Below are 56,655 nucleotides of genomic sequence, written 5' to 3'. Positions count from 1 at the left end.
CCCTGCATCGCGATCTGCTCCACCAGCCAGGGCGACGACGAATGCAAGGGCTGCGGCCGTACCTTCGACGAGGTGCAGTTCTGGCCTGGCATGACACCCGTCGAGAAGCGCGCCACGTGGCGCCGCATCACGATGGAAGACTCGGCCTGGCGCTTCAACCGCTATGCCGAACGGGCACGCGAGGCGGAACCGCCGCCGTCCGCAGCCGAGCCTGAGCTCGATCCCGACGACGAGAAAAACTGGGCCCCCTGACCATGCGCCGCCTCGCGCAAGCCCCCAACCTCGCGATCGCGACCGTGTGGGTGCACGCGCTGCGCGAAGAGGGCGTGGCCGCCACCGTGCAGCGCGAATTCCTCGGCGCGGTGATGGGCCAGCTGCCGCCCGACCAGTGCCTGCCCGAGATCTGGATCGACGACGAGGCCCAGTTCGATCTGGCCAGGAGGCTGTTGCACGAGCTGCAGCACCGCCCGCAGCGCAGCTGGCTGTGCGTGTGCGGCGAGCAGGTCGAAGGCGGCTTCGAGCAGTGCTGGCAGTGTGGCGAGATGATGCCGGCCGCCTAGCCGCGCGGTATTACTTCCAGCGAAGCAGTTCGACGTCGATGCTGTTGACGCCGTCGCCCAGCGTCAGCGTGTTTTCCTGAATGGTCGCCTGCAGCTGCATGCTGCGCTGCGCCAGCGCGGCCAGCGCCTGCGAGGCATTCGTCGGCACGCGATAGACCTTCAGGTTCTGCGGCCGCGTGAGCTTGTTCTCGATGCCGCGCCACCAGATTTCCGCCGCGTGGTTGAAGCAATAGACGATCACCTCGTCAGCCTTGCCGCAGGCCTTGATGATGGGCTTGTCTTCCGGCTGGCCGACCTCGATCCAGATCTTGACCTCGCCCGTGAAGTCGCGTAGCCACACATCGGGCTCGTCGACGTTCGACAAGCCGGCGCCGAAGGCCAGCGTGCCGTCGCCCTGGCAGATGTCCTGCAGCTGGTGCGCATTGAGCGCGAGCGCGACCAGCCGGATCATCATCCGCTCGTCGGTTTCGCTCGGGTGGCGCGCCAGGGTCAGCGCATGGTCGGCGTAGTAGCCGTGGTCGATGTCGGCCACCGCGAGGGTGGCCTTGAAGATGGTGGACTTGAGGGCCATCAGATGCGCTTGGCCAGCTCGGCAGCCTTGCCGACGTAGCTGGCCGGCGTCATCGCCAGCAGGCGGGCCTTTTCGTCTTCCGGAATCTCCAGCGAGCGGATCAGCCCGTGCAGCGCCTCGGCCGTCACGGTCTTGCCGCGCGTCACTTCTTTCAGCTGCTCGTAGGCACCCTGCACGCCGAAGCGGCGCATCACGGTCTGGATCGGCTCGGCCAGCACTTCCCACGAGGCGTCGAGGTCTTCGGCCAGCGCTTCCTCGTTGAGCTCCAGCTTGCCCAGGCCGGTGGCCAGGCTGGCGTAGGCCAGAGTGGCATAGCCGAAGGCCACGCCGATGTTGCGCAGCACCGTGCTGTCGGTCAGGTCGCGCTGCCAGCGGCTGATGGGCAGCTTCTCGCTCAGGTGGCGCAGCACCGCGTTGGCCAGGCCCAGGTTGCCTTCGGCGTTCTCGAAGTCGATCGGGTTGACCTTGTGCGGCATCGTCGAGGAGCCGATCTCGCCTTTCTTCAGGCGCTGCTTGAAGTAGCCCAGGCTCACGTAGCCCCAGATATCGCGCGAGAAGTCGATCAGGATCGTGTTGGCGCGGGCCACCGCGTCGAACAGTTCGGCCATGTAGTCGTGCGGCTCGATCTGGATGCTGTACGGCTGGAAGCTCAGGCCCAGGCCCAGCGGCGCGGGCGTCTCGATGACCTTGCGGCTGAAGGCTTCCCAGTCGAAGTCGGGCCAGGCGGCAAGGTGGGCGTTGTAGTTGCCGACCGCGCCGTTCATCTTGCCCAGCAGCTGCACCGAGGCGATCTGCGCGCGGGCCTTCGACAGGCGCACCGTCACGTTGGCGATTTCCTTGCCGACCGTGGTCGGGCTGGCGGTCTGGCCGTGCGTGCGCGACAGCATCGACACGTTGGCGAACTGGTGCGCCATCTCGCGCAGCTTGGTGATCAGGCCGTCGATGGCCGGCAGCACCACCTTGTCGCGCGCGGCCTGGATCTGCAGGGCGTGGCTGGTGTTGTTGATGTCCTCGCTGGTACAGGCGAAGTGCACGAACTCGGCGGCCGCAAGCAGCTCGGGCCGGGCCTCGAACTTGGACTTGATCCAGTATTCGACCGCCTTCACGTCGTGGTTGGTGGTTTTCTCGATTTCCTTGATGGCCAGCGCGTCGGCCTCGGAAAAGTGCGACACCAGGCCCAGCAGGTACTTGCGGGCGCCGCCTGTCAGGGGCTTGAATTCGGCGAAGCCGCAGTCGGACAGCGCAATGAACCACGCCACCTCGACTTGCACGCGCCGGTGCATATAGCCCTGTTCACTCATCAGCGGACGCAACGCCGCGAGTTTGGCCGCGTAACGGCCATCAAGGGGGGAAAGGGCGGAAACGGTGGAAAAGCTCATGCCCGAATTTTAGGCGGCCGGCGGTCCGTGGGGCGGTACCGACACATTGGGGTCGATTTGGGGCTCTGGTTTTCCCGTTCACCTAAAATGACTATTAACAAACGTCATTAAAGCTAGGGAGAGAGCCTTCATGAAACTGATCGGATCCGCCGCCAGCCCTTATGTGCGCAAGGTGCGCGTGGTGCTGGCCGAAAAGCGGCTCGATTACCAGTTCGTGATCGAAGACGTCTGGGCTGCCGACACCACGATCTCCAACTCCAACCCGCTCGGCAAGGTCCCCTGCCTGATCATGGAAGGCGGCGAGGCGATGTTCGACTCCCGCGTGATCGTCGAATACCTGGACACCCTGTCGCCGGTCGGCAAGCTGATTCCGCAGCAGGGCCGCGAGCGCGCCGAGGTCAAGACCTGGGAGGCGCTGGCCGATGGCGTCATGGACGCCGGCGTGCTCTGGCGCCTGGAAGCCACCTGGGCCGGCCGCAACGACGGCGAGCGCAGCGCGGCCTGGATCGAGCGCCAGCGCACCAAGGTCGAGGACGGCGTTGCCGCCATGTCCAAGGGCCTGGGCGACAAGCCCTTCTGCAGCGGCATCCACCTGAGCCTTTCAGACATCGCAGTGGGTTGCACGCTGGGCTGGCTTGACCTGCGCTTCCCCGAAATCGACTGGCGCGGCGACCACGGCAACCTCGCGAAGCTGTTCGACAAGCTGATGCTGCGGCCCAGCTTCATCGACACCAAGCCCTGAGAAACGAGCCCTGAAGAAAGGCGCCACGCGGCGCCTTTTTCTTTTCAGCGCTTGCGCAGCGTGTACTGCACCACGTCGATGTTCGCCTGCGAGAACGCGGCCTCGCAGTAGGCCAGGTAGAACTCCCAGATACGCATGAAGCGCTCGTCGAAACCCAGCTGCAGGATGCGGCCGCGCTGCCCGAGGAAGCTCTCGCGCCAGCGGCGCAGCGTCTCGGCGTAGTCGGCGCCGAAGGCGAATTCGTCCACCACCTCCAGCCCCGCGGCCTCGGCCTCGCGGCGGAACTCGCGCGGGCACGGCAGGCAGCCGCCCGGGAAGATGTACTGCTGGATGAAGTCGGTCGAGTCGATGTAGCGGTCGAACAGCAGATCGTCGATCACGATGCTCTGCACGCAGGCGCGGCCGCCCGGCTTGAGCAGCCGGCTCACGCTCTGGAAGTAGGTCGGCCAGTACGCGCGGCCCACGGCTTCCACCATTTCGATGGAGCACACCGCGTCGAAGGGGGCGTCGGCGATGTCGCGGTAGTCCTGCAGGCGCAGGTCGGTGACCAGTCCGGCGGTGCGCTCGCGGGCGTAGGCGAGCTGCTCGGTCGACAGCGTCACGCCCGTCACCGAGGCGCCGAAGTCCGTCGCCGCCATCTCGGCCAGCGCGCCCCAGCCGCAGCCGATTTCGAGCACGCGGTCGCCGGGTTGCACGGCCGCCAGTTCGAGCGCGCGGCGCACCTTGGCGCGCTGCGCCTCGGGCATTGGCCGCGACAGGTCGCCATCGAACCAGGCCGACGAGTAGTTCATCGTCTCGTCGAGCCAGAGTTTGTAGAACGCATTGCCCAGGTCGTAGTGCGCGTGGATGTTGCGCGAGCTGCCGGCCTTGCTGTTGCGGTTCATGAGGTGCCGCACGCGGTACAGCAGGCGGCCGGGCCAGCTGCCGTACACCACGTCTTCGATGGCGCGGCGATTGGCGATGAACACCTTGATCAGCTCGGTCAGGTTGGGCGTGGTCCAGTCGCCGGAGATGTAGCTCTCGGCAAAGCCGATGTCGCCCGACTTGAGCGCGGCCTTGCAGGCATTCCAGTTGCGCAGCGTGAGCGAGGCCGTGGGGCCGCTGCCCGGCGTGGCGCCGAAGTGCCGCACCGAGTCGTCGGGCAGGCGCACGGTGAGCGAGCCATGGGCCAGCCGCTGCAGCAGGCCGAGTACGGTGCGCGCGGCGGCGGGCGCGCCCTGGGGCAGCGAGAAGCGGGACGCGGTTGTTGTGGACGTCATGGATTCACCTGCTGCTGGTTGTCGCGTGAAACGAAGTGCGTGGGCGGCGCCGGCTTGGCGACCAAAGGAACACGCTTGACCCACAGCTTCACGGCCTGCCAGTGGATGCGCGCGATCAGCCCGAAGGTCATGGCCGGATAGCGCCACAGCGCGCGGCGCACGCTGGCCGCGGTCATGGGACCGAGGTCGCCGCTCACGCTGGTCTGCAGCAGCGGGCCGTCGGTGTCGTCGTGGTCGATGCGCACCACCGTATGTGCGCGGTCGGCATCGACGAAGAAGCGGAAGCGGTAGCTGCCATGGACGCTGCAGAACGGCGAGACGTGGAAGGCCTTGGTCGCCTGGAGCTCCGCGCCGTATGCCGGGCGGTCCAGCAGGTAGCAATGGCGCTCGCCGAAGGTGTTGTTGACCTCGACCACGATCGCCCGCAGCACGCCTTCGAGCGTGTGGCAGTACCAGAAGCTCACCGGCTTGAAGGTGTAGCCGAACACGCGCGGGTAGCAGTGCAGCCAGGCTTCTCCGCCGGCGTCGTGGATCTGGTGGGCGGCCAGCAGGTCGTCGAGCCAGGCCAGCGCGCCGCCTTGCTCGGGCGGGCGGCCGTCGCCGTGATCGACGTCGTGAAAAGAGATGGCGGCCGCGCGGTTGAGTGCCACGGCTTTGCTGCCGTGCTCGCGCAGGGCGCGCATCGGCAGCATCAGGAAGTAGGTCGGATAGACGAAGGCGTTGCGCGCAGGGCGCAGGCGTGTGTGGCGGACTTCGCCGAAGCCCATCAGCGGCATGGTCTGCGTGGGTGTCATGCTGCAAGCCTCGCCGTCGTCGGGTTCTCGCCGGCGGAAAGCCGTGCGCGCAGTCCTTCGGCCACCGCCAGCCCGGCCTTGAGGCCGTCTTCGTGGAAACCGTAGCCCATCCACGCGCCCGCGAACCAGGTGTTGCGCTGGCCTTGCAGGGCGGGCACCTCGGCCTGCGCGCGGATCGCGGCAAGGTCGAGCACCGGGTGGTCGTAGTCGTATTCGGCCATGACCTGACTACGCTGGATTTCGCGCACCGGATTCAACGAAATGACGACCGGTTGTTCCCAAGGCAGCGGCTGCAGCTTGTTCAGCAGGTAATGCAGGCAGACGCGGCCCGATTCGCGCTCGCCGGCTCGTTCGTAGTCGGCGCGCTCGTAGTTCCAGGCGGCCCAGGCCGCGCGGCACTGCGGCAGCACCGAGGCATCGGTGTGCAGCACGGCATGGTTCGACTGGTAGCGGATCGCGTCCAGCACCGCAGCCTCGGCGGGGCTCGCATCGCCCAGCATGGCGAGCGACTGGTCGGAGTGCGTGGCCAGCACGACGTGGTCGAAGCGCTCGACGCCTGCGTCGGTGGCCACCAGCACCCCGGCGTCGCTGCGGGTGATGCCGCGCACGGACGTGTTCAGGCGCTTGTCGGGCAGGCCCGCGACGATCTTCTCGACGTAGTGGCGCGAGCCGCCGCGCACGGTGCGCCACTGCGGCCGGTTCGCGATCTGGATCAGGCCGTGGTTGTGGCAGAAGCGGATCATGGTCGCGACCGGGAACCTCAGCATCCGCGTGGTCGAGCAGCTCCAGATGCAGCCCATCATCGGCAGGAAATACCACTCGCGAAACGCCGCGCCGAAGCGGTGGGCGTCGAGAAATTCGCCCAGCGGCTGGGCCATTTCGCCCTCGGTGCCGGCCTCGGCGATGTGCGTGGTCAGGCGGTTGAAGCGCAACAGATCGCCGAGCATTCCCAGGAAGCGGCGGTCGAACAGGTTGCGCCGCTGCGCGAACACGGTGCCGAGGCTGTTGCCGCTCCACTCCAGCCGGCCGCCGCTGTTGTCGCGCGCGGCCTGGACCGAGAACGACATGTCGGAAGCAGCCGTCTCGACGCCGAGTTCGGCGAAAAGACGGATCAGGTTCGGGTAGGTGCGGTCGTTGTAGACCAGGAAACCGGTGTCGACGCCATGGGCGACCCGGATGGTGTCGGCGGAGGAGCGTGGAAGCTCGATCGTTGCCGTATGGGCGTGGCCACCGAAGTAGTCACTGGCTTCAAAGAGGGTGACGGCGGCCGCGTCGCGCAGCGAATGCGCTGCGGCCAATCCTGAGATGCCGGCGCCGATGACGGCGATGCGAGGGGGCCGCGTCATCGCGAAACCCCAGCCCGGCTGGAAGACAAAAATGCTGCGAGGCGCCCCGACGCGAAGGAGGGAGGGAGGGAGGAGGAGAAGAATCGCCTCGGGATTTCGACCAGACGGCAGGCGCCCGGAAGACCTCGCAACATGAAAACTGCTGGGCAATCACTGCCCACGCAAGTTAGGAGCGCGACATCCGCGGCACGGTTCCCGCGCGTTTGGTAAACGTTTGTGACGCCGAGTTCACGATGATTTAGACGCATCGGTAAATAATATTACCGATTCGTTTTCTTGTGAACTGCTCAGTCTCAATTTGACCCGAGTTGCTTCTCGATGACGTTCACAAAGCCGTTTTCATCGGGCGCCGTCATGCTCGACCACGCCTGCACGACCTTGCCGTCGCGCCCGATCAGATACTTGTAGAAGTTCCACTTCGGCGTGGTGCCGGAGGCCTGCGCGAGCTGCTTGAACAGCGGATTCGCCTCGGTGCCGCGCACCGACGACTTGGCGAACATCGGGAATTTCACGCCGAAGGTGCTTTCGCAGAAGTCGGCAATTTCCTTGTTGGAGCCCGACTCCTGGGAGAAATCGTTGGACGGGAAACCCAGCACCACGAGCCCGCGCGAGCGGTATTTCATGTCCAGCGACTCCAGCCCCTTGTATTGCGGAGTGAATCCGCAGAAGCTGGCCGTATTGACCACCAGAACCACCTTGCCGGAGTACTGGCACAAAGACTGGGGTTTTTCATCCTGCAGCCGCGGGAAGGTGTGTTGCAGGATTGCCGGGCATCCTGCGGCCTCTGCCGGAGCGGGCGCGGCGGACGCCGTCTGGGCGTGGGCGGGAAGAGTCGAAAAGAGGCTCGCCACGAGGGAAATCGCGGGGGCGCAGCGCCAGAGCGTCGACAATCGGAAGAGGGTTCGCATGGCGGGCTCCTGGGTCAAAAAGGGGGGTGTGCATCCGTGCCGCAACGGCGCACGTATTCGCATCATCGCGCGTCTGTCATGGTCGCGCCAAACTGGCCGACTAAAATCGGCGGCCATAGAAAGACATTGATGCTCTATCCGGAACTCTTCAGACAACTCGAATCCGTCCGCTGGGACATGGACAAGGACATTCCCTGGCAGTCGTTCGACGCTTCCTTGCTGTCGGAAGAGCAGGCGCAAACCATCAAGATGAATGCCATCACCGAGTGGGCGGCGTTGCCGGCCACCGAGATGTTCCTGCGCGACAACCGCCACGATAGCGATTTTTCCGCTTTCATGTCGATCTGGTTCTTCGAAGAGCAGAAGCACTCGCTGGTGCTCATGGAGTACCTGAAGCGCTTCAGCCCCAAGCACGCCCCCACCGAGGAAGAACTGCACGAAGTGCGCTTCGACTTCGACCCGGCCCCGCCGCTCGAAACCCTCATGCTGCATTTCTGCGGCGAAATCCGCCTCAACCACTGGTACCGCCGTGCCGCCCAGTGGCACACCGAGCCGGTCATCAAGCACATCTACACCACGCTGAGCCAGGACGAAGCCCGCCACGGCGGCGCCTACCTGCGCTACATGAAGCGCGCGATGGAAAAGTTCGGCGACGAGGCCCGTGCCGCGTTCACCAAGGTCGGCGTCCTGATGGCCAGCGCGCGGCGCACGGCGCAGGCCCTGCACCCGACCAACCTGCACGTCAGCAAGGCGCACTTCCCGCGCGACACTATCCAGAGCCGCATGCCCGATCCGGACTGGCTCGAACACTGGCTCGACAAGCAGATCAAGTTCGATGCCGTCTGGGAAACCAAGGTTGGCGAGCGCATCCTGCACAACCTGAGCCTGCTGATGAACCGCAGCTTCAAGACGGTCCAGGAACTGAACCGCTACCGCAAGGAACTGGCGGCCACCCTGGGCCCCAAGCCCGAATACCAGGGCGCATAAAGAAAAACGCCCCGCACGCCGGGGCGTTCTTTCTTGAAGGACCCGTGTCACAAACCGGGGACGCCAGCCGTCTAGCTCCCATGGACGACGCCACCCTCACCTTCGACCGCCACCGCCCTCGCCTGCAGGGCATCGCCTACCGCATGCTCGGCTCCATGGCCGAGGCAGAAGAGGTCGTGCAGGACGCCTGGCTACGTTGGCATGAAGCCGCCAGAGACACCTTCGACAGCGCCGAAGCCTGGCTCGTGACCGTGGTCACGCGCCTGTCGATCGACCGGTTGCGCGCCGCCAAGGTCCAGCGCGAGCATTACATCGGCGCCTGGATGCCCGAGCCCATGCTGACCGAGGCGCCCGACACGCCCGAGCAACTGCTGGAGCGCGCCGACAACATCTCCGTTGCCTTCCTCGCCGTGCTGGAGCGCCTCGCCCCCGAAGCCCGCGCCGCCTTCCTGCTGCGCGAGGTGTTCGACGCCGACTACGAAGAAGTCGCCCGCACCCTCGGCAAGAGCGAGGCCGCCTGCCGCCAGCTCGTGCACCGCGCCAAGGTCCAGGTGCAGGAAGGACGCCCGCGCTTCACCGTGCCGCGCGAAACCCACGAGCGCCTGTTGCGCGCCTTTGCCGACGCCGCCGCGCGCGGCAGCCTGCAGGACCTGAAGGCGTTGATGGCCGAGGACGTCGAACTCATCGGCGACGGCGGAGGCAAGGTGCAGACCTTCAGCAAGATCCTGCGCGGCAGCCAGCGCCTGGCGCAGCTGTACTACTCGCTGTGGCGCCGCATGGGGCCGGCGGTGCGCATGGAAATGGTCGACATCAACGGCGAGCCGGGCATGCTGCGTTTTCTCGACGGCGAACTCGAATCGGCCCAGACCTTCGAAATCGAGAACGACCGCATCGTGCGCATCCGCGCGCAGCGCAACCCCGACAAGCTGGCGCGCATCGCGCAGCTTTTTTCTTCGAAATAGTTCGCGCGGCGTGTCACAGGGCGCATGGCTCGCCCGTCTTCAGTGGGTAGCAAGCAGATTTCATCGCAACCCACCTGGAGAAACCCATGAATACCACCGCACGCCTGAACTGGTTCAAGCTCGTCCCGAAGTCCTTCGAGGCCATCCTCGCCGTCAACACCACCATCGAGTCGAGCACGCTCGGCAAGACACTGGTCGACTTCGTCTTCGCCCGCGTCTCGCAGATCAACGGTTGCGCCTACTGCCTCGACATGCACGTGCGCGACCTGCGCAAGCAGGGCGAGGAGTGGCAGCGCATCAACAGCCTGCCCACCTGGCGCGAGGTGAGCTTCTTCAACGAGCGCGAACGCGCTGCTCTGGCCTGGGCCGAATCGCTCACGCGCCTGGCCGACGACCATGACGAACGCGAAGCAGAATTCGCCGCGCTGAAGGCCAATTTCAGCGACGTGGAAATTGCAGAACTCACCGTGGCAATCGCGCAGATCAACACCTGGAACCGCCTCAACGTCGGCATGCGCGTGCCGGTCGCGGTCAAGCCGCTGGCCTGAACGGGCTTACCTGCGCTCCACCACCATCGGCGAGATGCGCAGGCTCTCGCGCAACCGCGCGACCGCTTCGCCGGCCGCATTGCGCGAGGCGAAAGGCCCGGCCTGCAGCCGGTGCGTGCCGGCTTCGCTGAACACATGCAGCTGCGGCGCCAGCGAAGGCAACCCGCGCGCGGCCTGGTTCAGCAGGCTCTGTGCACCGTCGCGTTCGCGAAAGGCGCCGAGTTGCACCCAGAAGCCCGGCAGCGCCAAGGGCTGTGCAGCGCCGGCAGGTGGCTGTGACGCAGGCGCCGCCTGCAACGGGGCCAGGTCGCTCACCACGATGGCCTGCCGAGTCGGTGGAATGGACGGCGGCGACTGTGCCGACTCCGGCTCGGCACCTGGCGGCAGCGCCGCAGCCATCGGCGTCTGCGGCGTGACGGGCATCGTCGATGCCGGTGGCGGCATGTCGTCATTCACCGTCGCGACTGGCGCCACCCATTCGGCCGGCACCCGCACCTGCTGCGCACTCGCCACGCGCACCGGTGCCGCGCGCACGGGAACAGGCGCTTCAGCCGCCGCATACGCCGTCCCCGAATCCCGCCGCCATGCGCCCGTGCGGATATCTTCGTTCGTGATCCGCTCGATCTCCACCGGCGCGACGCCGCGCAGCAGGTCGAGCTTGAGCGCGGCCGTGTAGCTCAGGTCGATGACGCGGCCGTCCACGAATGGGCCGCGGTCGTTCACGCGCACGATCACCTCGCGCCCGTTGGCCGGGTTGCGCACGCGCACATAGCTCGGCAGCGGCAGCGTCTTGTGCGCGGCCGTCATGGCGTACATGTCGTAGGGCTCGCCACTCGAGGTCGACGCCGCGTGGAACTTGCGACCGTACCAAGAGGCCAGTCCCGACTCGCGGAACGGCCGATCGTCGGTGAGCGGCGCATAGCCGCGACCCAGCACCGTGTACGGCTTGCTGGTGCCGCCGCTGGTGCGGATGGGCTCGATGCGGGGCTCGGCATCGGGCACGCTGGCAAGGTCTGGCGGAATGTTGGTGCCTGGCCCGTCGCGGCCGCTGGCTACGCCGCTGCCGCTGCGCGGACCGCTCGCGCAACCGGCCAGAAGGGCCGCGACAGCCACCGCGCACGCTGCCAGCGCGGTGGCGGCGGAGGAGCGAGCGCCGTCAGCCAAATACCGCCTTCCACAGCGCCAGCATGGCCTCGCGCTCAGGGGCCAGTGCGGGCGGGGTGACCTGCGTCGGTTCTTCGTTCAGGCGTGCGCGATGCTGCACGCGGCGCAGCTCGCGATAAGCCCGCGCCGCGCTGCGGCCCACGCCTTCGGGCAGCAGCCCCGCCAGTTCGGCGCGCAGCAGCAACGCGATGTTGCCCACGTTCGGAATCAGCTCGGGATGCTCGCCCGACGACGACAGCACCAGAAACTGCACCGCGAACTCGGCATCGACCATGCCGCCGGGGCTGTGCTTCACGTCGAAGCGATCGGCCTTCACCGGCCGCGCGCCGCGCAGCTTCTCGCGCATGGCGATGATCTCGGCCTTCAGCGCCTCGCGGTCGCGCGGCGACACGAGCACGGCCTCGCGCACCTGGTCGAAACGCGCGCCCAGTTCGGCGCCGTGGTCTTCGCTGCCGAGCACGAAGCGCGCGCGCGTCATGGCCTGATGCTCCCAGGTCCACGCGGTGTTGCTGCCGCGGCCGAGCTGGTATTTCTCGTAGGCCTCGAAGCTGGTGGTGAGCAGGCCCGAGTTGCCGTTGGGCCGCAGGGCGGTGTCGATCTCGAACAGGTCGCCCTCGCGCGTCTTCACCGTGAGCCAGTTGATGAGCTTGCGCACGTAGGCTGCATAGACCTCGCCGGCGCGCTCGTCGTCATCGTCGTAGACGAACACGATGTCAAGGTCGCTGCCGTAGCCCAACTCTTTTCCTCCCAACTTGCCGTAGCCGATGATCGCGAACTGCGGCACCTCGCGGTGTCGGTTGCGCACGTGCGGCCAGCACCAGCGGGCGGTCACGCGCAGCGTGGTGTCGGCCAGTGCGCTCAGGTCGTCGGCCACCTGCTCGACGGTGATGCGGCCGTCCACGTCGCGAGCCAACGTGCGGAACACCTCGGCGTGGTGCGCGTGGCGCAGCAGGTTCAGCAGGCGCTCTTCGTCGGCCTCGCCGGTGCGGGTGAGCGATGCGTGGCGCGCTTCGAGCTCACGCTCGAACTCGGCGGCGACGAAGCGGCCCGACAGCATTTCGTCGCTCGCCAGTTCGTCGATCACGCCCGGGTGCTGCATCAGGTAGCGTGCCGGCCACTTGGCCGCGCCCAGCAGGCGCAGCAGGCGCTCCTGCACGGCCGGCCGTTCGACCAGCAGCGCGAGATAACTCTCGCGGCGCATCAGCGGCTCGATCCAGTCGGCCCAGCGCATCGCGGCATCGACGTGGCGCGGCGTCTGCCCGGCGCCATCGCCGTCGGGCTCCTTGAGCCACTGGCCGGTGCGCTGCACCAGCTGGCGCAGCCGCCCGCGTGTTTCTTCGCGCAGGGCCAGCACGCGGGGCTGTTCGCACCAGTCGCGGATGCGCTCGGCAAACACCGGGGGCAGGTCGTCGAGCAGGTCGGCCAGATCGGCGGGCGCGGCGGTCTTCTTGCCGCTGCACTTGCCGTTGCAGGGCTTCTCGCCGCCGAGCAGCTTGTCGAACTCCTGCGCGACGAACTCGCGGTGCGTGTCGAGCTGCGCCAGGAAAGGGCAGCACTCGGGATAGCCCAGGGTCTGGGCGATCCAGCGCAGATCGTCGTCGGACACCGGCAGCACATGGGTCTGCTGGTCGTCGAGGTATTGAATACGGTGCTCGACGCGGCGCAAAAAATCATAGGCCGCGGCCAGAGCATCGGCCGTTTCCTGCGGCATGAGGTTGGCGCGCGCCAGGCGCTGCAGCGCATCGAGCGTGGGCCGCGTGCGCAGCTCGGGAAACTGGCCGCCACGCACCACCTGCAGCAGCTGCACGGTGAACTCGATCTCGCGGATGCCACCGCGCGACAGCTTCACGTCGTTCGCGCGCTCGGGCCGCCCGGCGCTGCGGCGCGCCGACTGCTCGCGGATCTGCCGGTGCAGCACGCGCAGCGAATCGAACACGCTGTAGTCGAGATAGCGACGGAACACGAAGGGCAGCACCGCGCCGCGCAACCCCTGGGCCTGGCCCGCGAGCACGATGTCGCGCGGAGCCACCACCCGGCTCTTCATCCAGGCGAAGCGCTCCCATTCGCGGCCCTGCACCTGGAAATACTCTTCGAGCGCATCGAGCGAGACCACGCTCGGGCCCGAGTTGCCGTTGGGCCGCAGAGCCAGGTCGACGCGGAACACGAAGCCGTGCTCGGTGGTGTCGCCCACCAGCGCATAGATGCGCTTCACGGCGCGCGCAAAGTACTCCTGGTTGGCCAGCCGGCCGCGCCCGTCGGCGTCGCCCCTGGTCTCGCCGTCCACGTCGTAGAGGTAGATCAGGTCGATGTCGCTCGACACGTTGAGCTCGCGCGCGCCGAGCTTGCCCATGCCGACGATCCACAGCTGAGCGCGCTGGCCTTCGGGGCCGAGAGGGGCGCCGTGCACTGCGTCGAGTTCGTGGCATGCGTCCTGGCACGCAATATCGAGTGCCAGTTCGGCCAGCTCGGTGACGGCGGTGGTCACCACGGCCAGCGGCGCCTGCTCGTCGCAATCAAGCGTTACAAGCCGCTCCATCACAAGCTGCCGCACAATTCGCAGTGCATCGCCAACGCTGTCCCCACGTTGGCGCAATGCCTCGTAAGCCACCGTCATCGACTCGCGCCGCGGCGCACCAGGGGGAAGCAATGAAAGCTCGGCCGCATACCTGCGACGCAGGCGCTGCACGAAGCGTGAGTAAGAAGAGAGCGCGCTGCGCGTCGAAGTGGCTGGCAACTGGTTCACACTGATGCTGGTTTCCGTGGAACCCCTCTGAATGCTGGCGGTCATAATTCCCGACACAGCGCGATCCTCAATGAACGACACGGCGTCTACCCCTTCACGTCTGCTCAAAATCACCGCTGTGACGGCGCGCTGGCTGCTGGGTCTGTTGATCGCTGCATGGCTTCTGCTGGCGCTGTCAGTCGTTGTCCTACACGCGTGGATTGTGCCGCGAATCGGCGATTTTCGCGGCGCACTGGAGGCACAGGCTAGCAAGGCCATCGGCGTGCCGGTACGCATCGGATCGATCACCGCCCGCTCCGAAGGGCTTTTCCCGGCCTTCGAACTGCGCGACGTGGTGCTGCAGGATGCAGACAAGCGAGAGGCGCTGCGCCTCGTGCGCGTGGTGGCCAGCGTGTCGCCGCGCTCGCTCTGGCGGCTCAACTTCGAGCAGCTCTACGTAGAGGGCCCGGAGCTCGACGTGCGCCGCGACACTCAGGGAAAACTCCATGTGGCTGGATTGCACATGGCGACCGATACGACCGGAGAGACCCGCGGTGCCGACTGGTTTTTCGCCCAGCGCGAGCTGGTCATCGAAGGCGGCACCGTGCGCTGGACCGACGAGCAGCGCCAGGCTGAACCCCTGCTGCTGACCGACGTGCGCTTCGTTGCGCGCAACAGCGCCCGGCGCCATGGCCTGCGGCTCGACGCCACGCCGCCGGCCGGCTGGGGCCAGCGCTTCACCCTGCGCGGCCAGTTCCGCCAGCCGCTGCTGTCGATGCGCAGCGGTCACTGGCAGACCTGGGACGGCCAGCTCTATGCCGACCTGCCCTACATCGACGTCACCCGGCTCGGCCAGTACGTCTCGCTCGACGCCCGCATTCGCCAGGGCAACGGCGCGCTGCGCCTGTGGGCCGACGTCGACGACGGCCAGGTCGTCGGCGGTGCGGTCGACCTGGGGCTCGACAAGGTCGACGTCTCGCTCGACAAGGGCCTGCCGCCGCTGGTGCTGAACGCCGTCACCGGTCGTCTTGCGGGGCGGCTCTCCGAGGAAACGCTCGAGTTCTCGACCACCGCGCTGCAGTTCGACACCAGTGACGGCCTGCGCTGGCCCGGTGGCAACCTGTGGCTGCAGCACACGCCGAACAGGGGCCGCACGCCCGAGCACGGCGCGCTGCGCGCCGACCGCCTCGACCTGGCCGCGCTCGCCCTCATCGCCGACCGGCTGCCCCTGGGCGACGCCACGCACCGCGTGCTCGACGCCTACGCGCCGCGCGGCCTCGTCGAGCACGTTGACCTGAACTGGCAGGGCTCGCTGGGCGCGCCCAGCCGCTACCAGGCCAAGGGCCGCGTCAGCGGCCTGCGCATCGCCTCGCAGCCCGGCGCGGCGGATGAGGCTGCGGGCCCGCCCGCAGCGGCGGCCTCGGCACCGTCGGCGACCACCGCTGCGGCCACCCCGCCCAGGGTCCATGCGGGCACCCCCGGCCTGAGCGGCGCCACGATCGACTTCGACGCCACCCACACCGGCGGCACCGCCACGCTCGCCATTGCAAAGGGCACGCTCGAATTCCCGGGCGTGTTCGAGGAGCCGGTCATTCCCATCGACCGGCTCTCGACGCAACTGCAATGGAAGCTCGACAACGGCAACGCGCAGCTGCAGATGTCGAAGCTGAGCTTCGCCAACGCCGACGCCGAGGGTGACGCCCAGGCCAGCTGGCGCACCAGCGACCCGGCCACCTCGAGCAGCAAGGCCCGCTTTCCCGGCGTGCTCGACCTGCAGGGCAAGCTGACCCGCGCCGACGGCACACGCGTGTTCCGCTACCTGCCGCTCGACATTCCCCAGCACACGCGCGACTACGTGCGCGAAGCCGTCACCAAGGGCGTTGCCAGCAGCGTCGACTTCCGCGTGCGCGGCGACCTGCACGACATGCCGTTCAAAGATCCGAAGCAGGGCGACTTCCGCATCGCGGCCAAGGTGGCGGACGTCAACTACGCCTACGCGCCGCCGTCCGTCGCAGCGCCGTCGCGCAACGGCGTGCCCGCCCCGGTGTGGCCCCCGCTCACCGGCCTTTCGGGTGAGCTGGTGTTCGAGCGCGACGGCATGCTGGTGCGCAACGCGCGCGGTCGCCTGGTCGGCGCCGCCGGCGTGGAGGTGACCAAGGGCGAAGCGCAGATCCCCGAGCTGTCGCACCATGCGCAAGTGCTGCGCGTCGATGTACAGGCCAAGGGCCCGCTCGGCGAGGTTCTGCGAGCGGGCGCGCCGCTGGCCGGAGAAACCGGCGAGATCATGCGCACCGCGCGCGCCACCGGCTCGGCCGACTACAAGCTGCACCTCGAGCTGCCCCTTGCGGCCATGGAGAACGCAAAAGTGCAGGCCTCGGTCGTGCTGGCCGACAACGAACTGCAGGTCGTGCCCGAGGCGCCTTCGTTCACGCAGGCCAAGGGCACGGTCAGCTTCACCGAAACCGGCTTCTCGCTGGCCGGCGTGCAGGCCAGGCTGCTGGGCGGTGACATCCGTGTCGAGGGCAAGGGCCGCTTCAGCGGCCCCAACCGAGAAGTCGCCCTGAAGGCGCAGGGCACGGCCACCGCCGAGGGCCTGCGCGGCGCGCGCGAGATCGACTGGCTCGCCCGCCTCGCGAAGAACTCGACCGGTAGCACGCCCTACGCGGCCACCTTCTCGGTGCGCGACGGCACACCCGAGTTCTCGCTCACCAGCAGCCTGCAGGGCCTGGCGCTGCAACTGCCGCTGCCGCTCGTGAAGACCGCCGAAGAGCAGATGCCGCTGCGCATCGAGAAGAAGGTGCTCGCGCGCGAAACCCGCCAGGGCACGAGCGTTGCCACGCAGGACCAGCTCTCGCTCGACCTCGGCCGCGTCGGCGCCGTCCAGTACGTGCGCGATCTCGTCGGCAACGAGGCGCGCGTGCAGCGCGGCAGCATCGGCGTCGGCCTCGCGCAGGGCGAGACGGCCAGCCTGCCCGACAAGGGCGTGTTTGCGAACGTCAACGTCGCCAAGCTCGACATGGCCGCATGGCAGGCGCTGATCGGCGACGCCGCCAGCACCGGCACCGAGGCCGCGGAGCGGGCCGACGATCCGTCGCAGGCCTACCTGCCCACGCGCATCGCGGTGCGCGCGCAGCAGCTCGGCATTGCGGGCCGCACGCTGCACAACGTGGTGCTCGGCGGCACGCGCGAGGGCGCCGTCTGGCGCGCCAACATCGACGCCACCGAACTCAGCGGCTACGCCGAATACCGCCACACGCAGGCCGGGCGCCTCTACGCGCGGCTTGCGCGGCTGAAGATCGCGCCGGCCGAGGCCACGCAGGTCGAGGCCCTGCTCGACGAGCAGCCCGGCACCCTGCCGGCCCTGGACATCGTGATCGACGACTTCGAGCTGCTCGGCAAGCGCCTCGGCCGCGCCGAGATCGACGCCGTCAACCGCGGCGGCGCGGGCCGCGAATGGGCGCTCAACAAGCTGGTCTTCACCATGCCCGAGGCCAGCTTCGCGGCCAAGGGCAGCTGGGCCGCGGTGCCCGGCGCCGCGGCCGGCCAGCGCCGCACCGCCATGACCTTCAAGCTCGACATCGCCGATGCCGGCGAACTGCTCACGCGCTTCGGCATGCCGGGCGTGCTTGCGCGCGGCCGCGGGCGGCTCGAAGGCGACGTCAACTGGCGCGGCTCGCCGTTCTCGCTCGACTACCCGAGCCTGGGCGGGCAACTGCAGGTCGACGTGGAGCAAGGCCAGTTCCTCAAGGCCGACCCGGGCCTGGCCAAGCTGCTCGGCGTGCTGAGCCTGCAGGCGCTGCCGAGGCGGCTCACGCTCGACTTTCGCGACGTCTTCAGCCAGGGCTTCGCCTTCGACTTCATCCGCGGCGACGCGAAGATCAACAAGGGCATCGCCAGCACCAACAACCTGCAGATGAAGGGCGTCAACGCCGCCGCGCTGATGGACGGCTCGGCCGACATCGTGCGCGAGACGCAGAACCTGCGCGTGGTGGTGGTGCCCGAGATCAATGCCGGCACGGCCGCGCTCGTGGCCACCGCCATCAACCCCGCCATCGGCCTGGGCACATTCCTGGCCCAATGGGTGCTGAGCAAGCCGCTCGCGGCGGCGGCCACGCAGGAGTTCCACGTCGAGGGCACCTGGGCCGACCCCAAAATAGCGAAGGTGCCGCGCACCCTGCAGCTGTTGCCACAGAGCATTCCGAACATCCCCGGCCTGCCGGGCTCGTCGACGGCAGACGAAGGCAAGAAAACGGAGATCACGCAATGAAAGTCGCAGCCATCCAGATGGTGTCGGCCATCGCCCGCGAAGCCAATCTGGCGCGCGCCCACGACCTGCTCGCGCAGGCTGCTGCGGCCGGTGCCGAACTGGCGGTGCTGCCCGAGTACTTCTGCATGATGGGCGCGCGAGACACCGACAAGCTCGGCCTGCGCGAGACCGCCGGCGCGGGCGCGGTGCAGGGCTTCCTGGCCGACGCGGCGCGCGAGTTCGGCCTGTGGATCGTCGGCGGCACGCTGCCCATCGAGAGCACCGACGCCGAGCACGTGTTCAACAGCTCGCTGGCCTTCTCGCCCGAAGGCCGGTGCGTGGCGCGCTACGACAAGATCCATCTCTTTTTCTTCGACAACGGCACCGAGCGCTACGACGAGCGCCGCGTCATCGCGCCGGGCAAGGAGCCCGTGGTGTTCGACCTGCCCTCGCGCGACGGCCACAGCTGGCGCGTGGGCATGAGCGTGTGCTACGACCTGCGCTTTCCCGAGCTGTACCGCGCGCTCGCCAAACAGGGCGCCGACCTGCTGCTGGTGCCCAGCGCCTTCACGCGCACCACCGGCGCGGCGCACTGGGAGGTGCTGCTGCGCGCCCGCGCCATCGAGAACCTGGCCTGGGTGGTCGCGCCCGCGCAGGGCGGCACGCACGAGAACGGCCGTCACACCTGGGGCCAGTCGCTCGTAATCGACCCCTGGGGCACGGTGGTGGCGCAGCAGGCCAGCGAAGAGGGCGTGGTGCTGTTCGACATCGATGCTGCGCAGGTCGAGCGCACGCGAACGCAACTGCCCGTGCTCTCGCACTGCGTTCTCTAGCAATGTCCGATGCGCTGCTGACCGTCGCACCGCAGCGGTGGGCGCTGCTGGCGTACGCGCGGCTACGCTCGCTGTGGCAGCGCTGGTTCTTGTGGCTGCTGCTGGCGGTGCTGGTGTCGGTGCTGCTGGTCACGGTGGTGTGGCTCGCGGGGCGGCACGAGGTCGAGCAGGTGCAGGCGGCGCTCGACCGCGACACCGCCGATGCCGTCTCCGACCTGCGCAGCGGCTTCCAGCGCAATGCGCAGAGCCTGCGCGCCACGCAGGCTCCGGGCGTCGACCGCGCGCAATGGTCCGAGGTGGCGGCCGCGCTGCTGCGCGAGCATCGCGAATGGCTGCGGCTCGAATGGCGCGACGCCGCGCTGCGCCCGCAGCAGGCCGTCAACACGCCTTATCGCATGCGCATCCTCGACGAGGAGAGCCGCGGGGCCGAGCAGTCCGACGTGACGCTGGCCTGCGCCGCCGCGCGCAAGCTCGGCGCGCCGGCCTATTCGCCGAGCCACTACGTGCCGATTGCCGGCGGCGGTGGCATCGAGGTGATGGAGCTGTGCGTGCCCATCGATGCCGGGGGCTATCTCGTGGCCAGCTACTCGCTGCGCGACGCGCTGATCGAACTGGTCGGCCCCACGCTCACGCGCGGCCAGGAAGTGGCCTTCACCGAGGCCGACGGCACGCGGCTGGTAGCGCTCGGCACCTCGCGGCGCACCGGCACGCGCGTGTTCACCTCGCAGCAGCTCATCGACCTGCCGGGCACTGCGTTGATGCTGCGTGTCGACGGCTGGCGCGCCGCGCCCGACCTGTTCCCGAACATGCTCACGGCGCTGGTCACGGCGATTTCCATCGCGCTGGTGTCGGTGCTGGTGCTGCTCGCGCGCGACACGCGCCGCCGCCTGCGCGCCGAGCGCGACCTGGCCGATGCGCTCGCCTTCCGCAAGGCGATGGAAGACTCGGTCATCACCGGCCTGCGTGCGCGCGACCTGCAGGGCCGCATCACCTACGTGAACCCGGCCTTCTGCGAGATGGTCGGTTTCAGCCCCGAGGAGCTCATGGCCGACAACGCCGATGCGCCCTACTGGCCTACCGAGCTGGCGCACGAGTACCAGCAGCGGCAGGCGCGGCGCCTTGCGGGCGGCATGCCGCCGCGCGAAGGCTTTGAGTCGGTCTTCATGCGCAAGGACGGCACGCGCTTTCCGGTGCTGATCTTCGAGGCGCCGCTGATCAACGCGCACAAGGTCCAGACGGGCTGGATGAGCGCGTTCATCGACGTGAGCGAGCAGCGCCGCATCGAGGAGCTTTCGCGTGCCAGCCAGGAGCGGCTGCAGGCGAGCGCGCGGCTTGCAACGGTGGGCGAGATGGCCTCGCTGCTGAGCCACGAGCTCACGCAGCCGCTGGCCGCCATCGCCAGCTACGCGAGTGGTTCGCTCAACCTGCTCGGGCCGCATGCCAAGGGCGACCAGGGCGAGGTCGCGATGGCGGTGAGGCGCATTGCCGAGCAGGCCGACCGCGCGGGCCAGGTCATTCGCAGCGTGCACGACTTCGTGCGCCGGCGCGACCGCACGCGCGAGGCCGTGGCGCCGCAGGCGCTGATCGATGCGGTGCTGCCGCTGGTGCGGCTGCAGGCGCGCAAGCTCGGCGTGATCATCGAGGTGGTGCTGGAAGACCGCCTGCCCGCGGCCATGTGCGACCGCACGCTGGTCGAGCAGGTGCTGCTGAACCTCGCGCGCAATGCGATGCAGGCCATGGACGGCCCCGACAATGTCGGCAGCCGCGTGCTGCGGCTGCGCGTGGCGCGCGCCAACGCGGTGGGCGCCGCGGTGCAGGAAGACGGGCGGCGCTGGCTCGAGTTCTCGGTGGCCGACCTGGGCAGCGGCATCAGCGAGGAAGTTGCCGAGCGGCTCTTCACGCCCTTTTTCACCACGCGCGCCGATGGCATGGGGCTCGGCCTCAGCCTGTGCCGCACGGTGGTGGAGCAACATGGCGGGGCGCTGGTGTTCGAGCCGAACAAGCCGCGCGGCACCGTGTTCAGATTCACGCTGCCGGCCGCGGGCTGACGGCGTTTCAATCAATCAATCAAACAAACTTCTGCTGGATCTCACCGCATGCAACCGCTGATCGATGGCTTGATCTTTATCGTGGACGACGACGCCAGCGTGCGCGAGGCGCTGGCCTGGCTGCTGCGCTCGCGGCGCCTGGCCAGCGAGCACTTCGCAAGTGCCGAGGCCTTCGAGCAGTTTCTCGACCAGGGCCCGCTGCCCGAGCAGCCGCTGTGCCTGCTGCTCGACGTGCGCATGCCCGGCACCAGCGGACTGGTGCTGTTCGACCGGCTGGCCGAGCGCGGCCTGCTGCCCTCGATGCCGGTGATCTTCCTGACGGGCCACGCCGACGTGCCGACGGCCGTCGACGCGGTCAAGCGCGGTGCTTTCGATTTCTGCGAGAAGCCGTTCTCGGACAACGCGCTGGTCGACCGCATCGAGCATGCGTTGAATGCGTCGCTTCAGGCGCTGGAAGTGCAGCGCGTGCGGCGCGGGCTGGCCGAGCGCATCGGCGAGCTGACCGACCGCGAGCGCGACGTGATGCGGCTGGTGATCGAGGGCCTGCCCAACAAGCTCATCGCCGACCAGCTTGCGATCAGCGTGCGCACGGTGGAAGTGCACCGCGCGCGCGTGTTCGACAAGATGGAAGTGAAGTCGGCCGTCGAATTGGCCAACCGACTTCGGGATCTCTAGAAGATCAGACCTTTTCCGCGACGAAGATTTCGACGCGGCGGTTCTGGGCGCGGCCTGCTGCCGTGCCGTTGTCGGCCAGAGGCTCGCGCGAGCCGCGGCCGTCGGTGGTGATGGCCGTGGTCGACACGCCGCGGCCCACCAGGTGGTTGCGCACGCTGTCAGCGCGGCTCACCGAGAGGCGTTCGTTGCCTTCTTCGCTGCCCGTGTTGTCGGTGTGGCCGACCACGCGCACGCTGGCGGCGGTGGCGTTCTTCAGGCCATCGGCGACCTTGTCGAGTACCTGAGCCAGGTTGCGCTTGACGTTGGCGCGGCCGGTGTCGAACGACAGCTCGTTCGGGATCACCACGTGCAGCTGGTTGTCGGCGGTCTGTTCGATCACCGCGCCCGTGCCCTTGGTCGAGGCTTCCAGGTCGGTCTTCAGTGCGGCCAGGCGGGCCGTCCAGCTGTTGGCTGGCGCAGCCGGTGCAGCAGCCGGAGCGGCGGCTGCCGGCGGCGGCGACTGCGAAGCGCAGCCCGCAATAAAAAGCAAAGCGGCCGCAGCCGCACTAGCAACAACAAACTTCCTCATGAATTTCCCTCTCTATGGACCAATGGAACGGTAGTGGTGGGAACCGGCCTTTCAGCGCGGCCGGTTTCCCGGGGTGGTGAACGCTCAGCCCTGCGGCGCGCGCTCGCCCACGTAGATTTCGACTCGGCGGTTCTGCGCACGGCCGGCATCGCTGTTGTTGTCGGCAATCGGTTCGTGCGAGCCGCGGCCCTCGATGCGGAAGGCCGCCGCGTTCACGCCGCGCGCCACGAGGTAGTCGCGGGTGCTGGTGGCACGCTCGACCGACAACGGGTTGTTGATGGCGTCGGAGCCGGTGCTGTCGGTGTGGCCGATGATGCGCACCTCGGCGTTCGGGTTGTTGCGCAGGCCGTTCGCGAACTGGTCGAGCACCGGCGCGAAGTTCGACTTGATGTTGGCGCGGCCCACGTCGAAGGACACGTCGCTCGGGATCTGCAGCTTCAGCTCGTTGTTCGGCGTCTGCGTCACGGCGATGCCGGTGCCCTGCGTGGCAGCTTCCATCTGGCGCTTCTGGTTTTCCATGCGCTGCGACCACAGGTAGCCGCCGAGCGCGCCGGCTGCCGCGCCGAGCACCGCACCCGTACCGATGGCACCGCGGTTGCCGCCCGTGGCCGAGCCGATGGCGGCGCCGCCGAGCGCGCCGATACCGGCGCCGATGCCGGTGTTGCGCTGCGTGTCGGTCATGCCGCCGGCGCAGCCGGACAGGATGAGCGCTGTGGCAGTGGTGGCGAGTACAAACTTTTTCATGGCGATCCCTTTCTAGGTTGAATCAGGCGGGCCACAGCTTAGCTTCCGGGCGTACGCGATGGTACGGGCTCAAAGCCCCACAGAAAATAAGAAAAGTTTCGCCATAGCGCATGAATGCTACGATGATTGCTACTAAAGTAATAGCGATGGGGTAGTTGTCCGACATGGCGGCGCGGCGCGGGACTGCACAAGCAATTCACGTTTCCGGCGGCGGGTTTCGATCGGTGGCGTCGCGGCCTGCTTCAGGCTCGTCGTCGTCATGCAATTCACCCTTGTTGCGGCCGGAAAACATGGTCCACCAGATGATCAAGATGAACACGAGTCCCGCGGCGAGGGCTTCAAGCAGAATCAAACCCATGAGAAATGGACTCCAGTGGCTGGTCGGGCTTGTGATCGTAGCAACGCTCGCGGCCTGTTCCACCGGCCCGCGCGCGCCCGAGGCCCCCACCCGCCCCCCCGCCACCCAGCCGCGAGACCTCGGCCCGCTCACCGGCTCGCTCGCGCACCCCAAGAGCCGCTGGGTGCCGGTTGGGTGGGGCGAGCTGCCCGGGTTCGGCGAAGACCCGCTGCACGAGGCCTGGATCGCGCTGCTGGCGAATTGCTCGCGCCCCAACGCCGCCTTCGCGCCGCTGTGCCGCGACGTGCGCCAGCTGACCATCGCCACCCCCGAAGAGCAGCGCCAGTGGATGACCGACCGGCTGCAGCCCTACCGCATCGAGGCGCTCAATGGCCAGACCGAAGGCAAGCTCACCAGCTACTACGAGCCGGTGTACGAAGCATCGCGCGTGCCCACCGCCACCTTCAACGTGCCGATCTACCAGGCCCCCGACGGCCTGGTGCCGCGCCGCCCCTGGTACACGCGCCAGGAGATCGAGACCCTGCCCGAAGCCCAGGCCGCGCTGCGCGGCCGCGAGATCGCATGGATGGCCGACCCCATCGACGCGCTGATGCTGCACATCCAGGGCTCCGGGCGTCTGCGCATCACCGAGGCCAACGGCTACCAGCACACCGTGCGCGTGGCCTTCTCGGCCACCAACGAGCAGCCCTACCGCAGCGTGCAGCAATGGCTGATGAGCCAGGGCGTGAGCAAGGTCGGCAAGTGGCCCGACGACACAAAAGCCTGGGCCGCGCAGAACCCGCAGCGCGTGACGCAGCTGATGTGGAGCAACCCGCGCTACGTGTTCTTCCGCGAAGAGACGATGAGCGAGGTCGACGCCGCCTTCGGCCCGCGCGGCGCCCAGGGCGTGCCGCTCACGGCCGGCCGCTCCATCGCGGTCGACCGCGAGAGCATCCCGTACGGCACCCCGGTGTGGCTTGCGTCCAACGGGCCGGCGGCGCAGCTGCAGAAACTGGTGGTGGCGCAGGACACCGGCAGCGCCATCCTCGGCGCCGTGCGCGCCGACTACTTCGCGGGCACCGGCGCCGATGCGGGCAGGCTTGCGGCGAGCATGAACCAGCCGCTGCGCCTGTGGGCGCTGTGGCCGCGGCAACTGCCCGCGCCCTGAGCCGCGCGGGCCTGAAGGGTTGATGAAGAGGTACTGAAAACGGCCTGATTCAACCTGACTGGAGCCTGAGCAATTCACGGAGTCGTCATACGAAGTGCCTAACTTCGCGGGCTGGTTTCTCCCCCAACCCACGAAGAAAGACATTGCGCATGACCGCAAATACCCGCACCGACGATCCCTCGGTCGACCTCGACGACATCGGCACCAACCCCACGTCGAACCCCTCGTTCACCGACCTGATCGCCTCGCGCCTGAGCCGCCGCCATCTGTTCGGCCTGGGCGTCGGCACTGCCGGTACCGCGCTGCTCCAGGCATGCGGCGGTGGTGGCGGCGGTAGCTCCAGCTTCCCGGTCCTGCCCCCGGCCCCCGCACCCGCCCCCCCTGCGCCGGCTCCCGCTCCTTCCCCCGCTCCGATGAAGCTCGGCTTCAATGCCGTCGCAAAGAGCCTCGCCGACGTCGTGACCGTGCCTGCCGGCTACACCGCCAGCGTGCTGTACCGCCTGGGCGACCCGATCGCCTCGGGCGTCGCTGCCTACAAGAACGACGGCACCGACGACGCCACCACCTACGACCGCCGCGCCGGCGACCACCACGACGGCATGACCTTCTTCGGCATGAATGCCTCGAACAAGTGGGATGCCGCCAACGCCTCGCGCGGCATGCTCGTGATGAACCACGAGGCCATCACGCCGCTGTTCCTGCACCCCGCCGGCCAGACCATCACCGGCACCGGCAATGCCGCCGTGCGCACCGTCGCCGACGAAGTGCTGCGCGAGTTCTACCTGCACGGCGTGAGCGCGATCGAGGTCAACAAGAGCGGCAGCACCTGGAGCTACAAGCAGGACTCGACTTTCAATCGTCGCGTCCACACGCTGACCGAGATGACCTTCTCGGGCCCGGCCGCCAAGACCGACTACCTGAAGACCAAGTACTCGACCGACGGCAGCAAGACCCGCGGCACGCTCAACAACTGCGCCAACGGCACCACGCCGTGGGGCACGTACCTGACCTGCGAAGAGAATTGGGCCGGCTACTTCCGCCGCATCAAGGCCAACGACGACCCCCAGCGCACCGCGAAGGAAATCGCAAGCTTCACCCGCTATGGCGTGGCCAGCGCCGGCCGCGAGCTCTGGGCGACCGTCACGCCCGACACTGCCGACAACCTGTATGGCCGCTGGAATACCGAGGTCATCGGCGCCACTGCCGTCGACGACTACCGCAACGGCTCCAACACATACGGCTGGGTCGTCGAGATCGACCCGTTCGCTCCCACCAGCACGCCGAAGAAGCGCACCGCGCTCGGCCGCTTCGGCCACGAAGGCGCTTGCCTCGGCCCGGTCGTGGTCGGCAAGCCGCTGGTCTGGTACATGGGCGACGACTCGCAGAACGAGTACCTCTACAAGTTCGTGTCCACCAAGAACTGGGACGCGGCCGACGTCGGCGGCGGCATTGCGGCCGGCGACAAGTACATGGACGACGGCAAGCTCTACGTCGCCAAATTCAAGGCCGACGGCACGGGCGACTGGCTCGAACTGAAGCTCGGTGTCAACAACATCACCTCGAGCTACGCCGGCTATGCATTCGCCGATGCGGCCGATGTCGTGATCAACGTACGCCACGCAGCCGATGCGGCTGGCGCCACGAAGATGGACCGCCCGGAATGGACGGCCGTCAACCCGAAGAACGGCGAGGTGTACCTCACCCTCACCAACAACTCGGCACGTCCGGTCACTGGCACCGACGCGGCCAACCCGCGTTCGTACAACGACCCGAAGAACGGCGTCGATCAGAAGGGCAACCCGAACGGCCACATCATCCGTTTCGCGGATGCCGGTGGCGACCCCGCTGCAGTCACCTTCAAGTGGGACGTGTACCTGTTCGGCGCGCGCTCGACCGCGTCGGCCGACGTGAACCTGTCCGCCCTTGGAGCTGACAACGACTTCTCCAGCCCTGACGGCATGTGGTTCAGCCAGGCCGCGCCCGGCCTGCTGTGGATCGAGACCGACGACGGCAAGTACACCGACGTGACCAACTGCATGCTGCTCGGCGCCCTGCCGGGCAAGGTCGGCGATGGTGCCGCGAAGACCATCACCAACGTCGATGGCGGCACCACCGCCACGCAGGCCACCTTCGTCGGCAAGGCCCCGGGCACCGACGGCCTGCGCCGCTTCCTCGTTGGCCCGGTTGATTGCGAAATCACCGGCATCGCCGAATCGGGCGACGGCCGTGCGCTGTTCGTGAACATCCAGCACCCGGGCGAGAACACGGCCAAGGCCAACATCAGCGATCCGACGAAGTTCCTCAGCCACTGGCCGCAAGGCGGCACCGCCCGTCCTCGCTCGGCGACCGTGGTCATCACGAAGGACGACGGCGGCCTGATCGGCCTCTGAGCGTTGAATCCCTAGGCCCCTTCGGGGAACACCGTGGAACCGGCTTTGCCGGGCCACCGGTGTTGCCCCCGGCGAGGGGGTGGGCGAAGCGACACGAAGTGCGCGAAGCCTGGGGGAGTACCTACTCCCTCGGCAACGGCAGCGCCGTTTTGTATCGCACTTGCTTGAGTGCAAAGCTCGAGCGGATCTTCTCGATTCCCGGAATCGGCGTGAGCTGTTCCAGGATGAATTTCTCCAGCGCAGCCATGTCCGCCACCGCGATGCGGATCAGGTAGTCGCTGTCGCCCGTCATCAGGTAGCACTCCATCACCTCGTCGTGCTCGGCGATGCGTTGCTCGAAGTCGGCGAGCGATTGCTTGCTCTGCGTCGTCAGGCTGATCGAGATGAACACGTTGAGCCCCAGGCCCAATGACTTCGCGCTGACGAGCGCCACATAGCGGTCGATCACGCCGTTCGCTTCGAGCACCTTCACGCGCGCCAGGCAGGGCGACGGCGACAAGTGCACGCGCCGCGCCAGCTCCACGTTCGACAGCGCACCGTCGCGCTGCAGCTCATCCAGAATGCGCAGGTCGATGGCGTCGAGTTGCATGAAATGCTTTGAATTCAAGAAATGGCGGAATTTTATGCTGCGAGGCTGGCGTGGGATTGCCCGCGCCAGTAGCTAATTTTCCGCAAGGCGGCCTAAAGTGCCGGTATGAACGCCCCGATTTCCGCCGACCAGATGCGCGCCTTGCTGCTCGACCCGCAGCTTTCGCACGACCCCGATCCTGCCGAGACCGCCGAATGGCGCGACGCCTTCGTGGCGCTGGCGCAAACGCAGGGGCCGCAGCGCGCCAGGCAGATGCTGGTCGAGCTGGCGCGCCTCGCGCGGCAGCAGCGCATTGGCTGGCAGCCCGAGCTCGCGACGCCGTACGTCAACACCATCGCCGCGGAAGACCAGCCGCCGTTCCCGGGTGACCTTGCCATCGAGGAAAAGCTCGCCTCGCTCATGCGCTGGAACGCGCTCGCGATGGTGGCCAAGGCCAACCAGGCGTATGGCGAACTCGGCGGCCACATCGCCAGCTACGCCAGCGCGGCAGACCTGTTCGAGACCGGCTTCAACCACTTCTTTCATGCGCGCAGCGAGCAGCACCGAGGTGACCTCGTGTTCTTCCAGCCGCACAGCGCGCCAGGTGTCTATGCGCGGGCCTACCTCGAAGGCCGCCTGAGCGAAGAAGACCTGAAGCACTACCGCCAGGAGCTCACCGCTCCCGCCTTCGTCGACGGCAGCGGCGCGCGCGGCCTGTGCAGCTATCCGCATCCGTACCTGATGCCGGACTTCTGGCAGTTCCCCACCGGCTCGATGGGCATCGGCCCCATCAGCTCGATCTACCACGCGCGCTTCATGCGCTACCTCACGCACCGCAACCTGCTGAACTGCGAAGGCCGCAAGGTGTGGGGCGTGTTCGGCGACGGCGAGATGGACGAGCCCGAGTCGATGAGTGCGCTGACGCTCGCCGCGCGCGAGAAGCTCGACAACCTTGTGTGGGTCGTCAACTGCAACCTGCAGCGGCTGGACGGCCCGGTGCGCGGCAACGGCCGCATCATCGACGAGCTCGAAAAGCTGTTTGCCGGCGCGGGCTGGAACGTCATCAAGCTCGTGTGGGGCAGCGACTGGGATGGCCTCTTCGCGCAGGACACGAGCGGCGCGCTGGCCCGCGTGTTCGCCAACACCGTCGACGGCCAGATGCAGACCTTCGCCGCAAAAGACGGCCGCTTCAACCGCGACAACTTCTTCGGCCAGAACCCCGAGCTCGCGCGCCTGGCCGAGGGCATGACCGACGAGCAGATCGATCGCCTCAAGCGCGGCGGCCACGACCTCGTGAAGATCCATGCGGCTTACGCGGCTGCGGCCAAGCACAAGGGCCAGCCCACCGTGATCCTCGCCCACACCAAGAAGGGCTACGGCATGGGCAGCGCCGCGCAGGGCAAGATGACCACGCACTCGCACAAGAAGATGGGCGACGTGGACCTCATCGAATTCCGCGACCGCTTCAACCTGCCGTTGACCGATGCGCAGGCCACCGCGATGGACTTCTATCGCCCCGCCGAAGACAGCGCCGAGATGCGCTATCTGCGCCAGCACCGCGAATCGCTCGGCGGCGCCATGCCGCGCCGCGAGACCGCCTGCGACGTGGTGGCCAAGCCCGACATCGCGAGCTACGCGCAGTTCGCCACGGCCGCCGCCGGCAAGGAAATGAGCACCACCATGGCCTTCGTGCGCATGCTGGGCAATCTCATGAAGGACAAGGCCCTGGGCCCGCGCATCGTGCCCATCGTGGCCGACGAGGCGCGCACCTTCGGCATGGCCAACCTGTTCAAGCAGGTGGGCATCTATTCGAGCGTGGGCCAGCGCTATGCGCCGGAAGACATCGGCTCGGTGCTGAGCTATCGCGAAGCCACCGACGGGCAGATCCTGGAAGAAGGCATCAGCGAGGCCGGCGCCATCGCGAGCTGGACGGCCGCGGCCACCAGCTACAGCGTGCATGGCCTGGCGATGCTGCCCTTCTACATCTACTACTCGATGTTCGGCTTCCAGCGCGTCGGCGACGCGATCTGGGCTGCCGCGGACCAGCGTGCGCGCGGCTTCCTGCTCGGCGCCACGTCCGGGCGCACCACGCTCGGCGGCGAAGGCCTGCAGCATCAGGACGGCAGCAGCCACCTCGTGGCCGCGACCATTCCCAACTGCAAGGCCTACGACCCGGCCTACGCGGGCGAGATGGCGGTGATCGTCGATGCGGGCATCCGCGAGATGATGGTCGAGCAGAAGGACGTGTTCTATTACGTCACGCTCATGAACGAGAACTACGCGCAGCCCGATGTGCCCGGGGGCGCGGAAGGCGACATCCTGCGCGGGTGCTATCGCTTCGGCACGTATGCGCCGGCATCGGGCAGGGCGAAGAAGAAGGTCACGCTGATGGGCTCCGGCGCGATCCTCACCGAAGTCGTTAAGGCCGCGCAGCTGCTGGCCGAAGAAGGCATCGAGGCCGAGGTGTTCAGCGTCACGAGCTGGAGCGAACTTGCGCGCGAAGGGCTGGCCTGCGAGCAGCGCGCGTTGTCGGGTGAAGAAGCCGGTACCGCGTTCGTCGCGCAGAAGCTCGGCAAGGGCAGCAAGGCGCCCATCATTGCCGCCACCGACTACGTGCGCGCCGTGCCTGAGAGCGTGCGTGCCTTCCTGCCGGAAGGCCGCCGCTACATCACGCTGGGCACCGATGGTTTCGGCCGCAGCGACACGCGTGCGGCGCTGCGCGGATTCTTCGGCGTCGATGCGGCCAGCATCGCGCGGGCTGCTCGCCACGCGCTGAACTGAGGCCGCGGCGGTCGCGCAGGGCCTGCGTTAGAGTCGCAGGCCCCACCCCATTCGCGCCCATGACCGCCCGCTTCCAATCCCTCGCCCCCAGCGTCCGCCTGGCCGACCAGGTCGCCGATGCATTGGCCGCCGAGGTGCGCAGCGGGCGCCTTTCCGAAGGCGACCGCCTGCCGACCGAAACCGCGCTGGCCGAGCAGTTCGGCGTGAGCCGCACCGTGGTGCGTGAAGCGGTGTCGCGGCTCAAGTCGCTGGGCCTGCTCGATTCGCGCCAGGGCAGCGGCGTGTATGTGCGTGCCGCCGGCGTCGAGCCGCTGCGCTTCGAGATGCCGCACGTGGCCTCGCGCGAAGCCGTCATCCAGATGGTCGAGCTGCGCCGCGCGCTCGAAGCCGAAGTGGCCGCGCTGGCCGCCGAGCGCCGAACGCCAGACGATGTGCAGCGCATCCGCGACGCCATCGATGCGCTGCACGCCGCCGTGGAAGCGGGTGGCAACGGCGCCGACGAAGACGTGCGCTTCCACCGCGCCATTGCCGAGGCTGCGCGCAACCCCTTCCTCATCGGCACGCTGCAGTACCTGCGGCAGTTTTTGCACGGCGCCACCCGCGTCACGCGCGCCAACGAGGCGCGCCGCGCCGACTTCGCGCGCGAGGTGGCGCAGGAGCATGCGCGCATCGTCGAAGCCATCGAGGCCGGCGACCCGCTGCGCGCGCGCGAGGCGGCCAAGAACCACATGGACAACGCGATCCGCCGCATCGAGCAGGCCGATCCCGCGTTCTGGCAGCAGGAAGGCGCGCAGCTCGCGCGGCCCTTGGTCGAAGGCTGGCCAATAGGCAGCTAAAGCGAGCTTGTAGGCAGCCGAGCCGACACAGAAAGACACCAGAAAGTCGCCGCGAACGGCGCGATCTCCGGGTTTACCCGGGTCAGTTCACAAATCTCAAATTTGTATGATGACCTGACAAATCAACCGAGACAAAGCTTTCTCATGACTTCCTCGACCCTCAAGGCCGGCGCCATGCCGTCGTCCGCCGCAGCCGATGCCGCGCTCGAAAAGCGCACTTACGCCAAGGTGTTCTGGCGCCTCGTGCCCTTTCTCATGCTGTGCTACGTGGTCGCGTATCTCGACCGCGTCAACGTGGGCTTCGCCAAGCTGCAGATGGGCCAGGACCTGGGCTTCAGCGAAACCGTGTTCGGCCTGGGCGCGGGCATCTTCTTCCTCGGCTACTTCCTGTTCGAGGTGCCGAGCAACCTGCTGCTCAACCGCGTGGGCGCGCGCATCTGGATCGCGCGAATCATGATCACCTGGGGCCTGCTCTCGGCCTGCTTCATGTTCGTGAAGACGCCGACCAGCTTCTACATCCTGCGCTTCCTGCTCGGCGTGGCCGAGGCGGGCTTCTATCCGGGCGTGATCCTGTACCTCACGCACTGGTACCCGGCGCACCGGCGCGCGCGGATCATCGCGGTGTTCATGTCGGCCATTCCGGTGGCGGGCATCTTCGGCAACCCGCTGTCGGGCTGGATCATGGACAGCTTCCACGGCGTCTCGTCGATGAGCGGCTGGCAATGGATGTTCCTCATCGAGGCGGTTCCCGCCGTGCTCGTGGGCGTGATGGTGCTGGTCTACCTCGACAACGGCATCGCCCAGGCGCGCTGGCTGAGTGCTGAAGAAAAAGCGCTGCTGCAGCGCGAGGTGGCGCGCGACGCCGCCCACGGCGCCAAGGGCCCGCACTCGGTGGCTGGCGTGTTCCGCGATGCGCGCATATGGTGGATGGCGTTCATCTACTTCGCCTTCGTCATGGGCCAATACGCACTCACTTTCTGGCTGCCCACGCTGGTCAAGGCCACGGGCGTGCAGGGCAACCTGAACATCGGGCTGCTCAGCGCGATCCCCTTCGTCTGCGCCATCGTCGCGATGAACCTCTTCGGCCGCAGCGCCGACCGCCGCCAGGAGCGCCGCTGGCACCTGATCGTGCCCGCGCTGATGGGCGCGATCGGCTTCACCGTCGCGGCTTCGTACACGCAGAACACGGTCGTGTCGCTGGCGTTCCTCTCACTCGCCGCAGCCGGCGTGCTGACCTGCGCGCCGCTCTTCTGGTCGCTGCCCACAGCATTTCTCACCGGCACGGCGGCGGCCGCCGGCATCGCGGCCATCAACTCGGTGGGCAACCTCGCGGGCTTCGTGAGCCCGTACCTCATCGGCTACCTGAAAGACCTGACCGGCAGCACGCAGATCGGCATGTACGTGCTGGCCGGTGCGCTGGTGCTCGGCGCCATCGGCGTGTGGCTCACGCCCAAGCAACTCGTCAATCGCTGACCTCGAAAGAAAGAATCCCTGCATGACTTCCAGCACCAACACTCCCGTCGTCGGCCTCGTAGGCCTCGGCGCCATGGGCGCCGGCATGGCGCAATCGCTGCGCCGTGCGGGCCATGCGCCGCACGTGTTCGACGTGCGCCGCGAGGTCGCCGAAGCCTTCGCGCGCGATGGCGGCACGGCCTGCGACACGCTGGCCGCGCTCGGTGCGCAGTGCGACATCGTCGTCAGCGTCGTCGTGAATGCGGCGCAGACCGAATCTGTGCTGTTCGGCGACGGCACCGCGCCCGGCTGCGCCGCATCGATGAAGCCCGGCAGCCTGTTCGTGATGTGCTCCACCGTCGATCCGAACTGGTCGGTGGCGCTCGAAGCGCGCCTTGCCGCGCAGGGCATCCTGTACCTCGACGCACCCATCTCCGGCGGCGCCGCGAAGGCCGCGAGCGGCCAGATGACGATGATGACCGCCGGCACACCCGCCGCCTACGAGAAGGCCGGCGCGGTGCTCGACGCGATGGCCGCCAAGGTCTACCGCCTGGGCGACAGCGCGGGCGCGGGCAGCAAGGTGAAAGTCATCAACCAGCTGCTGGCCGGCGTGCACATCGCCGCGGCGGCCGAGGCCATGGCACTGGGCCTGCGCGAAGGCGTGGACCCTGCGGCGCTGTACGAAGTCATCACGCACAGCGCCGGCAACAGCTGGATGTTCGAGAACCGCATGGCGCACGTGCTCGCGGGCGACTACACGCCACTGTCGGCCGTCGACATCTTCGTGAAGGACCTGGGCCTGGTGCTCGACGTGGCGCGCGCGACCAAGTTTCCGCTGCCGCTGTCGTCCACCGCGCACCAGATGTTCATGCAGGCATCGACCGCGGGCTATGCGCGCGAAGACGACAGCGCGGTGATCAAGATTTTCCCGGGCATCGAAGTGCCGGTGCCGAAAAAACAGGCCTGAACAAGACAAGAAGGACACACTCGCTCATGAACATCCTCATCACCGGCGGCTGCGGCTTCCTCGGCGTCCGCCTCGCCCGCACGCTGCTCGCGGTCGGCAACCTCGCACTGGCAGGCGGCACCGCGCAGCCGGTGTCGCGCATCACCCTGGCCGACCGCGTGCCGCCGCCCGCCGACCTGGCCGGCGATGCCCGCGTGCAATTCGTGCAGGGCGACCTGTACGAGCAGGCTGGCAACGGAGCGTTGCCGCTGACCGACACCGACGCGGTGTTCCACCTCGCCGCCGCTGTGAGTGGCGAATGCGAGGCCGACTTCGACCTGGGCATGCGCAGCAACCTCGACACCACGCGCGGCCTGCTCGAGGCCTGCCGCCGCGCGGGCCACTCGCCGGTGTTCGTGTTCTCCAGCTCGGTCGCCGTGTTCGGCGATTCGCCCGAGCAGCGCCTGCCCGCCGTGATCGAAGACACCACGCTGCCGACACCGCAGAACAGCTACGGCATCCAGAAATTCATCGGCGAGCAATTGGTGGCCGACTTCACGCGCAAGGGCTTCGTGCAGGGCCGCAATGTGCGGCTCATGACGGTGTCGGTGCGCCCAGGCAAACCCAACGGCGCGGCCTCCAGCTTCCTGAGCGGCATGCTGCGCGAGCCGTTGGCTGGCGAGCGTGCACGTTGCCCCGTGTCGCCCGACACGCCGGTCGCGCTGGCATCGCCCGGCAACACCGTCGCGGGCATCGTGCGCGCGGCCACCGCCAGCGCCGCGGAATGGGGTGCACGCACTGCGATCAACCTGCCGGCATTGACGACCACCGTGCGCGAGATGGCGCAGGCGCTCGAACGCATTGCCGGCAAGGACGCCACCGGCCTGATCGACTGGGAGCCCGACGCCGCCATCGCGAAGATCGTCACCAGCTGGCCCAGCCGCATCCACGCAGCGCGCGCCGAGGCGCTGGGCCTGAAGGCCGACGCCAGCTTCGACGCCATCCTGCGCGACTACGTGCGCGAGAACGCACAGGCCGTGAAGCTGCCTGTCGTGAAGGGCTGACCCATGGCAAAGCTCGTTCTCGGCTGCATCGCCGACGATTTCACCGGCGCCACCGACCTCGCCAACAACCTCGTGCGCGCGGGCATGCGCGTGGTGCAGGCCATCGGCGTGCCCGAAGGCCCGCTCGATGCCGATGTGGATGCGGTCGTCGTTGCGCTCAAGTCGCGCACCATCGCGCCGGCCGAGGCCGTCGCGCAATCGCTCGATGCGTTGCGCTGGTTGCAGGCGCAGGGCGCGAAGCAGATCTACTTCAAGTACTGCTCCACTTTCGACAGCACGGCGCAAGGCAACATCGGCCCCGTGACCGAGGCGCTGATGGATGCGCTGCAATGCGACTTCACCATCGCCACGCCCGCCTTTCCAGACAACAAGCGCACCGTGTTCAAGGGCTACCTGTTCGCGGGTGAGGTGCTGCTCAACGAGAGCGGCATGCAGAACCACCCGCTCACGCCGATGACCGACCCGAACCTCGTGCGCGTGCTGCAGGCGCAGTGCAAGCGCAAGGTGGGCCTCATCGACTACACGGTGGTGGCGTGCGGTGCGGCCGCCATCGATGAGCGCATCGCTCAGTTGAAGGCCGAGGGCGTGTCTATCGCCATCGTCGACGCCGTGTCGAACGACGACCTTCTGCGCATGGGCCCGGCGCTCGCGAAGATGCCGTTGCTCACCGCGGGCTCGGGCGTGGCCATCGGCCTGCCGGCCAACTTCGGACTCGCGCCTTCTTCGCAGGCCAGTGCATTGCCAAAGGCCGGCGGCAAGACGGCGGTGGTCTCGGGCAGCTGCTCGCTAGCCACCAACCGGCAGGTGCTCGATTTCATCCAGCGCGGCGGCGCGGCAATGGCCGTCGACCCATTGCGCATCGCCGCGGGCGTGGACGTTGCCGCCGAGGCTCTGGCTTGGGCCGCGCCCTTGATCGACAAGGGCCCCGTGCTCGTCTACTCGACCGCCGAAGCCGGCGCCGTGAAGTCGGTGCAAGGCAGGCTCGGTGTCGAAGAGGCCGGCGCGATGGTCGAACGCACCATTGCAGCCATCGCGCGCGGTTTGGTCGAACGCGGCGTACACCAGCTGGTGGTGGCCGGCGGTGAAACCTCGGGTGCATGCGTGCAGGCGCTGGGCATCGCGCAGATGCAGATAGGCCCGCAGATCGACCCCGGCGTGCCGTGGTGCCATGCGCGCTCCGATGCTGCGCCAGAGGCAGGCGTGCACATCGCGCTGAAGTCCGGCAACTTCGGAAGCGACGATTTCTTCACCAAGGCATTTACAGTGCTCGCATGACCGAGAACGAAGCCCGCGAAGAAATCTGCCGCGTCGGCCGCAGCCTGTTCGAGCGCGGCTACGTGCATGCCACAGCCGGCAACATCAGCGTGCGGCTGGACGACGGCTTTCTGATCACGCCGACCGATGCCTGCCTCGGTTTTCTCGACCCGGCCCGATTGGCAAGGCTCGACGCGCAAGGCCAGCAGACCAGCGGCGACCGCGCCAGCAAGACCATCGCACTGCACACGCGCATTTACGCCGCGACGCGCAAGTTCGATGCGAACACCGCCTGCGTGATCCACACACACAGCACGCACTGCGTTGCGCTCACGCTGAACGAACCGGGCGACGAACTGCTGCCCGCGCTGACACCGTATTTCGTGATGAAGGTCGGCCACGTGCCGGTCATCCCGTACCACCGGCCCGGCGCGCCCGAAGCGGCCGAACAGGTGGCACAAACCATCGAGCGCTTCGGCACCGCCGGCACGCCGATTCGCGCCGTGATGCTCACGCGCCTCGGCCCCAACGTCTGGCACGACACGCCGGCCGCCGCCATGGCCGTGCTCGAAGAGCTCGAAGAAACCGCACGGCTTCAACAGCTCGCGCAGGCCGCACGGCCCGAGCCGCTGAACGCCGATCAGATCGATGAACTGCGCCGAACCTTCGGTGCGCGCTGGTAGTACAAACACCCCATGCCCCAATTCGCCGCCAACCTCTCGATGCTCTACCCGGAGCTCGCTTTTCTCGACCGCTTCGACGCCGCCGCGAAAGACGGCTTCAAGGCCGTGGAATATCTCTTCCCCTACGACTTCGCGAAAGACGAAATCCTGGCGCGGCTCAAGCACAACGGCTTGCAGCAGGTGCTGTTCAACGGCCCGCCCGGCGACTGGAACGGAGGCGAACGCGGCCTGGCCTGCCTGCCGGGGCGCGACGCCGAGTTTCGCGAAGGCATTGCCAAGGCTATCGACTACGCCGTGGCGCTCGACTGCCCCCGCATCCACGTCATGGCCGGCCTCGTGCCCGACGGCCTGGAGCGCGACGCGCTGCAGCCCGTGTACCTCGACAACCTGCGCTGGGCCGCGGCCGAAGCCGCCAAGGCCGGCCGCGACGTGTTGATCGAGCCGATCAACACGCGCGACATTCCGTGCTTCTTCCTCAACCGGCAAGACCACGCGCACGAGATCGTCGAAACGGTGGGCGCGCCCAACCTCAAGGTGCAGATGGACCTGTACCACTGCCAGATCGTCGAAGGCGACGTGGCAATGAAGATCCGCAAGTACCTTCCCACCGGCCGCGTCGGCCACATCCAGATCGCCGGCGTGCCCGAGCGCCACGAGCCGGACATCGGCGAGCAGAACTACCCGTACCTGTTCGACGTGATCGACGAGGTGTCGGCGCAGTGCGGCTGGCAGGGCTGGGTCGGCTGCGAATACCGGCCGAAGCGCGGCTCGGAGCCGGGCGGCACCTCGGCCGGCCTCGGCTGGCTGCGGGCCTGGGAGCAGCGGCACGCATGAAGCTCGAGGCGCTGCGCATTCCGGCGCCGCTGCGCGCATTCGCGGCGGGCGATGCGCAGTTGTTTGATGTCACGTTGACTGGCGACAGCGTTGCATCCATCGTGCCGAGCGCCCAACAGAAGCACGCAAGCGGCACGCTGCTGAGCGCGCTGGTCGAGGCGCACGCGCACATCGACAAGAACTACACCGTGCAGGACGTCGGCGCTGCGCAAGGCAACCTGTTCGCCGCCATCGAGCGCATGAACAGGCACCGCGACAGCTGGACCGGCGAATCGCTGCGGCTTCGCATGGAGCGTGCGCTGCACGACGCGTGGCAATCGGGCACGCGCGCACTGCGCACGCACCTCGACTGGGTGCAGGCCGAACCGCCGGCCGCGCTGGCTGTGTTCGAGTCGCTGCGCGAGGAGTGGCGCGGCCGCGTCGAACTGCAGTTCGTCTCGCTCACGCCGCTCGACCTGTTCGCCGACCACGCCGCAGGCGAACGCATCGCGCGCGAGGTGAAGCGCGCGGGCGGTGTGCTCGGCGCATTCGTCTATCGCAACGAAGGCATCGTCCACAAGCTCGGGCGCGTGTTCGACCTTGCGCAGCAACACGGGCTGGGCCTCGACTTCCATGTCGACGAAGGGCTCGACGCCGAGGCCAGCGGCCTGCGCAGCATCGCGCAGCTGGTGCGGGCGCGCGACTTCAGGCACGGCGTGGTCTGCGGCCACGCCTGCTCGCTCTCGGTGCAGGACGACGCGGTTGCCGGGGAAACGCTGGCACTGTGCGCCGGCGCGGGCATTCACCTTGTTGCGCTGCCCACCACCAACCTCTACCTGCAGGGCGCCTGGGACCGCACACCGGTGCAACGCGGCATCACGCGCATCCGCGAGGCGGCGGCACGGGGCTTGCGTGCGAGCCTTGCAACCGACAACGTGCAGGACGCCTTCTATCCCTACGGCAGCTACGACTTGCTGGAGACCTACGGCCTCGGCGTGCAGATGGCGCACCTGGCGCCGGCCTCCGACTGGCTCGACACCGTCACCGTGAGCCCCGCGAAAGCGCTGGGGCTCGCATGGGACGGGCGCATCGCGCCGGGCTGTCCGGCGGACCTGCTGCTACTGTCGGCCACAGACGAACACGAACTCATCGGCCCGCGCGGGCGGCAACGCACCGTCATCCGCGCTGGCCAGGTACTGGAGAAAACACAATGAGCACGATGGGCAAGCCAATGGCCAACTACGCCGCCGCCAAGCGCGTCGGGGATTTCGTCTTCATGAGCGGCGTGGTCGCGGTCGACCCGGCCACGCGCCGCGCCGTCGCCGGCTACGACGCGATTCCCGAAGCAGCACGCACCGCGCTGCAGGGCGTGGGCTACGCCACGGGGCAGATGTCGGTCGACGTGTTCGAGGCGCCCATCGTCGCGCAGAGCTGGTTCGTGCTGGAGCGCATCCGCCAGATTGCCGCCGAGCATGGCGGCACCATGGAAGACGTGGTGAAGCTGGTGCAGTACTTCCGCCACCTGCCGCACTACGCCTTCTACAACCGCGTGCGCGGCCTGTTCTATCCGGGCGAGCCGCCGGTGAGCACGGTGGTGGAGGTGTCGCGCTTCCTGCCGGGGGACGAAGTGCTGGTGGAAGTCGAAGCCACCATGTACCTGCCCCAGCGCTCTTCTACTTGACCCCCGCGCCCTTCAGCAGGAACTCCGTCACCTGCTCGATCAGGTAGCGCCGGTCTTTGCCGTCCTTGTCCTGGCCCTGCTGGGCTGCGTTGCGGTAGTAGGCCGCCTGCGTGGCGTGGTCGGCGTAGAACTGCGTCACCGCCCAGATGTGGAACAACACCAGCATCGGGTCTGCCTTGTCCATCAGGCCTTGGTTCATCCAGTTCTGGATCACGGCTGCAGCCTGGTCGGTGCGCTGCTTGCTCGTGTCCATCATGTTGTTGATGACGGGCGCGCCGCGCATCATCTCGGCCGTGAAGATGCGCGAGCGCAGCGGGTGCTCGAACGAGAACATCATCTTGCGCTGGATCAGGTCGCCCAGCACCTTGCGCGGGCCGAAGGCCTCGTCGCTGAAGCCGAACACCACGATCCAGTCGGTGAGGATGTCCTGCAGCACCTGGCGGTACAACGCTTCCTTGCTCTCGATGTAGTAATGCAGCTGCGCCTTCGAAAGCCCCGCCTTGTCGGCGATGGCCTGCGTGGACGCGCCGGCCAGCCCTTCGCTTGCGAACACCTCGATGGCGGCCTGGTTGATTAGGCCGAGCACCTGCGTGTACTTGCGCGAGCGGCCGCGCGTGGCGGGCGCCTCGGCGTCGCTCTCTTCGTTGACGGAAGCCGGACGCGCGCTCACAGCTGGAGTTCCAGTTCCTGGCCCCTGGCGCGCGAGCAGCACAGCGCAATCTTGTGGCGGCGCTCGCTGCCCGTGAGGCAGAAGTCGCGGTGCTCGGCGTCTTCGCCGTCGCCCTCGACCACGCAGGTGCCGCACAGGCCCTGCTGGCACGACACGGGAATGTCGATGCCGACTTCGTGCAGCGCGTCGACGGCTGTCTGGTCGGCAGCCACCGGCACGGTGATGCCACGCCGGGCGAGCTTCAGCGTGAAGGGCAGGCCGGTGGTGGCGTTGGCGTCGGTCGGTGCGGCGAAGTATTCGGCGTGCAGCGCGTCTTCGGGCCAGTGCGCGGCTGCGTCGCGCACCGCCTTCATGAAGCCGCCGGGGCCGCAGACGTAAAGGTGCGTGCCGGGCGCGCGGTCGGCCAGCAACCCATGCAGATCGATACGCTGCAAGGCATCGCCCTGGTCGAGATGCAGCCGCAGGTGCGGCGCCAGCGCGGGCGCGTGCAGTGCATCGGCGAAGGCCAGATGCTCTTCGCTGCGCGCGAACACGCACAGCGTGAACTGCGCGCCGCGCGCCGCAAGCGCCTGCGCCATCGCCAGCAGCGGCGTCATGCCGATGCCACCGGCCAGCAGCAGGTGGTGCGTGGCTTCCTCGCGCAGCGGAAAGGTGTTGCGCGGCGCGCTGATCGGCAGCAGGTCGCCTTCGCGCACGCGCTCGTGCATCGAGGCCGAACCGCCGCGGCTGGCGAGCTCGCGCTTCACGCCGATCACGTAGGAGTTGGCGTCGGAGGGCGCGCGCGCCAGCGAGTACTGCCGCGAGAAGCCGCCGGGCATGTGCACGTCGATATGCGCGCCAGCCTCGTAGGAAGGCAGCGGCCGGCCCCACGGGTGGGCCAGCTCGAAGGCCAGAATTTCCGGCGTCTGCCGCGAGATGCGTTCGACGCGGACGGTGAGCGTGCGTTCGAGGCTCATGGAGTTGTCTCCCTGTGTCGATGTTTTCTAGATGCTGCCCAGCTTGCGCGACACGCGCTCGATGAAATGGGTCCGGTCGCGTGCGGTCGCTGCGTTCATGTCGTGCAGCTGCAGCCACGTCACCTTGCAGCGCCACGCGAACAGCGCACGCAGCGCGCGCGTGAACAGCCGCCGGCCCGGGTCGCCGATCATCAGCACGAACCAGCGCGGCGAGCCGCCGGTGGTCACCACCGTCAGCCGCCTGATGTGCCGCATGCCCGACTTCGCGAGCTGTCCCTTGCGTTCCGCCGGCAGGAAGGCCACGCCCGGCAGCCACACCCGTTCGAGCCAGCCCTTGAGCATCGACGGCGGCCCGTGGAACCAGGTGGGAAACACGAACACAAGATGCTCGGCCCACAGCAGCGCTTCGACGTGGGGTTTCACGCGTTCGCGGATCAGGTCGGGGTTGTCGAGGTAGGCGATGCGCTCTTCGCGTGTCAGCGTCGGGTCGAAGCCCTCGGCGTACAGGTCGATGGCCTTGACGGGGTGTCGCGGTTCGAGCGCCTCGAGGGCGGTGCGATAGAGCGCGTGGTTGAAGCTGTCAGGGTTCGGATGGCAGTGGACGACTAGCGTTTTCATGGTTGAGGGCCGGTTCGCTCAGGACTTGCGTCGCTGGCGAGACGGGGTCAGAGCCCAAGGAGTGAAAGGCCGCGCGGTGCCTTATGGCAACCCAGGCGCCGGCATCTGACCCCGGCGCAAGCCCCGCGCGACCCACGGGAAAAAATCGGTGTGCTTACTTGCCGGTGAGCTTCTTGCGGACATCGACGCCGACGCCCTTGTTGACGAACTGCGTGGTGACCACCTTCGACAGATCGACCTCGCCGGTCTTGTACAGGCCGGCCTTGACCATCTTGTCGTAGAAGTCCTTCACGCGGGCCTCGTCCATCGCGCCGATGCCCTTGGTGAGCGATTCGCCGCTGTCGACGATGCCCATCTTCTTCATCAGCTCGATGGAGCCCTGCGAGGCGGCCACGGGCGAGTCGGGGTTGATCTTGGCGATCATCTCGTTGGCGGCCTTGTTGTCGCCGTAGAGGTAGTTGTTCCAGCCGATGATCGAGGCCTCGACGAACTTGCGCACCGTCTCGGGCTTGGTCTTGATCAGGTCGGCGCGCGTCTCGATGGTGGTCGAGTAGGTCGAGAAGCCGTTGTCGGCCAGCAGCTGCACCACCGGGTCGAAGCCGGCCTGCGCCTTGATCGACAGCGGCTCCGAAATGGCATAGCCCTGTTGAATGGACTTCTTGTCCGCCAGGAACGGGCCCACGTTGAAGGTGTAGGGCTTGAGCTGCGAATCCTTGAAGCCGTGCTCGGACTTCATCCACTGCCAGAAGCTGAACTGGCCGTCCTTGCCGATGAAGGCCACGGGTGCCTTGGTCATGTCCTTGAAGGTGTCGAAGCCCTGGCCCGGGTGGGCGAACATGGCCTGCGGGTCCTTCTGGAAGAAGGCCGCCACCACCACCGTGGGCACGCCGTTCTTCACGTTGTCGAAGGACTGCAGCAGGTTGCCCGTCATCAGGAAGTCGACCTTGCCGGCCGGCAGCATCGGCCGGTTGTTGACCATCGGGCCGCCCTGCTGGATGTCGACGTCGAGGCCGTACTTCTTGTAGGTGCCGTCCACCAGCGCCTGGTAGAAGCCGCCGTGGCCGGCCTGCGCCTTCCAGTTGGTGGCGAACACCACTTTTTCCTGCGCCTGCGCGGCGAAGGCGGCGGCCGCGAGGGCCAGGCCGAAAGCAAGCGGTCGGAGATTGAAAGCGGGGATGCGCATGGGGACGGACTCCTGTGGAGGTTTTGGAAGGTACGGGATGCGGAGACTAAATCTTTTCAGCGTTCGGTCGCCATCTCTGGCGACCAGCCGCGCGTCTTGCCCGGGTTCATGAGGCCCATCGGGTCGCTGCGCTTCTTGAATTCGATCTGCTGCGTGTCGATGGTCTTCATGCCGCCGTCCTCGATGGTGACGACGTGCGGGTTGAAGATCTGGCAGCCGCCCTGCGACTCGATCTCGCGGATCACTTCGTACTGGTGGGCCTCGCCCTTCCAGCGCACGAGCAGGATGCCGAAGGTGCCGCACTCGCCGTTGGCGCGCGCGAAGTCCTGGTGCTGCAGCACGTCGTCGCCGAAGATTTGCAGATGGCGCTCGACCACGGCCGGATCGAAGGGCTGGGCGTAGGCCACCTGCAGGTAGGTCCAGCTGCGGTCTGCCTTCAGCGCCTGCAGCGTCGTGTGATTGAACGCGCATTCGTAGGCCGGGGGCAGGCCTTCGGCGAGCAGCTCGGCTTCGGTGCCGGCGACAGAGATCATGCCGCCCTGTGCATCGGCGAGCGCACGGAAGTCCGCCATCGAATCCGGCGAGACCATGGCGAACACGGCGTGCCGGTCGGCCGGAAAGCGGTCGCGCATGGCGGTGTAGTAGGGCGAGAAACGCGCCTCCACCGTCGAGAGCAGGAAGATGTCGAGCGAAGGCGCCTGCGCGGCAATGCCGAAGTCGAGCGCGCCGCGATACGTCTCGAACAGCACCGTGCAGTGCACCCATTCGACGGCCGGGCTCAGCGCCACTTCCACATCCAGGATCACGCCGTTGGTGCCATAGGCGTGGTGCACCTGCTGGATCTCGTCGCCGTGCAATTCGATGATGCGTGGCTCGCGCTCCACCGTCATCACGCGCGCGCGCAGCAGGTTGCCCGGGTCACGCAGGATGCCGTGGCGGAACGAGCCGATGCCGCCGAAGCCGCCCGCGATGAAGCCGCCGATGGACGCCACGTGCCAGGTCGAGGGCCACATGCGCAGCGCCTGGCCGGTCTCGCGTGCGGCGAGGTCGATGTCGTGCATGCGCGCGCCGGCCTCGACGCGGATGCGTCCGGGCTGGATGTCGAGCACGCGGCACATCTGCGTCACGTCGAGCACGATGCCGCCTTCGAGTGGCACGCACTGGCCGTAGTTGCCAGTGCCGCCGGCGCGTACGGTGAGCGGCAGCTTCCATTTTGCGGCCACGGCGGCGGCCTGCCGCACGTCGTCTTCGGTGCTGACCTTGACGACGAGGTCGGCCACGCAGCCCGCGAGCTGCGCGCTGAGGATGGGGCTGTACCAGTAGAAGTCTTTCGACAGCTGCTTGCGCTGGGCCGGCGCGGTGATCAGGTTGAGGCCGCGGAGGTCGGCGCGCACGGCATCCCAGTCGACGGCAGGCACGATGGTCCTAGCGTTCACGGCGCATTTCGCTTTCGTGCCAATGCCCGAGCACCAGCCGCGACAAGGCCGCGAACACGATGAAGATCACGATGCCCAGCAACGACACCAGCAGCAGCGCCGCGAACATCATCGGAATCTCGGTGCGGAAGCTCGATTCGAGAATGCGCGATGCAAGACCCGTTTCCTTGCCCGCTGTGCCGGCCGTGAACTCGGCCACCACCGCGCCGATCAGGCTCAGCCCGCCCGCGATCTTCAGGCCCGCCATGAAGTACGGCAGCGCGCTGGGCGCGAGCAGGTAGCGGAAGGTCTGCCACGGCGAGGCCTTGTAGAGCTGGAACAGGTCGCGAAGGTTGCTGTCCGCGCTTTTCAGTCCGATGACGGTGTTCGACAGGATCGGGAAGAAGGCCACGATCCACGCGCACAGCAGCAGCGCCGCCGTGGTGCTCGACACGTAGATCAGGATCAGCGGCGCGATCGCGATGATCGGCGTCACCTGCAGGATCACCGCGATCGGGAACAGGCCGATTTCCACCCACTTGAAGAGCGCGAACGCGATGGCCAGCAGCACGCCGCCAACGATGGCCGCGGCCAGCGCGAGCAGCGTGAGTTTCACCGTGAACCACAGAGCGCTCGACAGCGAATCCCAGTTGTCGAACAGCGTGCGAAGAATGAGCGAGGGCGCGGGCAGGATGTAGTGCGGAATGTTGTTGGCGCGAACCGTCCATTCCCAGATGAGCAGCAGCAGCACGACGATGCCCGCGGGCACGACGATGCGCAGCAGCGACTCGCGCCGGCGCAGCCGGTCTTCGTGCGCGCGCAGCGATGCCTCGGAGGGCGCCGCATCCGCATTGGCATCCGCGAGGGCGACGGGCTCAGTGATCGATGTCGAGGCCATGCAGGGCTCCGTGCAGGGATTGCGACACGGCAGTGCAGTGCGCGTTGTAGCGGCTCGATGTGCGGAACTCTTCGCCGCGCGGATAGGGTTCGTCGATGCGGATCTCGTCGATCACGCGGCCAGGGCGCGCCGCCATCACCACGATGCGGTTCGACAGATACACCGACTCGTACACGCTGTGCGTGACGAACACGACGGAGAAGCGGTGCTCGCGCCAGATGGCCAGCAGGTCGTTGTTGAGCTTGATGCGCGTCATCTCGTCGAGCGCGGCAAAGGGCTCGTCCATCAGCAGCAGGCGCGGGTGCGTGACCAGTGCGCGCGCAATCGACACGCGCATCTTCATGCCGCCCGAGAGCTCGCGCGGATACACGTCGGCAAAGCGCGAGAGCCCGACCATTTCAAGCACCTGCTGCACCACCGGCGCGGCCGCATCGCGGCTCATGCCTGCGAGCTTGAGCGGCAGCCATACGTTGTCGAACACCTTGGCCCAGGGCATGAGCGTGGGCTCCTGGAACACGAAGCCCAGGTCGCGGTCGCTCTGCGTCTTTCCGGTGTTGGCACCCGACCAGTGCATGTCGCCCGAACTGAGGCGCGTGAGCCCCGCGATGAGGCGCAGCGCGGTGCTCTTGCCGCAGCCCGAGGGGCCCAGGAAGCTGATGAAGTCGTGCTCGCCGATGTCGAGCGTCATGCCCTGCAGCGCGAGCATGCCGTTGGCGAAGCGCTTGCTGACGTTGCGCAGCGTGACCAGCGGCGGGGTGGATGGCGTGGTGCTTTCCATGATGGCTGCGAGCCTAGCGCCAGGCGGGTTGGTTGGCGAGGCGCGACAGGGGGAAGCGGTCGACCTCGTGCAGCAGCTCGACGAAGCGGCGGCCCACGTGGTCGAGCACCGCCGCGCCCTTTTCGGCGGTGGCGCGCGTGGCGTCGCCGGCTGCGCCCGCGGGGTTGATGTCGTGCATCTGCCAGCCGAGCTTGCCGCTGGGGGTGATCGACAGGAACTTGTTCTCGGCGGCCAGTTGCTCCGTCATGGAGCTGAAGTTCTGGAACTGGTCCTTGCGCACGTAGTCGGGCGTGAGGTGCAGCATGACCGAGCTTTCGAGGTCGCCGGCGTGGATGCCGTGCCTGCCTTCGTGCGCGGTGAACAGGCCTTCGGGCAGGCCCAGCGTGTACCAGTTGGCGGCCACGACCATCATGTCGTGGGCTTCGCGCAGGTCGCGCGCCACAATGTCCATCACGCTCATCTGGCCGCCGTGGCTGTTGTAGAGCACCAGCTTGCGCACGCCTGCCTTGGCGACGCAGGCGCCGATGTCGGTCCACAGCGAGATCAGCGTGTTCGCCGACACGGTGAGCGTGCCCGGGTAGCGCGAGTGCTCGTTGCTTTTGCCATAGGGCACGGTGGGCAGGAACAGCACCGGCAGGTCGTCGGGCAGGTGCGGCAGCGTGGCGCGCACCATGCCGTCGATGGTGGCGGTGTCGGTCGACATCGGCAGGTGGGGGCCGTGCTGCTCGGTCGCGCCCACGGGCAGCACGGCAATCAGCCGTTCACGGTCGAGGCGGGAGAACTCTTCGCTGGTCAGGTCAGACCAGAAACGGCTGCGCAGTGGGGGCGGATTCATCGTGGTGTACCTCGTGGCGACGGACGGGATGATGGTCTAAATTATCCATACGGTCAAAAAAGATTGGCTATCCGTGGATACCCGTTGATCTCTCATGACCGATCCCATGCAAGCTGCATGCCATCAAATTTGCTCGAATGGTCAAAAATTGACCATGAGCGCCCGCCGCCCGGGGTTCACCAGCGCAGGCGCAGCCCCACTTGCCCCTGCACGCCGGTCTGCTCGGTGATGCCGATGGCGCTGGTGTACGCCAGGCCGCCGTAGACCGCCAGCGTCTTGTTCACCTGGCCGACAACGCCGCCGCCGACTTCGAGCGCGCTCGAATTGCGGCGGTTGACGACCTGGTCGGTGGGCCCGAAGTAGAGCGCGTTGCTGCCGCTGAAGGTGTGCCACAGGTTGACCTTCAGGTAGGGCTTCCAGACGCCGCCGCCCGCGTCGAAGCGGCCTTCGAGCCGCGCGCCCAGCCGGCCGGTGACGGCGTTGTCGCGCTGGAAGCGCACGGTGGAAAGGCCGTCGTCGAAATCGTCGATCGAGCTGCGCTGCCAGATCAGCTGCGCCTGTGGCTGCAGCGTCACGGTGTCGCTCAGGGCAAACGGATAGCCCGCTTCCAGCGATGCGGTGATCGTCTTGCCGTGCGGCCTGCCGCCGCGGCCGAGCGTGGAAATCGCGTCGGTCTTGAAGCGGGTGGCCATGAGCACGGCGTCGCTGTACCAGCCGCTGCTCGCGATGCGGGTCCAGTACGCGCCGAGGCTGTAGCCCTCCACGCTCAGCCGGCCGGCCGCCTCGTTGGTGGCCCCGTCGGCGACGCCGCTCGCGCTGCCGCTGGCGCGCGTGTAGCCACCCAGCACGCCGACGCGGTTGCGTCCGCCGGCGGCGTCGGTGCCCACCAGGAAGTCGTGGCCGAGCTGCAGGCCGTGGACGTTGCCGTCGAACTGCGGATTCGCATCGCCGCGCAGGCGCTGCCGTGTGCTCTCGCCGAACACGCGGCCCCACGAGGCCTGCCGGCCTTCGCTGTCCCCATCACCGGCCAGCAATTGCTGGTCGCCCTGCCGGTCGTGGAAGCTGCCCAGCTGCGCGAGCCCGAGGCGGCGCACCGCGATCGGCAGGGCGCTGTAGAGCGGGACCTCGGGCCGGTAGAGCTTGACCGGCTCCACCGACATGGCGGCTGGCGGCGCGCCGGGCACCGGCGGCGTTTCGTTGAGGACTGCGAGCGCTTCTGTCAGCGAGCCCACCACGGTGCCGCCGACCAGGTAGCCGTTGTTGCGCAGGTACCAGTTGTCGGGGTTGTTGCCGGCCGCGCCGCCTCGGAACAGCCGGTAGTTGTAGGCGCCGGCCTCGACCGCCTGGGTCAGCGAGAACGCGGTGGGGGCCGTGGTGGCGCCGTTGAGTGCCTGCACCACCAGGATGCCGTCGGCCAGCGTGGGCGCGCCCAGGCCGCCGCGGTTGACCACGCGGATGCCGGTGCTGCCCGATGCCGCGCCGCCGTCGATCACGAGCTTGTCCGATGGCGAGTTGTCACCGGCCAGCACGGTGTTGACCTGCATCAGCGCGCCGCTGCCGCCGAAGTAGTTGCCGCGCACGGTGAAGGCCCCGAAGTTCACGCCGTCGTTAGGCCCGGGCAGCAGCGTGCCCTGGTTGGTCACGTTGCCCGCGAAGGTGCCGGTGCCGGCCACCGTTGTGCCGGGGAGCACCGTGATGACGGGGCTCGTCAGCGTCGCGGGGAGGTTGAAGCGGCCGGACTCCACCCGTATCGAGTCGGAGAAATTCGCGTCGGTCAGCCACGACCATTCGGTGCCGCGCATCGTCAGGTTCTGGAAATTGCGGAACGCGTTGTCCACCGTACCGGTGCCTTCGAGGAAGGTGCTGGCGGTTTTTCCGACGCCGCCGTCGGCGCCGCCACGGATGACCGAGCCGGTCTGCAATATCAGCGTGCCGTTGCCCAGCGCGCCCATGTAGATCGCGTCGGTGTTGGCGGCGCCGCCGTGTCCTTCGATGGTGCCGGCGTTGACCAGCACGTCGTTGCCGTTCTGGCCGCGATAGCCGTAGCCGTTGGCGCTGGACAGCGTGCCACCGGCCCGGTTCTCCACGCGCGAGAAGAAGCTGGAGCCGAGCGTGTTCGCGTGCACCGCGTCGGCGCCGCCCGCGGGCGAGTTGGCACCGGTGGTGGTGATGGTGCCGGTGTTCACCAGCAGGTTGGCGACGAGGTTGCCGCCCTGCAGGTAGACGCCCTTGGCCGAGGTGCCGCTGGTATTGATGGTGCCGTTGTTGATCACCGTGTTGCCCGGGCCCAGCATGGAGACGCCGTGCGAGCTGCCGCCCGTGGTGCTGATGCTGCCGTTGTTGGTGATGACCGTGCGCGTGCTGCTGTTCGACGTCACCAGGATGCCGGAGGTGCTGCTGCTCGTCGTGCGGATGGCGCCGTTGTTGGTCAGGGTGTTGTCGTTGCCCGTGGCGACCATCGCCGCGCGAGCAGAACCCGAGCCGCCCGAGACGGTGATGGTGCCGTTGTTCGTGATGGTGCTGGCATCGCGCACCAGCAGGACCTGCGTGGCGTTGGTGCTGAGCGTGGCGCCGTTGTTCACGGTGATGCTGACGCCGGTGCTGCCCGGCGCGGCGATCACGCTGGCCGAGCCGGTCGTTGCGCCGTCGCAGACCACAGCGGTGTTCGAGCCCGGCGTGGCGGTCGGCGCGCAGGCGGCATAGGCGCCATCGGCGGCCAGCGTGGCGAGCGTTGCCGCAAGGCAGCGAGCAAGAGGGGAAGGGGAAGGAAGGTGACGCGGAATCCGATGCGATCGCGCGATGCTCATGCTTGCTCCTTTGTTCTTGGTTGTCTCTCGTGCACGACCCTGAGGCTGGGCGGTCGTTTGGCCATTTGCCAAGACATTTGGCACGATTAACAATCAAGAAACAATCGAGCGAATGTTTGCATGTTGCTGTAGTGAGACGGCGCGGGCGCCGGTGTCTTTCAGGCCGCCACGGCCTGCGTCTTGCGGCGCGGCCACGGAATGAGCAGGCATGCGCCGAGCAGCGTGACAACGCCCACCAGGCCGCAAAACAGGGTCACTGAGAAGCGCGGGACGACGGTGCCCAGCGCGAACGAGACCGAGAAGATGCCCAGGTTGAGCAGGCTCGCGTGGTACGAGTTGATGGTGCCCCGGCAGCGCTCGGACAGGGAGCTCAGCCTGGCATGGCGCCCATCATCGGGCCGGCGAGCACCTCCGCCGAGCCGATCAGGAAGAGGCAGCCGAAGAGCGTTGCGATCTGCGAGGTTTTCATGCTCATCGCCGCACCACATAGCGCGTGACCACGGGCGGCGATTCGCCGAGGTGAAAGGCCAGCCGCCGTTCGCGCAATGCCATGTCGCTGGCCGTCGCGCGATTGAAGCGGCGCAGGTGGTCGGTCCACGATTCGTCGACGATCTGCTCCACGTAGCGCTCCGGCTGCGCGATGTCGTGCAGCAGCTCCCAGCCGATGGCGCCCTGGCTCAGGCGCGCGCGGCGGGTCTGCTGCATCACGAGGTGAAAGGCCGCGGCGCGGGCCGGGTCGATCATGAATTCGACGGTGATGACCACGCGGCCGTCTTCCTGCGGCGCCTCGGTCGGCGGGCCGGCGGCCCAGCCGGCCTGCGCGGGGCTGGTGTCGTCCTCGCCGCTGACGTCGGTGACCCAGCGCAGGGCCATGAGCATCAGCAGCGTGCCGCTGATGGCGGCGACGGAAAGGCTGGCGACCAGCGAGGTGACCGTGGCCACCTGCCCCCAGATCGCCGCGCCGATCGCGCTCGCGCCCATGATCGCCATCTGGTACATCGACATGCCGCGCGCGCGCACCCAGTCGGGCAGTGCGAGCTGGGCCGACACCGACAGCGAATTGGCCACCGTGATCCACGCCATGCCGCCGAAGAACATCGCCGGCACCGCGACCCATGCGTTGGGCGCGAAAGCCATCACGGCCGTGGCGCCCGACTGCAGCAGCGTGCCGCGCAGCACCAGCTGGTCGCGCCCCAGCGCCTGGCGCAGCCGCGGCAGGAACAGCACCGCGATGATCGCGCCCGCGCCCATGGCCGCCAGCAGCAGCGTGAAGGTGCCCGCGCCGCCGCCCTGGAGGTTGCGCGCCAGCAGCGGCAGCAGCGCCAGCAGCGCGGTCGAGTGGAAGAAGAAGATAGAGATGCGCGTGAGCACCGCGCGCATGCGCTGCGACTGCCGCACGAACTGCACGCCCACGCGCATCGCGCTGATGAGCTTCTCGCGGCCCAGCGGGTTGGGCGTGTGCTCGCGCCGCCAGCGCAGCACCACGAAGCCCGAGGCCACCGACAGCACCGCGTTCAGCGCAAAGACCCAGATGCTGCCCGCGCTCGCGATCAGCATGCCGGCGGTGAGCGGGCCGACGATGCGCGAGGCGTTCATCGCGATGCCGTTCAGGCCGAGTGCGGCCGGCAGCTGCGGTCGCGGCACCAGCTCGGGCACGATGGCCGCGAACACCGGCCAGCGCAGCGCCAGGCCGATGCCGTTGGCAAACGTGAGCGCCAGCAGCAGCGGCGCGGTCATGAGGTCGAGCGCCAGCGCGGCGCACAGCACGATGGCGGTGCCGGCCAGCCAGAACTGCGTGGCCACCAGCCAGCGCCTGCGGTCGAGGATGTCGGCCAGCGCGCCGCTGGGCAGGCCCAGCAGGAAAACCGGCAGCGTGGAGGCCGACTGCACCAGCGCCACCCAGATGGGCGAGGTGGTCAGCGAGGTCATCATCCACGCGGCGGCCACGTCGTTCATCCACATGCAGATGTTGGCGACGAGCCATGTGCTCCACAGCATGCGGAACACGGGGAGCTTGAGGGGCTCGAGGGCCGCGAGCTTCGTTGGCTGCGGCCGCGCGGGCGGGATCGGTGTCTCTTCGGGGGATATGGGCGGCATGTGCCGCTATTGTGGCGCGGCCTCTTCTCTCAACCCCGGTCGCTGCGTGCGAGGCGGTGTTCGAGGCGGCGCAGCATCGTCGTGAGCACCAGCGTCATCACCCAGTAGATCACCGAGATCGCGAGGTACGGCTCCCAGTAGCGCGCATAGGCGCCGGCCACGGTGCGCGCGGCATAGGCCAGCTCGGCCAGGCCGATGGCGGAGACCAGCGAGGTGTCCTTCAGCAGCGCGATGGCGTTGTTCCCCAGCGGCGGCAGCATGCGGCGGAAGGCCTGCGGCAGCACCACGTAGCGCATCACCTGCGCGGGCGAAAAGCCGATCGAGCGGCCGGCATCGAACTGCCCGCGCGAGATCGACTGGATGCCCGCGCGGAACACTTCGGAGATGTAGGCCGCCGAGTTGAGCGTGAGCGCCACCACGCCCGAGATGAGCGCGCCGTGCTCCTGCTTGAGCGTGCGCGCGAGTTCGCCGTCGATCAGGATGCCCGAGGTCGGGTGGATGAACACCGGCATCACCGCGAAGTGGATCAGCAGGATCTGCACGAACAGCGGCGTGCCGCGAAAGAAGCTCACGTACACCGTGGCCGGCCAGCGCAGGAAGAAACGCGCCACCCAGGTCCACGGCGCATGGCGCGGGTGCGCCAGGCGTGCGAGCGCAAGGCACAGCCCCCAGCTGGAACCCAGCAGCACGCAGACCACCGTCATGCGCAGCGTCATCCAGGCGCCCTGCCAGAACAGGTCTTTGTATTCCACGAGGATGTCCCAGCGGAACCATCCGAAAAGCAGCACTGGTTGTTCCATGCTTGCGTCCTCAACTCTCAGTCAACGAAAAACGAAACGGCCGCGTGAGGGCGGCCGTGTTCAGGGAAATGCCGTGCGGCTCAGCGCACGTTCGGGTCCTTGTTGAACCACTTCTTGTAGATCGTCACATAGCTGCCGTCGGCGCGAATGGCCGCGAGGCCGGCCGTGAGCTTGTCGAGCAGGGGCTTGTCGCCCTTCTTCACGACGATGCCGAAGCCTTCTTCGGGGAAGGACTTGTCGTCCAGCGTCTTCAGCTCGGGGTTCTGCGCCACGCGGTAGGCGATCACGCCGTTGTCACCCATGGCTGCATCGACGCCGCCGCCGGCCAGCTCGGAAATGATGAGCGGCGTGCTCTCGAAGCGGCGGATGTCGGGGTTGGTCTTGCCGAATTCGCGCGAGGCGATGTCGTCGGCGGTGGAGGCGCTGACCACGGCGATCTTCTTGCCGGCCAGGTCCTTCAGCGAGGCGACCTTGCTGTTCTTCGGCAGCGCGATCAGCTGGCGGGCCGCGAAGTAGGGAGGCGTGAAGTCGTAGCTCTGCTTGCGCTTCTCGTTGATGGTGACGCCCGAGATCACGAGGTCGACGTCGCCGTTGTTCAGCGCGCCGAAGATGCCGGTGAAGGGCGTGTTGACGATCTTGATCTTCAGGCCCTGCTGCTTGGCGATGGCGTTGATGATGTCGATGTCGAAGCCGACGATCTGCTTGTCCTTGTTCTCGAAGGCGAAGGGCGCGTAGGTGGCACTGGAGGCCACCGTCAGTTCGCGGTTCTGGGCCTGGGCGCCAACGGCGAGCGTGGCGGCGGCGAGGCCGAAAGCCAAGGCGCGGCGGAGGGAGTTCATTCGGGGTCCTTGTTGTTCGCCGTCCGGCGGGAGGAAGGTGGTGGGCGGGGATTTTAGGCTGTCGCTATCGGTGGCCTTCCGTTGGACCTGTTCCGGGGATCGCCGCGCGAGGCCAACTAAGGTTCTCCGGGCGGAACGAAGGGCATCGGCCGGCGATCGCTGCCCGCTGGCTAGCATCCGGGGCTTTCCGGCCCAGGAGCGCCTTGCATGACGACACAGCGGCTCGCTACCCTTGCTTCCCATCTTCTTTGCGGCATCGGCCTTGCATCGGGCGCCGCCGTCGCGCTGGCGGCGGATTCCGCGGCGCCGCGCTTCGATCCGCAGCGCCTCTCGCAGATCGTGAAGACGGTCTCGGGCGACGATTTCGAGGGCCGCGCGCCGGCCACGCCGGCGGAAGCGAAGACGGTCGACTACCTCATCGCCCAGTTCAAGGCCGCCGGCCTCGCGCCTGGCGGCGATCTCGAAGGCGGCCGGCGCGGCTGGACGCAGTCGGTGCCGCTGGTGAAGACCGAGTTCCGCGGCACGCCGCAGATCACGCTGCAGGTGGGCACGCAGCGAGACGCGCTGGCGCAGGGCGAGCAGATCGCGGTGCGCGCGGCGCTCGACGGCTCGACCGCGGTGTCGATCCAGCAGGCGCCGCTGGTCTTCGTGGGCTATGGCGTGAGTGCGCCCGAGCGGCGCTGGGACGACTACAAGGGCGTCGATCTGAAGGGCAAGATCGCCGTCGTGCTGGTGAACGACCCCGACTTCGAAACCGGCAGCGGAGACTTCGGCGGCAAGGCAATGACCTACTACGGCCGCTGGACCTACAAGTTCGAAGAGGCCGCGCGCCGTGGTGCGCTGGGCGTGCTGATCGTGCACGAGACCGCTCCTGCCGCCTATGGCTGGGCCACGGTCAAGAACTCCAACACCGCGACCATGCTCGACATCGAGCGCGAAAAGCCGGCCGCCGTGCATCCGAAGCTGGAGGGCTGGATCCAGCGCGAGGTGGCGGTCGATCTGCTGCGCCGCGCAGGCCTGGACTTCGAGGCGCAGAAGAAGCTGGCGCAAACGCGCGAGTTCCAGCCGCAGCTACTGAAGGACGCGAGCCTGTCGGCCGAGTACGCGATCGACCGGCAGGTGATCGTCTCGAAGAACGTGGTGGGGCGCGTCGAGGGTCGCAAGCACCCGGACGAGACGGTGATCTACAGCGCCCATTGGGACCACCTCGGCGTGGGCGCGCCCGACGCGAAGGGCGACCGCATCTACAACGGCGCCGTCGACAACGGCACCGGCCTGGCCGCGCTCATCGAGATGGGGCGTGCCTTCGCGAGTGCGCGCCACAAGCCCGAGCGCTCGGTCGTCTTCCTCGCGGTGACGGCGGAGGAGCGCGGCCTGCTGGGCTCCGAGTTCTACGGCGCGAAGCCGCTGTACCCGCTCGGGAAGACGGTGGCCGTGCTCAACATGGACGCGCTCAGCCCCGAAGGCCCGGCGCGCAACTTCAGCACCTCGGGCAGCGCGGTCTCGCAGCTGCAGGATCTGCTGGTCGAGCAGGCGCGGGGCTTCGGCCTGGCCTACGCGCCCGACCCGCATCCGGAGGCCGGCTACTTCTTCCGCTCTGACCATTTCTCCTTCGCCAAGCGCGGGGTGCCCGCGCTGTCCTTCGCCTCGGGCAACGACCTGGTGGACGGCGGCCTCGCGGCCGGCGAGGCGGCGAGCAAGGCCTACACCGCCGAGCGCTACCACCAGCCGGCCGACGAGTGGCGCGCCGACTGGTCCTTCACGGGCATGGCGCACGACCTGCCGCTGCTCTACCGGGTGGGCGAGACGCTGGCGAACAGCCGGCGCTGGCCGGAGTGGGGGCAGTCGTCGGAATTCCGCGCGGTGCGCGAGGCGAGCCGGGCCGAGCGGCGCTGACGGGGGCGCTGCCTTCAGTGGATGGGAGTAGGGCGCGATCACAGCGACGACGAACACTTTTCCAACGACTCGAGGCGGGCCCCGCCGTTGTCGACGATGTCTACGTGGACACCCGTGTCACATCGCATTGATCGAGCCATCTCCAAGTTCCGAGACGCTCCCGTTTTCGCAGACAAGCACCCGGTCTGCATGTTCCAAAGTACTGGGCCGATGAGCGATGGCAACTCTTATGGCAGGCAGTGAACTTAGAGAATCAACAATCCGCTTCTCTGTGGCTTCATCAAGGTGACTAGTTGCTTCGTCAAGCAACAAAATAGACGACGCCTTATAGAGTGATCGCGCAATCAAAATTCGTTGCTTCTGGCCACCCGAAATGCCAGACCCCATGTCGCCGATATAGGTGTGATAGCCCATCGGCATCGAGCAAATATCCTCATGAATTTGAGCCGATCTTGCACACAATTCAATATTGTGTTGATCAATGCTTTCGCTCATAAAAGAAATATTTTCCTCTAACGTGCCGCTAAAAAGCATTTCATCTTGCATCACGGTGGCAACGTAATTTCTGTAGTGAGGAAGATCTTGAGCCGACAGCACGCGCCCATTAATTCGAAGCTCCCCTTCGGTTGGTAGATACAGCCCCGCGATAATTTTCAGCAGCGTTGTTTTGCCAGAGCCAGACTGGCCAGATAGTGCTACAAATTCTCGAGCTCGAATACAAAAATTCACATTGCGAAAAACCCAGGTCGGACTATTTGCACCCTCATAAAAAAAACCAAGATTTTTAGCTTCTATGGATTCAATGCCCTCATTAGTCCAAGTTGACGGCGCAGGTTGTTCTGCAAACTCTGGCGCACTAAGAGAAATATCGGCCAGTCGCTCTGCATGTACGCTCAGCATTCGCAAGTCAAAAAAATAATCCACCAATTTCGATGCTCGCGCCGTAAAAATCGTCTTGTATGACAAATACGCAAATAGCATGCCGATTGAAAATGACGAGCCACTCTTTTCAGAGTGCATTATCTCGCTGGCTCCGAGCCAAAATACAAGTATGCCCTCCAAGCCAAAGACAAATGTTTTTGATGACGAAAAAATTGCAGACAGCTTTGCTGTTTTGATATCCCTGTTTTGTACATCAATCACAAAATTCTGCCACTGCCGTGCACGCTCCCCCCGCTTGCCAAAAATCTTTATGGAAAGAACATTTCGCAGGCTTTCTATGAAATGAGCACTTTCTCTTGCGGAAAGTGCAAGTTTCTCGGCTGCAGCAAGCTTTAACGGAAAAAAGATCAATATTCTGATTGAGATATAAAAAACAACGGCAACTAGCGTGGGAACTACCATCGTGGATGAATAAGCAAACATCATCGTCAATGTTGCCACTGCCATAACACCATCGAGAGTCGCTTCAGCGGCAGAGGTAGTCATAAAACTCTGTATAGTGCCAAGAGAGCCAAACTTAGAAATCACATCGGCCGCATGCCTCCTCTCAAAAAAAGAAATCGGTAATTTGAGTGTGTGATTGAATAGCGTCCGGGACCAAACCAATGCGAGAGACTGAGAAATGACGAGCAAAGTCCAAGAGCGACCGATCCCAATCAGTATTTGTATCCCTAATAGCAGCGCAAATCCTGCGCTTAAAATTGACAGCAGATCGTAGTCGCCGGATGAGACGGCTTGATCAATTGCCAATTGCTGAAATAGCGGGGCGAATATGATGAGCGCTTCTAAGGTCAGTGAAAGTAAAAATATCTTTAAAAGAGTACGCTTAAGCCCAAATACTTTCCCCGCGATGCTTGATAGTGCAATTTTTGGAGAAACCGATTGCGGTAGA

General features: G+C 67.1%; 48 protein-coding genes (2 of these 48 cut by a window edge). 23 read left to right on the top strand and 25 right to left on the bottom strand.

Annotation, left to right across the window (positions count from 1 at the left end; translation table 11 throughout):
* Together AC07O3_RS06920 and AC07O3_RS06915 are read left to right on the top strand one after the other, a co-directional pair.
* Positions 1 to 252 carry the 3' portion of a DUF3717 domain-containing protein gene (locus AC07O3_RS06920; RefSeq protein ID WP_093055267.1) on the top strand. Its footprint begins 219 nt before the window's first position, so 252 of the gene's 471 nt are visible here — the last part of the coding sequence; its start codon lies off the left edge, out of view; the stop codon is at positions 250 to 252.
* Between the two features lie 2 nt (positions 253 to 254).
* Positions 255 to 560 (top strand): putative signal transducing protein, encoded by a 306-nt coding sequence (locus AC07O3_RS06915; RefSeq protein WP_093055269.1) that lies wholly within the window; start codon positions 255 to 257, stop codon positions 558 to 560.
* 10 nt (positions 561 to 570) lie between these two features.
* Here AC07O3_RS06915 and AC07O3_RS06910 read toward each other — a convergent pair whose 3' ends face one another.
* Positions 571 to 1,131 (bottom strand): YaeQ family protein, encoded by a 561-nt coding sequence (locus AC07O3_RS06910; RefSeq protein ID WP_093055271.1) that lies wholly within the window; start codon positions 1,129 to 1,131, stop codon positions 571 to 573.
* Positions 1,131 to 2,510, bottom strand: coding sequence for an adenylosuccinate lyase (gene purB / locus AC07O3_RS06905; protein ID WP_258352217.1), 1,380 nt, complete (start codon positions 2,508 to 2,510; stop codon positions 1,131 to 1,133). The genes AC07O3_RS06910 and purB overlap by 1 nt, the downstream gene beginning before the upstream one ends.
* Positions 2,511 to 2,640: 130 nt before the next feature.
* On the opposite strand from purB, the gene AC07O3_RS06900 reads away from it, so the two are divergent.
* Positions 2,641 to 3,252, top strand: a complete 612-nt coding sequence (locus AC07O3_RS06900) for a glutathione S-transferase N-terminal domain-containing protein (protein ID WP_093174417.1) — start codon at positions 2,641 to 2,643, stop codon at positions 3,250 to 3,252.
* Positions 3,253 to 3,296: 44 nt separating this feature from the next.
* Here AC07O3_RS06900 and AC07O3_RS06895 read toward each other — a convergent pair whose 3' ends face one another.
* From AC07O3_RS06895 to AC07O3_RS06880, 4 genes are all read right to left on the bottom strand, one after another.
* A complete protein-coding gene (locus AC07O3_RS06895; RefSeq protein WP_495338905.1) occupies positions 3,297 to 4,511 on the bottom strand; it encodes a class I SAM-dependent methyltransferase in 1,215 nt (404 codons plus the stop codon).
* Positions 4,508 to 5,305: a DUF1365 domain-containing protein gene (locus AC07O3_RS06890; RefSeq protein WP_354336623.1), complete on the bottom strand. Its 798-nt coding sequence runs from the start codon at positions 5,303 to 5,305 to the stop codon at positions 4,508 to 4,510. Before AC07O3_RS06890 ends, AC07O3_RS06895 begins: the two co-directional genes overlap by 4 nt.
* Entirely contained in the window at positions 5,302 to 6,651 is a 1,350-nt protein-coding gene (locus AC07O3_RS06885; protein ID WP_495338904.1) for an NAD(P)/FAD-dependent oxidoreductase, read from the bottom strand. The genes AC07O3_RS06890 and AC07O3_RS06885 overlap by 4 nt, the downstream gene beginning before the upstream one ends.
* 293 nt (positions 6,652 to 6,944) lie before the next feature.
* Entirely contained in the window at positions 6,945 to 7,559 is a 615-nt protein-coding gene (locus AC07O3_RS06880; RefSeq protein ID WP_093055284.1) for a glutathione peroxidase, read from the bottom strand.
* 129 nt (positions 7,560 to 7,688) lie between these two features.
* Between AC07O3_RS06880 and AC07O3_RS06875 the strand changes: the two genes are divergently transcribed.
* The 3 genes from AC07O3_RS06875 (at position 7,689) to AC07O3_RS06865 (ending at position 10,056) form a co-directional block, all read left to right on the top strand.
* Entirely contained in the window at positions 7,689 to 8,546 is an 858-nt protein-coding gene (locus AC07O3_RS06875; protein WP_093055286.1) for a ferritin family protein, read from the top strand.
* An 80-nt stretch (positions 8,547 to 8,626) separates the two neighbouring features.
* On the top strand, positions 8,627 to 9,508 hold the full coding sequence (locus AC07O3_RS06870; protein WP_495338903.1) for an RNA polymerase sigma-70 factor: 882 nt from the start codon (positions 8,627 to 8,629) through the stop codon (positions 9,506 to 9,508).
* A gap of 86 nt (positions 9,509 to 9,594) precedes the next feature.
* A complete protein-coding gene (locus AC07O3_RS06865; RefSeq protein ID WP_093055290.1) occupies positions 9,595 to 10,056 on the top strand; it encodes a carboxymuconolactone decarboxylase family protein in 462 nt (153 codons plus the stop codon).
* 6 nt (positions 10,057 to 10,062) lie between these two features.
* Here the strand turns inward: AC07O3_RS06865 and AC07O3_RS06860 are convergent, their stop codons facing one another.
* Both AC07O3_RS06860 and glnE read right to left on the bottom strand, forming a co-directional pair.
* The gene (locus AC07O3_RS06860) at positions 10,063 to 11,220 is read right to left on the bottom strand and encodes a septal ring lytic transglycosylase RlpA family protein (protein WP_495338902.1); all 1,158 of its coding nucleotides are present in this window, start codon (positions 11,218 to 11,220) and stop codon (positions 10,063 to 10,065) included.
* The gene (gene glnE, locus AC07O3_RS06855) at positions 11,213 to 14,008 is read right to left on the bottom strand and encodes a bifunctional [glutamate--ammonia ligase]-adenylyl-L-tyrosine phosphorylase/[glutamate--ammonia-ligase] adenylyltransferase (protein ID WP_495338901.1); all 2,796 of its coding nucleotides are present in this window, start codon (positions 14,006 to 14,008) and stop codon (positions 11,213 to 11,215) included. Before glnE ends, AC07O3_RS06860 begins: the two co-directional genes overlap by 8 nt.
* Positions 14,009 to 14,033: 25 nt before the next feature.
* Between glnE and AC07O3_RS06850 the strand changes: the two genes are divergently transcribed.
* Genes AC07O3_RS06850 through AC07O3_RS06835 form a run of 4 tightly spaced genes read left to right on the top strand, consistent with a single transcriptional unit; the run spans position 14,034 to position 21,744 of the window.
* Positions 14,034 to 18,209 carry a YhdP family protein gene (locus tag AC07O3_RS06850; RefSeq protein WP_495338900.1) on the top strand — a complete coding sequence of 1,392 codons (4,176 nt, stop codon included), beginning with the start codon at positions 14,034 to 14,036 and terminating at the stop codon, positions 18,207 to 18,209.
* Positions 18,206 to 19,021 carry a carbon-nitrogen hydrolase family protein gene (locus AC07O3_RS06845; RefSeq protein WP_093174401.1) on the top strand — a complete coding sequence of 272 codons (816 nt, stop codon included), beginning with the start codon at positions 18,206 to 18,208 and terminating at the stop codon, positions 19,019 to 19,021. Before AC07O3_RS06850 ends, AC07O3_RS06845 begins: the two co-directional genes overlap by 4 nt.
* A gap of 2 nt (positions 19,022 to 19,023) precedes the next feature.
* Entirely contained in the window at positions 19,024 to 21,069 is a 2,046-nt protein-coding gene (locus AC07O3_RS06840) for an ATP-binding protein (protein ID WP_093055300.1), read from the top strand.
* Between the two features lie 48 nt (positions 21,070 to 21,117).
* Positions 21,118 to 21,744 carry a response regulator transcription factor gene (locus AC07O3_RS06835; RefSeq protein WP_093055302.1) on the top strand — a complete coding sequence of 209 codons (627 nt, stop codon included), beginning with the start codon at positions 21,118 to 21,120 and terminating at the stop codon, positions 21,742 to 21,744.
* A gap of 4 nt (positions 21,745 to 21,748) precedes the next feature.
* Here the strand turns inward: AC07O3_RS06835 and AC07O3_RS06830 are convergent, their stop codons facing one another.
* The 3 genes from AC07O3_RS06830 to AC07O3_RS06820 all read right to left on the bottom strand — a co-directional run bounded on the left by AC07O3_RS06830 (position 21,749) and on the right by AC07O3_RS06820 (position 23,414).
* Entirely contained in the window at positions 21,749 to 22,312 is a 564-nt protein-coding gene (locus AC07O3_RS06830) for an OmpA family protein (protein ID WP_093055304.1), read from the bottom strand.
* An 84-nt stretch (positions 22,313 to 22,396) separates the two neighbouring features.
* Entirely contained in the window at positions 22,397 to 23,056 is a 660-nt protein-coding gene (locus tag AC07O3_RS06825) for a YiaD family glycine zipper/OmpA-like lipoprotein (protein WP_093055306.1), read from the bottom strand.
* A 196-nt stretch (positions 23,057 to 23,252) separates the two neighbouring features.
* Positions 23,253 to 23,414: a hypothetical protein gene (locus tag AC07O3_RS06820; protein ID WP_176928796.1), complete on the bottom strand. Its 162-nt coding sequence runs from the start codon at positions 23,412 to 23,414 to the stop codon at positions 23,253 to 23,255.
* Here AC07O3_RS06820 and mltA point away from each other — a divergent pair.
* Both mltA and AC07O3_RS06810 read left to right on the top strand, forming a co-directional pair.
* Positions 23,413 to 24,561: a murein transglycosylase A gene (gene mltA / locus AC07O3_RS06815; protein WP_093055308.1), complete on the top strand. Its 1,149-nt coding sequence runs from the start codon at positions 23,413 to 23,415 to the stop codon at positions 24,559 to 24,561. The genes AC07O3_RS06820 and mltA overlap by 2 nt on opposite strands.
* 149 nt (positions 24,562 to 24,710) lie before the next feature.
* Positions 24,711 to 26,951, top strand: a complete 2,241-nt coding sequence (locus tag AC07O3_RS06810) for a PhoX family protein (protein WP_495338899.1) — start codon at positions 24,711 to 24,713, stop codon at positions 26,949 to 26,951.
* 121 nt (positions 26,952 to 27,072) lie between these two features.
* On the opposite strand, the gene AC07O3_RS06805 is transcribed toward AC07O3_RS06810, so the two are convergent.
* The gene (locus AC07O3_RS06805) at positions 27,073 to 27,540 is read right to left on the bottom strand and encodes an Lrp/AsnC family transcriptional regulator (RefSeq protein ID WP_495338898.1); all 468 of its coding nucleotides are present in this window, start codon (positions 27,538 to 27,540) and stop codon (positions 27,073 to 27,075) included.
* A gap of 105 nt (positions 27,541 to 27,645) precedes the next feature.
* Here AC07O3_RS06805 and mdeB point away from each other — a divergent pair, with 105 nt between their 5' ends.
* The 10 genes from mdeB to AC07O3_RS06755 all read left to right on the top strand — a co-directional run bounded on the left by mdeB (position 27,646) and on the right by AC07O3_RS06755 (position 39,029).
* Complete coding sequence (gene mdeB, locus AC07O3_RS06800) at positions 27,646 to 30,300, top strand: alpha-ketoglutarate dehydrogenase (protein ID WP_495338897.1); 2,655 nt, start codon at positions 27,646 to 27,648, stop codon at positions 30,298 to 30,300.
* A gap of 59 nt (positions 30,301 to 30,359) precedes the next feature.
* The gene (locus AC07O3_RS06795; protein ID WP_097197659.1) at positions 30,360 to 31,136 is read left to right on the top strand and encodes a FadR/GntR family transcriptional regulator; all 777 of its coding nucleotides are present in this window, start codon (positions 30,360 to 30,362) and stop codon (positions 31,134 to 31,136) included.
* Positions 31,137 to 31,280: 144 nt separating this feature from the next.
* On the top strand, positions 31,281 to 32,609 hold the full coding sequence (locus AC07O3_RS06790; protein WP_093174392.1) for an MFS transporter: 1,329 nt from the start codon (positions 31,281 to 31,283) through the stop codon (positions 32,607 to 32,609).
* A gap of 22 nt (positions 32,610 to 32,631) precedes the next feature.
* Positions 32,632 to 33,555 (top strand): L-threonate dehydrogenase, encoded by a 924-nt coding sequence (gene ltnD, locus AC07O3_RS06785; protein ID WP_495338896.1) that lies wholly within the window; start codon positions 32,632 to 32,634, stop codon positions 33,553 to 33,555.
* A 26-nt stretch (positions 33,556 to 33,581) separates the two neighbouring features.
* The gene (denD, locus tag AC07O3_RS06780) at positions 33,582 to 34,598 is read left to right on the top strand and encodes a D-erythronate dehydrogenase (RefSeq protein WP_495338895.1); all 1,017 of its coding nucleotides are present in this window, start codon (positions 33,582 to 33,584) and stop codon (positions 34,596 to 34,598) included.
* A gap of 3 nt (positions 34,599 to 34,601) precedes the next feature.
* Positions 34,602 to 35,873 carry a 3-oxo-tetronate kinase gene (otnK, locus tag AC07O3_RS06775; RefSeq protein WP_495338894.1) on the top strand — a complete coding sequence of 424 codons (1,272 nt, stop codon included), beginning with the start codon at positions 34,602 to 34,604 and terminating at the stop codon, positions 35,871 to 35,873.
* Positions 35,870 to 36,535 (top strand): class II aldolase/adducin family protein, encoded by a 666-nt coding sequence (locus AC07O3_RS06770; protein WP_093174384.1) that lies wholly within the window; start codon positions 35,870 to 35,872, stop codon positions 36,533 to 36,535. Before otnK ends, AC07O3_RS06770 begins: the two co-directional genes overlap by 4 nt.
* Before the next feature lie 12 nt (positions 36,536 to 36,547).
* Positions 36,548 to 37,369, top strand: a complete 822-nt coding sequence (gene otnI, locus AC07O3_RS06765; RefSeq protein ID WP_495338893.1) for a 2-oxo-tetronate isomerase — start codon at positions 36,548 to 36,550, stop codon at positions 37,367 to 37,369.
* The gene (locus AC07O3_RS06760) at positions 37,366 to 38,562 is read left to right on the top strand and encodes an amidohydrolase family protein (RefSeq protein ID WP_495338892.1); all 1,197 of its coding nucleotides are present in this window, start codon (positions 37,366 to 37,368) and stop codon (positions 38,560 to 38,562) included. The genes otnI and AC07O3_RS06760 overlap by 4 nt, the downstream gene beginning before the upstream one ends.
* Entirely contained in the window at positions 38,559 to 39,029 is a 471-nt protein-coding gene (locus tag AC07O3_RS06755) for a RidA family protein (protein WP_093076225.1), read from the top strand. Before AC07O3_RS06760 ends, AC07O3_RS06755 begins: the two co-directional genes overlap by 4 nt.
* On the opposite strand, the gene AC07O3_RS06750 is transcribed toward AC07O3_RS06755, so the two are convergent.
* The 12 genes from AC07O3_RS06750 to AC07O3_RS06695 form a co-directional block, all read right to left on the bottom strand.
* Entirely contained in the window at positions 39,022 to 39,699 is a 678-nt protein-coding gene (locus AC07O3_RS06750; RefSeq protein ID WP_093055334.1) for a TetR family transcriptional regulator C-terminal domain-containing protein, read from the bottom strand. The genes AC07O3_RS06755 and AC07O3_RS06750 overlap by 8 nt on opposite strands.
* Complete coding sequence (locus AC07O3_RS06745) at positions 39,696 to 40,655, bottom strand: PDR/VanB family oxidoreductase (protein ID WP_093076223.1); 960 nt, start codon at positions 40,653 to 40,655, stop codon at positions 39,696 to 39,698. The genes AC07O3_RS06750 and AC07O3_RS06745 overlap by 4 nt, the downstream gene beginning before the upstream one ends.
* A 27-nt stretch (positions 40,656 to 40,682) precedes the next feature.
* Positions 40,683 to 41,273: an NAD(P)H-dependent oxidoreductase gene (locus AC07O3_RS06740; protein ID WP_093055338.1), complete on the bottom strand. Its 591-nt coding sequence runs from the start codon at positions 41,271 to 41,273 to the stop codon at positions 40,683 to 40,685.
* Between the two features lie 154 nt (positions 41,274 to 41,427).
* Positions 41,428 to 42,456 carry an ABC transporter substrate-binding protein gene (locus AC07O3_RS06735; protein WP_093055340.1) on the bottom strand — a complete coding sequence of 343 codons (1,029 nt, stop codon included), beginning with the start codon at positions 42,454 to 42,456 and terminating at the stop codon, positions 41,428 to 41,430.
* A gap of 56 nt (positions 42,457 to 42,512) precedes the next feature.
* A complete protein-coding gene (locus AC07O3_RS06730) occupies positions 42,513 to 43,892 on the bottom strand; it encodes an FAD-binding oxidoreductase (protein ID WP_495338891.1) in 1,380 nt (459 codons plus the stop codon).
* Positions 43,882 to 44,769, bottom strand: a complete 888-nt coding sequence (locus tag AC07O3_RS06725) for an ABC transporter permease (protein WP_176928797.1) — start codon at positions 44,767 to 44,769, stop codon at positions 43,882 to 43,884. The genes AC07O3_RS06730 and AC07O3_RS06725 overlap by 11 nt, the downstream gene beginning before the upstream one ends.
* Positions 44,747 to 45,547, bottom strand: a complete 801-nt coding sequence (locus AC07O3_RS06720; protein WP_495338890.1) for an ABC transporter ATP-binding protein — start codon at positions 45,545 to 45,547, stop codon at positions 44,747 to 44,749. Before AC07O3_RS06720 ends, AC07O3_RS06725 begins: the two co-directional genes overlap by 23 nt.
* Positions 45,548 to 45,560: 13 nt before the next feature.
* A complete protein-coding gene (locus AC07O3_RS06715; RefSeq protein WP_093076220.1) occupies positions 45,561 to 46,382 on the bottom strand; it encodes a creatininase family protein in 822 nt (273 codons plus the stop codon).
* Positions 46,383 to 46,558: 176 nt separating this feature from the next.
* Positions 46,559 to 49,189 (bottom strand): autotransporter family protein, encoded by a 2,631-nt coding sequence (locus tag AC07O3_RS06710; RefSeq protein ID WP_495338889.1) that lies wholly within the window; start codon positions 49,187 to 49,189, stop codon positions 46,559 to 46,561.
* Positions 49,190 to 49,660: 471 nt separating this feature from the next.
* Positions 49,661 to 51,286 carry an MFS transporter gene (locus tag AC07O3_RS06705; protein WP_093055350.1) on the bottom strand — a complete coding sequence of 542 codons (1,626 nt, stop codon included), beginning with the start codon at positions 51,284 to 51,286 and terminating at the stop codon, positions 49,661 to 49,663.
* Between the two features lie 29 nt (positions 51,287 to 51,315).
* A complete protein-coding gene (locus AC07O3_RS06700; protein WP_093076217.1) occupies positions 51,316 to 52,086 on the bottom strand; it encodes an amino acid ABC transporter permease in 771 nt (256 codons plus the stop codon).
* Between the two features lie 80 nt (positions 52,087 to 52,166).
* On the bottom strand, positions 52,167 to 52,925 hold the full coding sequence (locus tag AC07O3_RS06695; RefSeq protein ID WP_495338888.1) for a basic amino acid ABC transporter substrate-binding protein: 759 nt from the start codon (positions 52,923 to 52,925) through the stop codon (positions 52,167 to 52,169).
* Positions 52,926 to 53,132: 207 nt separating this feature from the next.
* Between AC07O3_RS06695 and AC07O3_RS06690 the strand changes: the two genes are divergently transcribed.
* Positions 53,133 to 54,821 carry a M28 family metallopeptidase gene (locus tag AC07O3_RS06690; RefSeq protein ID WP_495338887.1) on the top strand — a complete coding sequence of 563 codons (1,689 nt, stop codon included), beginning with the start codon at positions 53,133 to 53,135 and terminating at the stop codon, positions 54,819 to 54,821.
* Between the two features lie 117 nt (positions 54,822 to 54,938).
* On the opposite strand, the gene AC07O3_RS06685 is transcribed toward AC07O3_RS06690, so the two are convergent.
* Positions 54,939 to 56,655 carry the 3' portion of a peptidase domain-containing ABC transporter gene (locus tag AC07O3_RS06685; RefSeq protein ID WP_495338886.1) on the bottom strand. It continues 392 nt past the right edge of the window, so 1,717 of the gene's 2,109 nt are visible here — the last part of the coding sequence; its start codon lies beyond the right edge, outside the window — the gene reads right to left on this strand; the stop codon is at positions 54,939 to 54,941.

The organism is Variovorax sp. GW821-FHT09D05, assembly GCF_059416325.1.
This window is presented reverse-complemented; position numbering and strand designations above follow the sequence as displayed.

What these genes read in the sequence shown, in the direction of transcription:
- AC07O3_RS06825 (WP_093055306.1), bottom strand. Translation starts at nt 23,056, where the DNA reads ATGAAAAAGTTTGTACTCGCCACCACTGCCACAGCGCTCATCCTGTCC.
- AC07O3_RS06725 (WP_176928797.1), bottom strand. Translation starts at nt 44,769, where the DNA reads ATGGCCTCGACATCGATCACTGAGCCCGTCGCCCTCGCGGATGCCAAT.
- AC07O3_RS06790 (WP_093174392.1), top strand. Translation starts at nt 31,281, where the DNA reads ATGACTTCCTCGACCCTCAAGGCCGGCGCCATGCCGTCGTCCGCCGCA.
- AC07O3_RS06805 (WP_495338898.1), bottom strand. Translation starts at nt 27,540, where the DNA reads ATGCAACTCGACGCCATCGACCTGCGCATTCTGGATGAGCTGCAGCGC.
- AC07O3_RS06755 (WP_093076225.1), top strand. Translation starts at nt 38,559, where the DNA reads ATGAGCACGATGGGCAAGCCAATGGCCAACTACGCCGCCGCCAAGCGC.
- AC07O3_RS06845 (WP_093174401.1), top strand. Translation starts at nt 18,206, where the DNA reads ATGAAAGTCGCAGCCATCCAGATGGTGTCGGCCATCGCCCGCGAAGCC.
- AC07O3_RS06795 (WP_097197659.1), top strand. Translation starts at nt 30,360, where the DNA reads ATGACCGCCCGCTTCCAATCCCTCGCCCCCAGCGTCCGCCTGGCCGAC.
- AC07O3_RS06745 (WP_093076223.1), bottom strand. Translation starts at nt 40,655, where the DNA reads ATGAGCCTCGAACGCACGCTCACCGTCCGCGTCGAACGCATCTCGCGG.
- AC07O3_RS06910 (WP_093055271.1), bottom strand. Translation starts at nt 1,131, where the DNA reads ATGGCCCTCAAGTCCACCATCTTCAAGGCCACCCTCGCGGTGGCCGAC.
- AC07O3_RS06850 (WP_495338900.1), top strand. Translation starts at nt 14,034, where the DNA reads ATGAACGACACGGCGTCTACCCCTTCACGTCTGCTCAAAATCACCGCT.
- AC07O3_RS06880 (WP_093055284.1), bottom strand. Translation starts at nt 7,559, where the DNA reads ATGCGAACCCTCTTCCGATTGTCGACGCTCTGGCGCTGCGCCCCCGCG.
- AC07O3_RS06870 (WP_495338903.1), top strand. Translation starts at nt 8,627, where the DNA reads ATGGACGACGCCACCCTCACCTTCGACCGCCACCGCCCTCGCCTGCAG.
- AC07O3_RS06890 (WP_354336623.1), bottom strand. Translation starts at nt 5,305, where the DNA reads ATGACACCCACGCAGACCATGCCGCTGATGGGCTTCGGCGAAGTCCGC.
- AC07O3_RS06770 (WP_093174384.1), top strand. Translation starts at nt 35,870, where the DNA reads ATGACCGAGAACGAAGCCCGCGAAGAAATCTGCCGCGTCGGCCGCAGC.
- purB (WP_258352217.1), bottom strand. Translation starts at nt 2,510, where the DNA reads ATGAGCTTTTCCACCGTTTCCGCCCTTTCCCCCCTTGATGGCCGTTAC.
- AC07O3_RS06840 (WP_093055300.1), top strand. Translation starts at nt 19,024, where the DNA reads ATGTCCGATGCGCTGCTGACCGTCGCACCGCAGCGGTGGGCGCTGCTG.
- glnE (WP_495338901.1), bottom strand. Translation starts at nt 14,008, where the DNA reads ATGACCGCCAGCATTCAGAGGGGTTCCACGGAAACCAGCATCAGTGTG.
- AC07O3_RS06715 (WP_093076220.1), bottom strand. Translation starts at nt 46,382, where the DNA reads ATGAATCCGCCCCCACTGCGCAGCCGTTTCTGGTCTGACCTGACCAGC.
- mltA (WP_093055308.1), top strand. Translation starts at nt 23,413, where the DNA reads ATGAGAAATGGACTCCAGTGGCTGGTCGGGCTTGTGATCGTAGCAACG.
- AC07O3_RS06820 (WP_176928796.1), bottom strand. Translation starts at nt 23,414, where the DNA reads ATGGGTTTGATTCTGCTTGAAGCCCTCGCCGCGGGACTCGTGTTCATC.
- AC07O3_RS06865 (WP_093055290.1), top strand. Translation starts at nt 9,595, where the DNA reads ATGAATACCACCGCACGCCTGAACTGGTTCAAGCTCGTCCCGAAGTCC.
- denD (WP_495338895.1), top strand. Translation starts at nt 33,582, where the DNA reads ATGAACATCCTCATCACCGGCGGCTGCGGCTTCCTCGGCGTCCGCCTC.
- AC07O3_RS06720 (WP_495338890.1), bottom strand. Translation starts at nt 45,547, where the DNA reads ATGGAAAGCACCACGCCATCCACCCCGCCGCTGGTCACGCTGCGCAAC.
- ltnD (WP_495338896.1), top strand. Translation starts at nt 32,632, where the DNA reads ATGACTTCCAGCACCAACACTCCCGTCGTCGGCCTCGTAGGCCTCGGC.
- AC07O3_RS06885 (WP_495338904.1), bottom strand. Translation starts at nt 6,651, where the DNA reads ATGACGCGGCCCCCTCGCATCGCCGTCATCGGCGCCGGCATCTCAGGA.
- AC07O3_RS06690 (WP_495338887.1), top strand. Translation starts at nt 53,133, where the DNA reads ATGACGACACAGCGGCTCGCTACCCTTGCTTCCCATCTTCTTTGCGGC.
- AC07O3_RS06830 (WP_093055304.1), bottom strand. Translation starts at nt 22,312, where the DNA reads ATGAGGAAGTTTGTTGTTGCTAGTGCGGCTGCGGCCGCTTTGCTTTTT.
- AC07O3_RS06695 (WP_495338888.1), bottom strand. Translation starts at nt 52,925, where the DNA reads ATGAACTCCCTCCGCCGCGCCTTGGCTTTCGGCCTCGCCGCCGCCACG.
- mdeB (WP_495338897.1), top strand. Translation starts at nt 27,646, where the DNA reads ATGAACGCCCCGATTTCCGCCGACCAGATGCGCGCCTTGCTGCTCGAC.
- AC07O3_RS06810 (WP_495338899.1), top strand. Translation starts at nt 24,711, where the DNA reads ATGACCGCAAATACCCGCACCGACGATCCCTCGGTCGACCTCGACGAC.
- otnK (WP_495338894.1), top strand. Translation starts at nt 34,602, where the DNA reads ATGGCAAAGCTCGTTCTCGGCTGCATCGCCGACGATTTCACCGGCGCC.
- AC07O3_RS06895 (WP_495338905.1), bottom strand. Translation starts at nt 4,511, where the DNA reads ATGACGTCCACAACAACCGCGTCCCGCTTCTCGCTGCCCCAGGGCGCG.
- AC07O3_RS06735 (WP_093055340.1), bottom strand. Translation starts at nt 42,456, where the DNA reads ATGCGCATCCCCGCTTTCAATCTCCGACCGCTTGCTTTCGGCCTGGCC.
- AC07O3_RS06915 (WP_093055269.1), top strand. Translation starts at nt 255, where the DNA reads ATGCGCCGCCTCGCGCAAGCCCCCAACCTCGCGATCGCGACCGTGTGG.
- AC07O3_RS06835 (WP_093055302.1), top strand. Translation starts at nt 21,118, where the DNA reads ATGCAACCGCTGATCGATGGCTTGATCTTTATCGTGGACGACGACGCC.
- AC07O3_RS06740 (WP_093055338.1), bottom strand. Translation starts at nt 41,273, where the DNA reads ATGAAAACGCTAGTCGTCCACTGCCATCCGAACCCTGACAGCTTCAAC.
- AC07O3_RS06875 (WP_093055286.1), top strand. Translation starts at nt 7,689, where the DNA reads ATGCTCTATCCGGAACTCTTCAGACAACTCGAATCCGTCCGCTGGGAC.
- AC07O3_RS06760 (WP_495338892.1), top strand. Translation starts at nt 37,366, where the DNA reads ATGAAGCTCGAGGCGCTGCGCATTCCGGCGCCGCTGCGCGCATTCGCG.
- AC07O3_RS06710 (WP_495338889.1), bottom strand. Translation starts at nt 49,189, where the DNA reads ATGAGCATCGCGCGATCGCATCGGATTCCGCGTCACCTTCCTTCCCCT.
- otnI (WP_495338893.1), top strand. Translation starts at nt 36,548, where the DNA reads ATGCCCCAATTCGCCGCCAACCTCTCGATGCTCTACCCGGAGCTCGCT.
- AC07O3_RS06700 (WP_093076217.1), bottom strand. Translation starts at nt 52,086, where the DNA reads ATGGAACAACCAGTGCTGCTTTTCGGATGGTTCCGCTGGGACATCCTC.
- AC07O3_RS06900 (WP_093174417.1), top strand. Translation starts at nt 2,641, where the DNA reads ATGAAACTGATCGGATCCGCCGCCAGCCCTTATGTGCGCAAGGTGCGC.
- AC07O3_RS06705 (WP_093055350.1), bottom strand. Translation starts at nt 51,286, where the DNA reads ATGCCGCCCATATCCCCCGAAGAGACACCGATCCCGCCCGCGCGGCCG.